Raw genomic sequence first — 57,671 nt, 5'->3', positions numbered from 1 at the left:
GAGGCAGCTGCTTGCTTACGCTTCACTTAGCCAAATGGGATTCATTTGGCTGGGTATCGCCGCCTTTAATGAGATTGGGCTGCAAGGGACGATCTTTCAGCTCATGGCGGTCAGCTTATGCTTTGCCCTGCTATGGCTCGTTGTCGGCAGCTTGCAGGAGAGGGCTAAGACGACGGCGATATCCGAGCTTGGCGGCTTGGCCCGCTCGCTTCCGTTTATTTGCGGCATGCTTATGGCCGCCGTGCTGTCGCTTATCGGCATTCCTGGCCTAGCTGGCTTTCCCGGGATTTTGCTGTCGCTGCTCGGCTTGTTCGATACGCTGCCATGGCTTGCTGCTGCCGCAATACCAGGAATCGTGCTCACTGCGGTTTACATGCTGAGAGGCCTGCTGAGCGTAATCTTCGGACCGATTGATGAGCGGCATAGCGTTATCAAGGATGCCCGCTTTATTGAGGCGATGCCGATGATTATATTGCTTGCCTTTATCGTCCTTCTGGGCTGCTTCCCGTCATTTTTAACTGATACGGTGCAGCAAAGCATTACAGGGCTTTATAGTCAGCTGCTGTCAGGCAGGATGGAGGGATAGGCTCATGACAAATAGTGAAGCGCTGGGGTCGCAGTTTTGGTTGGGTACGGTGCAGCTTATTCCGGAGTTGCTCCTCCTTTTACTGCTGGTTATACTGGCTGCTGGTGACCGGTTTCGCTTGTGGAACCGAAAGGGAGCGCCGTCAGGCGGGCTGATGCTGCCTTGGCTGGCCATCGTATTTGCGGCCGCTTTATGGCGCATGTTAGCGAATGATGCAGAGGCGGCGATAGCGATTGCAGAAGGCAGACAGCCCGGCGGAGTCGCGGGAATCACGTATCTTGCCTTAAATACGGAAAGCCTAATGTTTCTGCTGGCTATTGCGGGCGCGATCATAGTGATGCTGCTCAGCCTCGGAGAAGAGCGGGAGCAGCGTATCAACCATTATTTTTATATTCCTGCAGCCCTGCTTGGTATTCGTCTGATGCTGACGCCTTCCAATCTGATTACATTGTATGTTGGACTTGAGCTATTTAGCTTGGCGGCGCTCAGCTTGATTTTTGCCTCGTTAGACAAGCGCTATAAGCAGCTTTTGCGGCCCGGGCGCCCGGCATTGCGCTTCTCGGCTCGTTCCGGTGTCGCTACTGCCCTGCTGCTGTTCGGCATGTCTTATATTTATGGTTTGACTGGAGAGCTGGACTTTTCTGCTATTCGCGCGGGCATTTCTGATTTGAAGCCGTATGCTTCACTTGTCTACATGGCTATTTTGCTGATGGCATGTGGTTTGGGCGTTAAAGTGGCAGCTCTGCCATTTGGCATTTGGGTATCAAACGATGAGAATAAAAGCACAAGCTTCTCTTATACGGCTGGCGCAATATTTCTGACGATAGCAGGCCAAGGGGCAACTGCCGCTGTATTATTTCACTTGCTCCATGAAATGGGAATTGTTGAACTATTGGGTTTCAATAGCGCTTATATCGGCTTGCAGGCAATTGCAGCTAGTCAAATAGCCTGGGGCACGGTCGCCCTGCTGAGGCAAAAGCAGGCTGCTCACATATTGGGCTGGGCGAGCGTCATCAACAGCGGTTATTTGCTTGTTCCGGTTGCGCTTAGTCTTGCACCAGTTCATAGCAGTTCATTGGCACCGCTCGTCTATCAATTCTCTGTGTATATGCTGGCGATGTTTGGGGCCACGGCAGTTTTGGCAGTCGTTCAGAAATCGGTGGGGCATGGCAAGCTCAGCGGTCTTGCTGGCTTGTATCATCGGTCGCCTTGGCTCGCCGCGGCTATGGCTGTTTTCGTTCTGTCGCTTGCAGGAATGCCCGTTACAGGGGGCTTTTTTGCTAAAGTGTATATTTGGCTGGGCAGCACCGCAGCAGAGGCCTATTGGCTGCTGGGCGTCATGGCTGTGTGCAGTCTGGCGGCCGCCTATGCTTATTTCGGCTTCATCCGGCAAATATTCATGAGAACAGGCAGCGACGAGCGAACGCTTCCGCTCCCGCTTGCCGCCTCTGTGGGCATTGCGATTTGCGCCGTTACTCTTGTCGTGCTGGGCTTGTTCCCAGGCTTGCTGATGAAGTAGCTGGGGCTGCTGATTGGAAGGGCCCCAACTGGGTAAGAAGACAGTATGGATTTCTGCAAGCAGGGTCTTTAGTCGTTATCTTAAGCGAGAACAAGGACAAGTCTGCTCGAAGCTCGAAAGTTACATGGGAGAGTTAGCGGATATAACGGCAGTAGAATGAGAGAGTTAACGGATATAACGGCAGTAGAATGAGAGAGTTAACGGATATAACGGCAGTAGAATGAGAGAGTTAGCGGATACAACGGCATTAGATAGATGTAAATTGCGGGCAAGAATGAGTGCAAGTGCAAGTACAAGTGCGAATGTGAAGTGCAAATGCAAAATGCAAAGAGCGGATGAAGAGTGCAAATGAAAAGCATGGTTGCAAAGCACGAGAAAATGACGATTGCAAAGTGCGAGAAAAATACGAATGCAAAGGCAGAATAATAACATGAAGCTTAATCATGGTAGGTTCCGCAGTTTGCGCCGCCAGCTTGCTGCGCTGCTGGCGGTTATGTTGCTCTGCGGCGTTGTACCCGCCGCAGTGCCCTTGGCGGCGGAGCGCATTGACGCCGCCCCAAGTGCCAAAGAGGAGCCGCCGCAAAGCTGGCTCCTCAAATGGAGCGACCCCGCGCAAGCAGCTGCGCTGCGCGGGACGCTCGTGATCCGCCGCCAGGCTGAGGCGGCGGTCGACGTCGTACGTCCGGCCGAAGCATCGGCGGACGTCGAAGCATGGCTGCGCCGGCTGCGAAGCACGCCGGGCGTCGAATACGTGCACCCGAATGGCCGGGTGCACGCCTTAGAGCTGTCCGCCGCACAGCAGGCGGACGACAGCCCTCCAGCCGAAGCTGCCGCCGGCGAGGCTTCGGCCCTCGCAGCCGCCGCTGCGCCAAAAGCGGCGGCCAGCGACCCCGAGCTTGCGAAGCAAAGCTATCTCAAGCAGATCGGCGCGCTAGCCGCTTGGAAAACCGTGCGCGAGCAAACCGCGCTGACAATCGCGATTGTCGATACGGGCATCGATCTCGACCATCCCGATCTCAAGAAAAATCTCGTCCCCGGCATCAACTTGATCGATACGGACATGCCGCCTGAGGACAATAACGGCCACGGGACAAGCGTGGCCGGAGTGATCGCCGCATCTGGCAACAATGGCATTGGCGTGTCCGGCATTTTGTGGAAAGCGAAGCTGATGCCAATCAAGGCGCTTGATCATAATGGCGATGGCACGGAGCAGGATTTGGGCGAAGCGATTTTGTACGCCGTGCGCAAGCAAGCCAAAATCGTCGTGCTCTCCGTCGGATTATATCGTTATTCTCCTTATATGCAGGATATTGTAAACTATGCCGAAAGCAAAGGGGTGCTGCTAGTAGCGGCCGCGGGCAATGACGGTCAATCGCTCGAAAGCATGGCTGTTGTAAAATACCCTGCCGCTTATTCGACGGTGCTTGCCGTTGGCGGCGTGAAGGCTGACAATTCGCCAGATTTGCGTTCGAATCCCGGTACGGAGCTGGATTTGTCAGCAGCCTGGAACGTTTATACGACGGCGGTAGGCGGGAGCTATAAGAAGGAGGAGGGCACGTCGATGGCTGCTCCTCAGGTGGCAGCGGCGGCGGCACTCATCTGGGCCCGCTATCCGAAGCTCAAAACGTATCAAGTCAGGGAGCTGCTGCGCCAAACGACGCGCAACATTGGCCAGTCTGGCTTCGACAATCGCACAGGCTATGGGCTGCTGCAAATTGATAAAGCATTGAGCACACCAGTTAATGCGGACGGCTTTGAGCCGAATGACACGAGGGGCACGGCTGCGCTTCTACCCTTGAACAAGCAAATATCTGCCGTTCTGAATACGGGCAAGGATATCGACTGGTATACGGTGGAGGCTCCGTATGACGGCAAGCTCACGATGAAATACCAATCGCTTACAGAATCTGGAGCCGCGATTCCACCAGTCCGGCTGCTGCATTATGTGAACGGTGTCCAAAAAAATACGTATACGACGAAGCTTGCCAGTGGCAATGCCGAGTTCACGGTAAAGAAAGGGACGCAAAAAATAGGCGTCCAGTTCATGAACAGCGATAACGGCGCCCGCCAGCCTTATTTGCTGAACTCCTCTTTTATCATGAAGCCTGATGCTTATGAATCGAACGACCAGACGTATGAAGCATTCGCTTTGTCGCCGCGCAGCCAGACGGTAGTGGGCAACTTCCATCAGAAGGCGGATCGCGACTGGTACGCGATTACCTTCAAGCAAAGCGGCACGCTGCGCCTTACCTTGGAAGGGAATACAGCGCGAATTGATCCAGGTCTTGCGATTCAGCGCGCCGGACAATCGCTTCGGACCTATGACGAGGAGTCGGAAGGCCAAGCTGAAATCTCGCCTATCTTGACAGTAACACCCGGGAAATATTATATTCGTGTGCATAATGCTATTTCGTCTGAGGCCAGCGCTGTTATTGGACAATACACGCTTAAAATTAATTATGTGCCGAAATACGATGATCCTAATGAGCCAAACAATCAGTATTACGAAGGCTTGAGCATACGCAGCGGTACAGAGTATGTAGGTGTCATTGACAGCAGCACCGATGTCGATTGGTTCCAACTGCGCCTCACCAAAGCGAGCCAAATAGATTTGCAAGTGTTTAATGTTCCGTCAGGAAAGGTAATGCAAGTCGTAGCATACGATAAAAAGCAGCAGCAGCTGTTTGCACAGAAAACAGGCAGCACAGGCAAGCTGGAAGTGAAAAACAAGCGGCTTCCTGCGGGCGTTTATTATTTTAAACTGACAGCCAATGAGCCCTTCGACAAGCAATATTACCGCTTCAAGGTCACGGTCAAAAATGCAGTTTCGGGAGCTGCTGCGATGACTGAGCAGCAGCTCCCGGTAAGTGAAGCGGGAGGCGATGAAGCACGCCGCATGTTTGGAATGGAGGACCCTGCTCTGGAAAGCAGAGGGGAGCCATTTGCTAAAGAGCGGCTGCTTGTGCAGTAGCTGAGTAAGGGAATAGACAGGCGGCACACCGGAACTTAAGGTGAATAAAAGGAGGCATCTGGAGAACAGATGGGTTTGACTCAGGATATGTTGAACAGCATGCAGACAGCCACAGGAGTAACGGGACTGTTCTCCATTGTTGTAACGCTCGTTAGCATTATACTTATATGGTTTATTATGCAGGAGCTGAAATGGGAAGCATTTTTTTCTTTTCCCCGCAGCCCGAAGGCTCGCATGCTGCAGGCGGTTATTGCGATCATACTCGGGCACGCATTTGCCAGCTTCATTTTGGATTACTGGTCTTGGACGACAATGCTGAAGAGTTTTGTCGAATAACGAGAGCGGAATATGTTAACAATGGGTAGTATATGACGGACTGAAAATCCCGCCCGCTTGCGAACGTTATACAAGTGCGGGAATTTTGTTCCAGTATCAGGCAGGGCAACACCTAAAAGCATCGTTCAGCATAGGATGTTAGGGTCAGGATCGGGCTGCTTTAAATGCTGCGGTTACATGTAAATTTAAAGCTTGTCGATTAGTGTAGATAAGTGTTAATATGGAGTTTGGATTAAGACGGGAATTTTTCACTTTTAAACAATAATTTTAAAGCGAGAGACAGAAATTCAGTTCGCGGAGGGAACCATAAGATGACCAAAATTATCGTCCGCGGAGGCAAGCGTTTATCGGGAACGGTACGTGTCAGCGGTGCAAAAAATGCAGTACTCCCCATTCTAGCAGCCTCTTTACTTGCGACGGAAGGAGACAGCGTCATCTGTGACGTTCCCCTCCTCGACGATGTCATGACTATACAGAAGGTATTGGCATCATTAGGCGCAACGATATCGTATCAAGATACAACAATGAGAATATCGGCGGGAACAATTGCTTCTTATGAGGCGCCCTATGAGCTGATTCGCAAAATGCGTGCTTCCTTCCTTGTTATGGGACCGCTGCTTGCACGAATCGGCAAGGTGCGTATTTCGCTTCCAGGCGGCTGCGCGATTGGAACACGTCCGATTGATCAGCATTTGAAAGGCTTCGAAGCGATGGGAGCGGAAATTACGCTCGGACACGGCTTCATTGAAGCAAGCACAAGCACGCGTCTCAAGGGCGCAAAAATATATCTCGACGTAGCAAGCGTAGGCGCTACCGAGAACATTATGATGGCTGCTGCACTCGCAGAAGGCACAACGCTGCTTGAAAATGCCGCGAAGGAGCCGGAAATCGTCGACCTCGCCAATTATTTGAACGCGATGGGCGCGAAGGTTCGCGGCGCGGGCACAGGACTCATTCGCATTGAAGGCGTTGAAAGCTTGCATGGTGTGACGCATCATGTTATTCCTGATCGTGTAGAAGCGGGTACTTATATGATTGCTGCAGCGATTACAGGCGGCGACGTATTTGTAGAAGGCGCGATTGGCGATCATTTGACACCGGTCATTTCCAAGCTGCAAGAGATGGGCGTCGAGGTGCTGGAGTCGGATAACGGCATTCGGGTTAAAGCGGATCATCCGCTGAAGTCGGTAGACGTGAAGACGTTGCCGCACCCAGGCTTCCCGACGGATATGCAATCGCAAATGATGGCGCTCTTGCTCGTATCCGAGGGTACGTCGGTTGTAACCGAAACGGTATTTGAGAATCGCTTCATGCATGTGGAAGAATTCCAGAAGATGAATGCGCATATTAAGATCGAAGGCCGTTCCGCTATCGTTAGTGGAAATATGCCGCTAACTGGCGCGAAAGTATGTGCGACGGACCTGCGTGCAGGCGCAGCCTTGATCTGTGCAGCATTGCGTGCTGATGGTGAGACGGAAGTAACGGGTATCCACCATGTAGATCGCGGTTATGTAGATATTACAGGCAAGCTGGCTTCGCTTGGAGCGCTTATTCACCGCGTTGAAGCGGAGGAGGAAGAGCTGCAGGCGGCTGAAGTGGGAAATGTACTTCAAGCTAAAGCGGTCGCTGCTGTAGAAGAAGCGAAGGAAACGGCCGCTGTTATAGCAGCAGTTGAGCTGGATTCCTCTTCTAGCTTCAAGCGTGAGAAGGAAGCAACGGTTTTGAAGGTGCAGCCTACTTGGGCTTAACCATTTAATAAGCATAAGAGCAGAGCTGTTTGCAGACGCGCCGGATGGGGCGATGTGAACAGCTCTTTTTTTTAGAATTTAAGCATGCTGAAGCTGTCCTCTTGACCATAGGCTTCGTGTGGTATGATGAAAGATCAGTTTGAAAGCGTATAACTTTCTGGGAATGAGAAGGAGATTTTATGGCAACTATTCATGATGTCGCGAAGATGGCTAAAGTATCGGTAACGACGGTCTCCCGCGTATTAAACAACAGGGGGTACATTAGCGAGACGACCCGCAATAAGGTGTTTCAGACGATGAAGGAGCTGAATTATCAGCCCAACGAGCTGGCACGTTCTTTGCTGCGCAAGCAATCCAATGTCATCGGGCTTATTATTCCGAACGTGGCTCATCCCTTTTTCGCTGAGCTGGCCAGCCATGTCGAACGTTATGCCTACGAGAAAGGCTATAAAATTATGCTATGCAACTCGCATCTTGATCCTGTGAAGGAAAAGGAATACATCGATATGCTTAAGCGAAACCGAGTAGACGGCATTATTATGGGCAGCCACACGCTTGAGGTTAAGGAGTATAAGGAGCTGCATTCTCCGATTGTAACGATAGATCGGCAGATCAGCGAGGAAATTCCGTTTATTTCATCGGACAATTACAAGGGCGGCAGGCTCGCAGCACAGCTGCTAGTAGACAAAGGCTGCAGAAAAATTGCGCATATTTGCGGGAATTTAGAGCTTCAGCTGCTGGCGAACCAGCGAACGGCTGCTTTCCGTGACGTAATGGCTGCAAATGGGATCGAACCGATTATCATTCAGACGGATATGAACGTATTTGACGAGCAGCAGTATGAGCAGATTATGAGCCGTCTGTTTGCAGAGCATCCTGAAATCGATGGCCTGTTTGCGACAAGCGATATTATCGCTTCCTTCGCAGTGAAGGAATGCCGCAAGGCGGACAAGTCTATTCCGGAGCAGATCAAAATAATTGGCTATGATGATGTTAGTGCGGCCAATTGGATAACGCCGGCGCTCACGACAATTCGCCAGCCGATTGCCGAAATCGGGCGGGTTGCGGTTGATTCAATCATCCGGCAAATGAACAATGAGCCGCTGGAGCACCGGTATGTTTTGGATGTTGAGCTGGTGGAGAGAGTGACGACTTAAGAACGGTTGAAATCCCTTATACAACAAGGGATTTTTATTTTTTATTTGTAATGTCAATCGTTTGACATGTCAAACGATTGACATATTTTTTAGCACGGACTATAATACGTTATGAAAGCGGTTTATAAAATAGTTCCAGCATAGAATATTTATCATTTAGAATCGGGGGATGAACAAATGAAATCTTGGAAAAGCTTGCAAGCTCTACTCGTATCTTTGGTAATGGTTATAGTTGTAACGGCGTGCGGAGGCAATGCTGGCTCAACGCCTGCAGACTCATCCACAGCTGAGGGCGGTGCAAACAGCGGAAGCGCCTCAGGAGAAGTGAAAATAACATTGCTGAATTCCAAAGGGGAAATTCAGACGCAGCTTGAAGATGCAGCTAAGGCCTTTAAAGAGGATTATCCAACTATTACGCTGGAGATCGTTCCTGTTCCGGCAGGACAGTCGCCATTCGAGAAAGCATCCGCGTTGTATGCGGCGAACAGCCCATCGACGATTACGATGCTGGACACAGGAGATGTAGAGAAGTTCAAGGATCGCATTCTCGATCTAAGCGGGGAAAAATGGATGTCCGACAAGGTTGACGGCAGCACGGATCTGACGACCTTTGATGGCAAAAATTACGCGTTCCCGCTTTCGATTGAAGGCTATGGTTTTATTTACAACAAAGCAGTCTTAGACAAAGCAGTTAGCGGCAGCTTCGATCCGGCTGCTATTACGACGACACAGGCACTGGAAGATTTGTTTAAAAAGATCGAAGCCTCCGGTACGGGTGCCCTGATCGTCTCGCCAATGGATTGGTCGCTTGCTGCCCACTACCTTCCGCTCGCTTACGCTGGACAATCAGCGGACAAAGCGGTGGTAAACCAGTTTATTACCGATCTGAAGGGCGGAAGCGTAGATCTTTCGACCAACAAAGTGTTTAACGGCCTCATGGATACGTTCGACATTATGAAGGAGCACAACATTGATAAAGCTTCCCCGCTCGCAGGCACATATGAGAAGGGCCCTGAGGTGCTGGGCAAAGGCGAGGTTGGTATTTGGTTCCAGGGCAACTGGGCTTGGCCGCAAATCAGCAGCTTTGATACGGCAAGCGGCGCATACGGCTTCCTGCCAGTGCCGATCAGCAACAACCCAGATGATTTTGGCAACACGCAAATTTCCGCCGCTGTCTCGAAACGTCTCGTTCTAGACAAGGAGAAAAGCACGCCGGAGCAGCAGGCAGCAGCGAAAACGTTCCTGGAGTGGATGGTTTACAAAGAGAAGGGCCAAGACTTCCTGATCAATAAAGCGAACATCGTTCCTGCGTTCAAAAACATTACACTGGAGCCGCAAGATCCGCTTGCTAAGTCGATTGGGGCGTATATTACTGGCGGCAAAATCGAAGAATCGATGAGTGCGCTCCCTGCGGATCACTGGAGCAAGGTAGGAGCTTCGATGCAGAAATATTTGGCCGGAGCAGCTGACCGCGCCACGCTTGCCAAGGAAATTCAGGAATACTGGACGACTGTAAAGTAGCGTCAACTAGACGACAAACAACAGCTTAGAAGAGGAGGCAATGGGCGGGTGAACGCGGCTTGTCCATTGCTTCGCTTCCATGAAACGTTAGCGAGGGATAACGATGATATCGGAAAAAGGACTTTGGAGCCGTCTTCGGCTAAGGCTGTTGTTCACCGGGCCTACCTTGTTTGCTTTTGCCACCGTAATGATTGTGCCGTTTTTGTACGGCATTTATTTAACCTTTACGAATTGGGATGGCATTTCCACAACGAGTACAATGGTTGGCTTTGAAAATTATGCGTATGTGTTGAAAGACGCGGTATTCTGGAAGTCATTTTATTTAACGCTCAAATATGTGGTTATTAGTGTGGCGCTCGTCAATGTGGTAGCCTTTTTACTGGCGTATTTTTTATCAAGCGGCTTGAAGGGCCAAAGCTTTTTCCGGGCCGGATTTTTCATTCCAAATTTGGTCGGCGGCATTGTGCTTGGATTCGTATGGCAGTTCATTTTCTCCAACGTTCTCGTATCCATTGGACAAAAAACGGGCATTGCCGTATTCGGTACCTCGTGGCTTGCTGATCCGGATAAAGCGTTTTTCGCGCTTATTATTGTCACAGTATGGCAATATGCCGGATATATGATGGTCATATACGTAGCGGGCTTGATGAATGTGCCGAAGGATATTATGGAGGCGGCCAGCATTGACGGGGCAACGGCATTCCGCAAGCTGCGGACGATGATTTTGCCGCTTATGGTGCCATCGTTTATCGTATGTGTATTTTTATCGCTGCAGCGCACGTTTATGGTTTACGATTTGAACCTGACGCTGACGAAGGGCGGACCGTTCAAAAGCACAGAGATGGTCTCTATGCATGTGTATGAGAAAGCCTTCCTCTCAAGAGATTATGGGGTAGGGCAGGCGGAAGCGCTTGTACTGTTCCTGCTCGTAGCGGGCATTACGTTATTGCAAGTGTATTTCAGCAAGAAGCTGGAGGTGGAGGCCTAATGAAACGTTTGAAAGCCTCTATAGAATGGAGCAAGTTTATTGTTTTGCTGGTTGGCCTGGTAGCCTTCGTCTTTCCATTTATTTTGCTAGTCGTCAATTCCTTCAAGGAAAATAAAGCGATCACCGCTTCGCCGCTTTCTCTGCCAGGCAGCTTCAATCTGGCTAACTATAAGTCAGCGTTTACGAAAATGAATTATGTATCCGCATTTTCCAATACGGTTATTATTACGGTGCTGAGCGTTTTGCTCATCTCGGTGCTTGCGGCCATGACAGCCCATTTCTTTGTGAGAAATCAAAGCAAATTTAATCAATATACGTTTTTCCTGATGGTAGCGGCGATGATTATCCCATTCCAGGCGATTATGATTCCGCTTGTAAAGGTGTATGGAAATCTGCATTTGCTGGATAACAAATGGTCGCTGATTTATATGTATCTCGGCTTCGGAAGTCCGCTTGCGGTATTCATTTATCATGGCTTTGTGAAAAGCATTCCGGCAGAGCTTGAGGAGGCCGCAATGATTGATGGCTGTACGCGGACACAGACGTTTTTCCGCATTGTGTTCCCGGTACTTGCGCCAACGTCGGTGACGATTGCGATTTTGAATGTGCTGTGGATTTGGAATGATTTTCTGCTTCCATCGCTTGTGCTGACTTCGTCGGAGCAGCGTACGCTGCCGCTCTCGACCTTTTACTTCTATGGAACCTATACCGTCGATTACGGGCCGCTGATGGCTGGCCTGCTGCTGACTATTTTGCCGATACTCATCGTCTATTTGTTCGCACAAAAATTTATTATTCAAGGCGTCATGCAAGGCTCCATTAAATAAACGCGTAAGAATAGGATGATTGAACATGTTATACACGCTTGAAAATGCGGAGCAGTTTGTGGCGGAAAGAAAGCATCTGCTGCGCCCGCAGTACCGTCTTGGCTATCATTTGATGGCGGAATTCGGCTGGATGAACGACCCGAACGGTTTTATTTTTCATAATGGGCATTATCATTTGTTTTATCAATATTATCCGTATCAGCCGGCATGGGGGCCGATGCATTGGGGCCATGCGATTAGCCGTGATTTGGTTACTTGGGAGTATGCGCCTGCTGCGCTCGCACCAGACCAGCCCTATGACAGCGGCGGCTGCTTCTCCGGAAGCGCGATCGTTCACGAGGGCAAGCTTCATCTCATGTATACGGGGCATGTGGTGACAGGGCCAAATGGGGATACGGACTATTATCAGACGCAAAATATTGCGGTATCAGGCGATGGTGTGACATTTGCCAAGCTGGCGAGCAATCCGGTGCTCGGGTTGGAGCAGATTCCGGCTGGAACGAGCCGCAAAGATTTTCGCGATCCGAAGGTGTTTGTTCGGGATGGCTTCTATTATACAGTCATTGGCTCGAATGATGGCGCTGGGCACGGCCTGATTTTGCTTTACCGTTCACAAAACCTCGTGAATTGGGCCTTTGTTGGCGAGATGGCGCGCAGCGACGGACAGATGGGCGACAATTGGGAATGCCCCGATTTGTTTGAGCTTGATGGCTATGATGTGCTGATAATGTCGCCGCAGCGAATGCCAGCTCAAGGTGACCATTATCGCAATCTGCATTCGACCACTTATATGGTAGGAAAATTAAATATGGAGACAGGCTCGTTCTCGTATGACGGCTATGAGCCTGTTGATTTCGGCTTTGATTTTTATGCGCCGCAAACGGCATTAGATCCGCAAGGCCGGCGCATTGTCATCGGCTGGATGGAAACGTGGGAGCAAGAAATTCCGACCCAGCTCGGACATTATTGGGCCGGGGCGATGACGCTGCCGCGTGAAGCTGTGCTGCGCAGCAGCGACAGGAAGCTGCTGTTTCAGCCGCTGGAAGAGCTGAAGGCGTACCGCCGCGATAGCTTTGAGCTGAGCGGGCTGGAGCTTGCAGGCGAGCAGCTGCTTACTGCCCAGGGAGATTGCTATGAGCTTGAAGTAGTGCTTCGTACCGGCAGCGCTCGCGAGTTCGGTTTGAAGCTGCGGACGAATGGGGCGGGAGAAGAAACGGTGCTGGCTTATGATGCGGAGGAAGGGCTGTTCCGCTTCAATCGGGATCGCTCCGGAATCGGGCAGGGCGGCGAAAGAAGGACGGACATTGCACTGGCAGAAGGCGGCGAGCTTTCGCTGCGGATTTTCGTCGATCAATCGTCGGTTGAGGTATTTCTCCAAGGCGGGGAAAAAGTGATGACCGGACGTATTTACCCAGGCGAAGCCTCGACAGGCATTGCAGCCTTTGCCTTGGGTGGAACTAGTACACTCGTTTCATTAAAAAAATGGAATATTGAGCGCCAGCTTTAATGAGCGTGACTGGTGCAAGGCTAGGCTTAAGAACAGGACAGGGGATTTGTCCTGTTCTCTTTTTTATTTTCAGCCGCCGAAATGATGAAGCTTCTTACAGTACGGTACTAGCTAGGGCGACTGTCCTGCAGGGCTTGTTCATTCTCCGTTCATTTTTTCATGCTATATTCGTCACGAATATGTCAGTCGGAGGGTGGAATACAGTCGATGAAAAAGTGGAAGCTATGGCTTGGTATTATCCTTGTAGTAGGCGCGGCCGGGGGAGGCGGTGCCTATTATTATTTGAAAATGGGGCAGCCGGCGACGGTGCAGGCGGCAACCTCGCAAACGGTGAAAGCGACGCGGGGCAATATTGAGCTGAAAATAAGCGCGACAGGCAGTGTAGAAGCCAACTCTCGCGAAACCGTAACGTCCGGCGTATCCGGTACGATTGCAAAGCTGAACTTCAAAGTCGGCGATAAAGTGAAGGCAGGCCAAGTGCTGGCAACGTTTGAATCCGAGAAGGACTACGATAGCCAGATTGAGCAGACGGAGCTTTCCATTAAGAAGCAGCAGGTGCAGATGGAGCAATATCAGACCAAATATAAGGAAGCTGCGGGTACGGAGGATGAACTGACGTCCCAGCAAGGCATCAAAACGGATATGGAAATGCTGGCGCTGGAAATCAAGCAAAACCAAGACAGCCTGAGCACCATGAGGGAAGATCAACTAAAGGTGACGGAGGTTGTGGCGACGATTGATGGCGAGGTGACGGAAAGCGAGGTTTCCGTTGGAGACGAGGTTGTAGCGAATACAGTTATTGCGTCTATCGTCAATTATGATTTGCTTGATTTTGTCGTGCAGGTCGATGAGTTGGACATTCCGTCGGTCAAAACAGGCCAAGTGGTGCAAGTATATTTAAGCGCGCTGACGGACAAGACGATCGAAGGAAAAGTAGCCAGCCTGGCTCGTGAGGGTACGGCATCGAATGGCGTATCCGCCTACGAGGTGACGATCTCGCTTGATACGATTGCTGGCGTGATGACGGGCATGTCGGGGGAAGCGGATATTATTCTGGAGTCCAGAAATGATGTCGTCGTTGTACCGGTAGACGCGGTTATTGCACGTGGAGGCAAATCCTTCGTTCGCGTGCCAACGAGCACGCAAGGTGCGGCAGGCGGGCAAGGTGCGGGCGGGACGCAAGGCGCAGCGGGCACTCAAGGTACAAACAATGCACAAGGCAGCACGGGTACACAAGGAACACGTGGGGCACAAGGTGGGACCGGTGGTCAAGCCGCGAGCGGAGCTGCGCAAGGTGCAGCTGGCACACAGGGATCGCGTGGAACACAAGGTGCTAGTACGCAAGGTACTGGAGCAACAGCGCAGGGAACGGCAGGTACGAACGGTACAGCGCAAGGTGCGACAGGCATGCAGCGCGGCGGCGTTCAGATGGAAGGGCAGCTAGTGGAAGTGGAAGCGGGAATCAGCGATGAGACGTATGTGGAAATTATTTCAGGGCTGAATGAAGGCGACTCGGTGCTTATCCCAACACCGCAGGGTACAGTTGGCATGACGACAACGACGACACAGCAAAATCAAGCGACTATGGGAGGCGGCATGATGCCAGGTGGCTTCGGCGGCGGAACAGGTGGCGGATTCGGCGGAGGTGGCGGCGGATTTACTGGCGGCGGAGCAGGCGGTGGGCGCCCATGACCAGCGAAAGCAGCAGCATTTTAATCGACATTAACCATCTCGTTAAAAATTATGTGATGGGCAGGGAAACGGTGACGATTCTTAAAGGTGTATCCTTTCAGGTGGAGAAAGGCGATTTTGTCGCCATTGTCGGGCCTTCCGGCTCGGGAAAATCAACGATGATGAATGTCATCGGCTGTCTGGATACGCCGACCGATGGCAGCTATAAGCTGGACGGCATTGAAGTAAGAGGCATGAGCGAGAACAAGCTGGCGGATATTCGCAACAAGAAGATCGGGTTTATTTTTCAAGGCTTTCACCTGCTGCCACGGCTTACCGCGCTTGAAAATTGCGAGCTGCCGCTCATTTATCGTGGATTGCCCGCCAAGCAGCGCAGAGCTATGGCGATGAAGGCGCTGGAGCAGGTTGGGCTTGGGGAGCGAGTGCATCACCGTCCGAGCGAGCTGTCGGGCGGGCAGCAGCAGCGGGTTGCCATCGCCCGGGCGCTGGCGACAAACCCGCCGATTTTGCTGGCGGATGAGCCGACCGGAGCGCTCGATATGAAGACGGGGCAGGAAGTGCTGCAGCTTATGGAGGACTTGAATCGGCAGGGTCACACGATTGTGCTGATTACGCATGATATGGAGGTCGCTCATCGGGCAAGTCGTACGGTTATTATGCGGGACGGCGTGCTGACCGAGGAAAGGAGGGACCGAGATGAAGCTGACGCAGGGGTTCAGGATGGCGATCAAGAGCGTCTTGTCAAGCAAGCTTAGAACGGCCCTCTCGATGCTGGGCATACTGATCGGCGTAGCGACGGTTATTGCGCTGGTTGGGATGGGGCAAGGCTCGACGAAGCAAGTGGAGGCACAGGTAGCCAGTCTGGGCACCAATTCCTTGTCGGTTACGATAACGGGCCGTGGAACAGCAACCTCCCTTTCGCTCGACGATGCGATGGCTCTGGCTGATATTCCGAATGTGGAGGGCGTATCTCCAACGGTCAGCGGCAGTGCGACAGTGAAGTATGGGAAAAATAGTACGAGTGTCACGGTAGAGGGCATTACGCCGGACTACGAGCAGGTAAGTGATTTTAGCGTGCAGTCCGGCAGATATATCGCCTCGATGGATGTGAAAAATACCCAGAAGGTCGCATTAATCGGAGTCGATACGGCAACGGAGCTGTTTGAAGAAGAGGACCCGGTTGGCAAAACGATTCAAGTAAACGGCAGCCGCTTTACAATCGTCGGACTTTTGGAGGCAAAGGGCAGCACGCTCACCGGCTCCAACGATGAAAAAATTGTTATTCCGATTACGACGGGGCAAAAGCTTTTTGATAGTGTCGGTGTGCGTACAGTTGCTCTCAAGGTGACTGATCTTGACCTGATGGATATAACAGTCGCGGCGCTCGAAGCAAAGCTGCTGGAAAAATTCAGGGGCGATGACAGCAGCTACCGGGTGTTCAACCAGCAGGATGCGGTAGAGACGCTTAATTCGGTAAATGAGACGATGAACACGATGCTGCTTTATGTGGCGGCTATTACGCTGCTCGTAGGAGGCATCGGGGTTATGAATATTATGCTGGTGTCCGTTACAGAGCGGACGCGAGAAATTGGCATTCGCAAGTCGCTGGGCGCAAAGCGCAGAGATATTTTGTTCCAGTTTCTTGTAGAGGCTGTTGTCATTAGCGGCATGGGCGGCGCACTCGGCATTGGGTTCGGTTATTTGGGCTCCTATGTCATTGGGGTGGTAAATGGGACGGATACTTCCGTTCCGTTTAATACGGTCATTTTGTCGTTTGCCTTCTCTGCTTTTGTCGGAATCGTGTTCGGCATTTTCCCGGCCAATAAAGCTTCGAGGCTGAAGCCAGTCGACGCGCTGCGCCACGATTAGCTCTCCTTTCTGTTCTACCCTATTAAATCCGCTCATAGAATGGACTATCCAGTTAAGCAGGATGACATTGCTATAAAAAGGTAGCGGAAGGAGCAGGGATGAGACGAAGGAGAATCGAACGCAGAGTGTCAGAAGCGCTGCAACGCTTGAAGAGCAGCCGCTGGGTGCATGTTTTTTCCATAGGTCTATTGCTTGGTATTACCGTAGCTTTAATGAAAGTTTCCCTTGTAGGCATACCTGATCGCATGCCTGCGACTCTAGCGAATGCGCAGCCGGAAGGGGCAGCGGGGATGGCTTTTGAGCCACCTGGCACGGGCAGCGGAAGCGGGGCGAATAAAGTCGAAGCAGGCAGCGCCGTTATCGCCCAGCAAATGGGCGGGCTATTGCCTAAAACGACAGGAGCGCTGAACGGGCTCATCGTACGCACCTATATGATGAAGGAACAGCGCACGGAAAGCTTGCCGCTGGAGGAGTATGTGCGAGGCGTTATCGCAGCGGAAATGCCGGCCGATTTTGAGCTGGAGGCGCTCAAGGCGCAGGCGATAGCTGCACGCACCTATATCGTACGCCGCCTCGCTTCTGGTGATGACAGCGGTGTGGAGAATGTAGAGGCTGACGTAACGGACACGATTGCCCATCAGGCCTATTTGCCGCTCGCGCAGCTGAAGCAGCATTGGCAAGGAGCCAAGCAGACAGCTAATATGAAAAAGCTGAATGAAGCGGTGAAGCAGACGGAGGGACTAATCGTCACGTATAATGGCGAGCCGATTCAGGCTGCTTTTTTCTCCACAAGCAGTGGGTATACAGAAAATTCCGAAGACTATTGGTCGGGTGAGATTCCTTATTTGCGCAGCGTCGCGAGTCCATGGGACATCGAGCTGTCACCGCGATACAAACAAAGCGTGGAGCTGACGCTGGCGCAATTATATGAGAAGCTTGGCCTTCAGGAGGAGAGCAGGGTTCAGCCCTCCATTCGGGTATTAGCTGCAACGGCAGGAAAAAGCATCAGCAAAATCGAAATCGCCGGAACGGTATTCACTGGCCGCGAGGTGCGCGAACGATTGGGACTAGCCTCAGCCGCCTTTACATGGAAAATGAACGATAAAGCCATTACTATTACAACTTATGGGTATGGACATGGCGTGGGCATGAGCCAATGGGGAGCGAACGGCATGGCAAAGCTAGGCTATTCCGCGAAAGATATATTAACCTACTATTATACCGATGCGAAGGTAGAGCAGGCTTCAAAGTTCTCGGGAACGCTGCTTGGTCGCTCCTAGCTCCATAAAACACAGGCTTTTTCGAAATCTTAAAGTCTCTATATTTTTACCCGGCATTTCATATACCCTCACGTATAAACCTAGCGAATCTGGCAACAATGGCTAGTGAGGTGATAGAAATGAACAATCAAAACAAACCAAATCAAGGATCAGAGGAAACTCCCAAAAATGGACTGGGAGCATCATCTGCCGCGGGTTCAGGCAATGGATTTAAAAGGCTGCTGGCACGCAAATGGGTTTCGCCAGCAATATTTATGGCCGCGGCAGCAATTATCGTAACCTTAATGTGGGTCTACCAGGGAGCGGATGACAGCAAGCAGACGACAGCTACAGAACATCCGGGCCAAATGGAAGCCACAGTAGGCGAGGGTACGGTAGCACAGCCGGAGAACGCAGTGGATGAAGTCATTCGCGAAGGCGAGCAATTGCAATGGCCGGTTGTGAACAAGGATTCACTGCAAATCGAGACACCTTTCTATGATGCTAGCGCAAGCAGTGATGAGCGCCAGGCAGCTATGGTGCAGACGGGGAATACATTCTCGCCGCACATGGGTATCGATCTTGTAGACCCGAATGACCAGCCATTTGATGTAGTAGCCGCTATGTCGGGCAAAGTTAGCCTAGTGCTCAATCATCCGACGAATGGCAGCATTATCGAAATCAACCATGGCGACGGTCTTGTGACCACTTACCAAAGCCTTAGCGACGTGAACGTGGCAGTAGGCGATGAAGTGAAGCAGGGAACCATTATTGCCAAAGCAGCTCGCAACGAGCTGGAAAAGGATTTGGGCGTCCATCTGCACTTTGAAGTGCGTGAAAACGGAAAAGCCGTCAATCCAAGCACCGTAGTCGGCGAGCAATAAGCGCGGGCAAAATAGGTCTCTAGACCTTGCAGGCAGGGGAATATCCCCTGCCTGTTTTGTATTTTTATGAAAATTTTATGACAAACTGGCTTGTCAGGCTTGACCATAAAGAATATATACCCGCGCCCCTCATATACTGTACCAAACTATCTCGAGTAGGGAGGCGGGAACGTGCACGATTACATCAAAGAGCGAACCATTAAAATAGGCCGTTGCATCGTAGAGACGAAGCATACGGTACGAACGATCGCCAAGGAATTCGGCGTATCCAAGAGTACGGTCCATAAGGATCTAACCGAACGGCTGCCGGAAATTAACCCCGACCTGGCGGATCAGGTAAAGCACATTTTGGAGTATCACAAGTCAATCCGCCATCTGCGCGGTGGTGAAGCAACGAAAATCAAATATAAGAAAACGAGCACGAAGAAGAGGGAAGTACTGGCAGCCGGGAAAACATAATTTATTCGCAAATTATTACAAACGGGTAGAGGATTTTATAGTTTTTTGGCGAATAATGTACGTTAGGGGTTTCCACGTCGTGGGAACTAATTGACCGTAGCGTTTACACTATTCGTTGGAGGACTTACGCCTTATGCTGAGCAAGGACATTGGAATTGATTTGGGAACGGCTAACGTATCTATTCATGTAAAAGGGAGAGGCGTTGTGCTCGATGAGCCGTCTGTCGTCGCGATTGAAAGCGACACGAAGAAGGTGCTTGCCGTTGGTGAGGAAGCTCACCGGATGGTCGGCCGTACGCCAGGCAATATTATTGCAATCCGCCCGTTAAGGGATGGGGTTATTGCTGACTTCGAAATAACGGAAATTATGCTGAAAGCATTTATTGATCGGGTGGAAGGGCGCAAGTGGCTGAGCCGTCCGCGCATCTTGATTTGCGCGCCAACAAATATTACATCCGTTGAGCAGAAGGCGATTCGTGAAGCGGCGGAACGCAGCGGAGCCAAGGAAGTATTTTTGGAAGAGGAAGCTAAAGCTGCCGCTATCGGGGCTGGAATGGACATCTTCCAGCCTAGCGGCAACATGGTTGTGGATATTGGCGGAGGCACGACGGACGTAGCTGTCCTGTCCATGGGCGACGTCGTGACCGCTTCTTCCATTAAAATCGCAGGAGATAAGTTCGATGCTGCGATCATGAAGTATATTAAAGATAAGTACAAGCTGCTGATCGGCGAGCGGACAAGCGAGGATATCAAGATCAAAATCGGTAAAGTTTACGAGGATGGACAACGTGCGGAAATGGATATCCGTGGACGCGATATGGTAACGGGCCTTCCGTTGACCATGACGATTCATTCGCAAGAGATTCAAGAAGCGCTTTGGGATTCGGTCATGTCGATCGTGGCTACGGCGAAGTCCGTACTGGAGAAAACGCCGCCTGAGCTGTCGGCAGATATTATTGATCGGGGCGTTATATTGACCGGTGGCGGTGCATTGCTGAATGGCCTGGATACGCTGCTTGCGGAAGAACTCAAGGTTCCGGTGCTGATTGCGGAAGATCCGATGCATTGCGTTGTTAAAGGTACCGGCATTCTGCTTGATAACTTGGACAAGCTTGGTAAGAAGCCTCGTTTTTAGGAAGACAAGGCAGGAGCAGCGCTTGCATAGCCGTTTGCGCAGGTAGGGCGTTTAAAAGGGGACGCGCCGAGGCGTTAAATTGAGTCAAAGGTCGCATAGGAAGCTATAACTGAAGTCATGCCTTTAACCGATATATAAATAATGGCATATACAGCGAGAGGGAACAGCCTTATACGATCTTCGAGGAGGCAATTGCAATGCTTAGAGGGCTTTACACAGCAGCTGCAGGCTTGACGGCTCAGCAGCGCAGACATGATACCGTAACGAATAATATTTCAAATATAAATACACCGGGCTATAAGCAGACGAATGCGGTCACGCGTTCATTCCCAGATACACTGCTTTCCATGACAGGGGTACAGGGCGAGTCAAGCAAGTCCATCGGCCGTCTCGGCATGGGGGTATTTGCAGAGGAGAGCTTATCGCTGCATGTTCAAGGGGACTTGTCCCAGACGGACAAGCCTACTGACTTCGCACTCGTGTCCAACATTGGGGTGGAGGGTGCGGCGTTTGACGAGTCCGGCAAATACGTAGCGGATGACGGTACGGTGACGTTCCAGCCGCAAGCGTTCTTTACACTGCAGGATGCGCAGGGGGATCTTCGTTATACGCGGGGCGGCTCCTTTACGCTGACGGCGGACGGTTTTCTTGTTAACGGAGACGGCGCCAATGTGCTTGGAGCTGATGGGAATCCTATTCAATTCGCAGCAGGCATAGGGCTTGAGCAGCTGTCGCTGACGAAGGATTTGCGTTTTGTTAATTCACAAACCGGTGTGGATAGTGGCGTACAGCCGCTGCTGGTGACGCGAATTAATGAGCCGAACCAACTCGTACGCGCTGGAGACGGCCAGTTCCGTTTTAATGGAGATGCAGCGCAAGCTGTTGCGCTTCAGGAAACGGATCAGGTAGAGGTGCAGCAAGGGTATGTGGAGCGATCCAACGTAGATGCGGCACAATCCTCCGTTGATTTAATGGCGGCGCTTCGCGCTTATGAAGCCAACCAGAAGGTTGTACAATTTTACGATCAAAGTCTGGAGAAGGCTGTAACGGAAGTAGGCCGCGTTTAAGACGAAGTCAGCAACGGAACGTGAAGGAGGCAGACGATGAACGGCTCAATGATTAATGCGGTAGTCTCGATGGGTGGACTCCAGCAGAAGCTTGATATGATCGCTGATAATATCGCCAACGTGAATACAGTAGGCTATAAGCGGAAGGAAGCAACCTTTGAGGATTTGTTGACGAATGTCAGCAAGCAGCCAAATGATTTTAAACAGCCGGGACGTATGACGCCGCTTGATTTCAACCAAGGCTGGGGCTCCCAGTTGACGATGATTAAGCCGAATCTAGAGCAAGGAACGATTGCAACAACAGGCAAGGACACGGACTTTGCTATTGAAGGAAATGCGTTGTTCGAGGTCATTGTGAACGCTAATGGCGACCGTGCTTATACGCGCAACGGTGCGTTTCAGTTGACGGTTAATGCAAACGGTGATAACATTTTGGCAACGGCTGAAGGCTATCCTATTGTTTCGACAGTGGTGACCCAGCCAGGCAATGTAGTCGTTGAGCAGCCGGTAACTGTTCCAGATGGCTATAAGCTGGTTATTGGTGCTGATGGCAGTGCGCAAGGTGTTGCTGCTGACGGTACAACCATTAATTTAGGCACAATTAAATTGATGCAAGCAACCCGACCTTCTGCTCTTACTCAGCTGGATGACAATTTGTTTTCCGTTGCTGAAGGGCTGAATGTGGGTGATGTAATCCAAGAGGTTACTCCTGACGCGGATAATGCGATCGCGCTGCGCCAAGGCTCTCTTGAGCAATCCAATGTGGATATGAGCAGCGAGATGACTGAGCTGATTAATGTACAACGTGCTTACCAACTGGTAGCTAGGGCATTAACATCAAGCGATTCGATGATGGGATTGGCGAACGGCTTGCGCAGATAGATAGGGTGATGGTGGTAATGAGTACGACGAATGAACGAGCTGATTTTGCGGATGACAAGCTGGAAGATGAACAATCAGAACAGACCCGCAGCAGCTCGCGCAGGAAGGGGCAGGGCTCCACTCCAGAGAAGAAGAAGCGGCCCCTGGTACTGAGAATCATATTATGGATTTTGCGCCGCAGCATTGTGCCTTGCATCATGGTCATTATGCTGATTGCGGGCCTCTATATCGGTTATACGGTGTTGGGCAAGCAATCGGGAGATGATGTGTTTGAGTGGTCGACTTGGCAGCATGTCTATGATCTTGTATTCTCGGATTCGTAGTTCGCACCGTACGAATGGTTGAAGGCGGTATTCGCAGCTTATTGCGGATGCCGCTTTTTTGCAAATATAGGAAAGGATATGATTTTTCTATCCTTTCTCTATATTTCTCGGCACGAAACGCGCTGCGCCGCCAAAGGACGGCGACAGCCGTTTCACCTTGGTCGTCCGCGAGTGAGAAATCAGCAGACGAAAAAAGAACACCAATCCGTTTGTTTAGAAAACAAAGCGGAAGGTGTTCTTTTTTTAAATATAAGCATTTATAAATTTTACCCTTGCTTATTTTACAGTTACACGCATCGATACTGTTTTTCCGTCAAAGGTAGCTTTAATAGTAGCTGAGCCTTTGCTCAGAGCAATAATTTTGCCATTCGATACAGTAGCTACGCTCGCTTTGCTAGTTACCCAAGTTGCGCTCGTAGTTACGTCTACTGGATTGCCAGTCGTGTAGTTTGCTTGCAGCTTAAGCGAATATGAAGTGCCTGGGCTTAGTTTAAGCGACTTATCCGACAGGGTTAAAGATTTAAGCTTAGGTGATACCGTAATCGGAACTTCCAGCGTTTTGCCTTGATAAGAGCCGGTCAGCTTGCCGCTGCCTACGGCCAGCGCTTTAACGGTGCTGCCATTAACAGTTGCCAGAGTGCTGGAAGAAACCGTCCAGTTCATTTTGGTGCTCAAAACCACTTTCTTGCCGCTCACATAGTAGCCTGTTACCTTTACCGACTTGCTTTTGCCTGGGAAAAGCTCAAGGCTGGATGGTTCTGCTACCAGCTTCTCGATCTCTTCTTCAACGTAAGCTTTGACGGTAGCTGTTTTATTTAAATAGGTTGCTGTTAACGTCACTTTGGAGGCTTCAATCCCCTTCACTTTGCCATTAACGACGATTGCATTGTCTGATGATGCTTTCCATGTTGCTTTGGAAGAAACATTCTCTTCTGATCCGTCCTGATTCACAACCGTAATCGTAGGAAGCGCCGAATCCTTGCCGATTACTACGCTAAGCTCTTTCGTACTTGGAACGAGCTTCACAGGTGTAAGGTGTACAATCAGCTCAAATGTCTTTTTTAGGCCATTGAGCTCAGCCGTTACAACTGTTTTGCCTACAGCTACAGCTGTCCATTTGCCATCTTCAATAGTAGCGATTTTCTCGTCGGCAACGGTCCATTTTACGATTTTGGAAACGTCAGCTGTATCTCCGCCGAAGGTAGTACCGCTGACCTTAGGTAGCGTATCGCTTTTTTCCGGGAAGGTATCGATGGAATCCTTATCGATTTTCAGCTCGGAGACGCTAGGGAAAACCGTAATGTCAATGCTGCGGCTGATGCCTTTAATCGCTGCTGTTATTTTGGTTGTTCCCGATGCTTTTGGCGTAACAAGTCCATTCGTCACTGTAGCGACGATTAGATTGGAGGATGTCCACTCCGCCTGCGTAGTAACGTTTTCGCTTCCACCGGAAAGCTCCTGAACCTCAGCTGTAATTTGCAAGCCAGGGCTGTTTAGCATCATTTGATATTCCTTGGCTGGCGATAGCTTGATCGATTGGTAGGGTGTACGAACGACAACATCAATAGTCGAGCTTACTCCTAAATAAGTAGCGGTAATTTTAGTTTGGCCAGTGGCAACTGGAGTTACAACACCATCCTTGACGGTTGCAACAGCAGCACTGCTAGTTGTCCAAGTTGCTTTTGTCGTTACGGTTTCTGTCGAGCCGCTTGTTGTTGTAGCTATGGCTTGAATCGTCTGGTCATCGTCGCCCATATCGATTTCAAGTATTGTCTTTGGCGACAAAGCCAGTGATTTATAAGGGGAAGTGACGACAAGCTTTACCGTGTCGGTCTTTCCTTTATATTTTGCAGTAATCGTTGTAGTTCCTGCGCCTACAAGTGTAACTGTGCCGTCATCGACAGTCGCGACGGAAGTGCTGGAGGACGTCCAGGTCGCAATGGTTGTAATAGGCTCATTGGCAGAGCCGGTTTTAATCCCGCTCAGCGTAAACAACTGATCTGCACCGAGATTAACGTCATAGCTTTCGGCGGCGTTGCTGCCATTTTTCAAAATTTGCACAGAGTCATAAACGTAATCGGATGTGACTTTAATGTTTTCGGTATAGCCGCTGTATGAAGCGCTGACAGTAGCTGTTCCTTTTCCTACAGCCGTCAGAACGCCTTTGTCTACTTTAACGATGGAGGTGTTGGATGACTTCCATGTTGCGGATGCGCTGACGTCCTTCTTGGTAGAAGAGCTTGAAGTGGCAGCCAGCAAGGAAACGATAACGGCATCATCCTCAATAAATACTTCCAGTGATGAAGTGCTGCTATTGTAATCCCAAGAATCATAGCTTAGTTCAATGCTTGTTACAGTTTCGTCTGCAGCATTCGCGATGCCGCTGAATGTGGTAGCGATGAGCATGACAGATAGAACGGCGGCGAGCCATCTCCTGATTTCTCTGAGAGACTTGTTCCCGTTTACACTTAAATTCACTACATCCTATCCCTTCGTCTATAGAATAAAAAAACTCTCTATTCTATATAACGGCTTACATATAGAGGAAATGAATAAAGATGTCGTATTTTGTTTGAAAAAAAAATCATTTGCCACGCAATTGCATCTGCAAGTCCCAAGTTTAGCCATACATGGGCCGTGGCAGTTTTATTTTTGATACGGTAGTTGTATAATGGTTTGGAGCCTTAATGCCGCGCCCGCCAAGGGGTAGAATGCTTGCCATTCTTCGCTTGCGTGCCGCCAGGGAGTCCAGAGGGATTCGCGGCAAAATGAAAGAAGCTTGGCCGCAGACGCTTCGGGTCCGCACAGCCAAGCCCTCTATCTCAACCTTCACAAACTGCAGCTTCATGAAGGATATCTATAGTGTCAGTAAAAATTGCATTTTTTATACCCTCGATAACAAGGAAGGAGCTTTATTCATGCTCGATATTAATCAAATTCAGGAAATTATCCCCCATCGCCCGCCATTTCTGCTCATTGACCGTATTTTGGAGGTAGAGCCGGGTGTCAGAGCGGTTGGCCTTAAAAATGTAACGATGAACGAACCTTATTTTGTAGGACATTTTCCAGGTTATCCGGTTATGCCTGGCGTGCTTATCGTTGAAGCGCTGGCTCAAGTCGGCACTGTAGCAATGCTCATGCTGGAGGTCAACAAAGGCAAATTAGGCTTTTTTGCAGGCATTGATGGCTTTCGATTCCGTGGTCAGGTGAAGCCTGGCGATACGCTTACACTTGAGGTCGTCATTACGAGATTGAAAGGCAGCATCGGCAAAGGACAAGCTACTGCGAAAGTGGGAGACCAAGTTGTTGCTGAAGGCGAGCTTATGTTTGCCCTGTCGGATCCAGCCTAAATTTTTTAGAGTATAAGGATTTATAAGTTTGATCTTTATCAAACGGCTTATATTTCACACGCGAAACGGTAGCTTTGCCGCCATAGGGCGGCGACAGCCGTTTACGCTAGTTTCATTTATATACAAGGGAGAGATAGCTATATGAGTCAAAATGAAGCGGCAATCCAGCGTTACAATGCTTGGTTAAACGATCCGTTGATTGATGAGGCGACAAAAGAGGAGCTTCGCGGCATCGCGGGCGATGAGAAGGAGATTACAGACCGTTTCTACCGTGATCTGGAATTCGGAACAGGCGGTCTGCGCGGCGTTATGGGCGCTGGTACGAATCGTCTTAATACTTATACCGTAGGCAAAGCGACGCAGGGGCTGGCGAACTGGCTGCTGGGGAATGCTGCGGGCGAGGCTCCTTCAATGGTTATCGCTCATGACTCCCGCAACTATTCACCGGAATTTGCGCTCGATTCAGCGCTTGTACTGGCGGCAAACGGCGTGAAAACGTATTTGTTCCAATCGCTGCGCGCAACGCCACAGCTGTCGTATGCGGTGCGCTCGCTTAAAGCTTCGAGTGGTATTGTCATTACGGCGAGCCATAATCCGCCTGAATATAACGGCTATAAGGCGTATGGTGCTGACGGCTGCCAGCTCATTCCTGAGGATGCGGAGCAGGTTATCGCTTCGATTCAGCAGGTAACGGGCTTTGATCAGGTGAAGCGTCTGAGCCGTGAAGAAGCAGAGGCACAAGGCTTGCTCGTATGGCTGGGCGAGGATGCCGACGAATCCTACATTAATACGGTGGTCGCGCAAAGCCTGAATGTGGAGCTTATCCGCAGTGGTGTTGGCGAGCAGTTCAGCGTAGTATTCACTCCGCTTCATGGAACAGGCAATATGCCCGTTCGCGAGGTGCTTGCAAAAGTCGGATTTAGCAATGTACATATTGTTGCGGAGCAGGAGCAGCCGGATGGCTACTTTAGCACTGTAAAATCTCCTAACCCGGAAGAACGCGAGGCGTTTACGCTAGCAATCAAGCTGGCGCAGCAGGTCAATGCCGATATTATTATCGGAACTGATCCAGATGCCGACCGTATGGGTGCAGTTGTGAAAAATAATAACGGTGAATATGTTGTGCTGACAGGCAATCAATCGGGCGCTTTGATGGTGAATTATGTGCTCAGCCAGCTCAAGGAGCGCGGACAATTGCCGGATAATGGCGTTGTTATTAAAACCATTGTTACGAGCGAGATGGGTGCGGATATTGCTCGTTCTTACGGTGTAGCTGTTGAAAACACGCTTACTGGCTTTAAATATATCGGCGAGAAAATGACAGGCTATGAAAAAACTGGCGAGCGCTCCTTCCTTTTCGGCTATGAGGAAAGCTACGGTTATTTGACTGGAACTTACGCACGGGATAAGGATGCTATCGTAGCGGCTTTGCTGATTTGTGAAGCAGCAGCATATTATAGAAGCTTAGGTAAAACACTATATGATGTATTGCTTGAGCTGTATGAGAAGCATGGCGTTTATTTGGAAGGTTTGGAGTCGCGGACACTGAAGGGTCTTGACGGCGTGCAAAAAATTGCTGGCATTATGGACAGCTGGCGCAATCAGCCGCCCGTTGATATTAACGGCGTGAAGGTAGAGCAGGTGCTCGATTATAAGCTCGGTCTGGATGGTCTCCGCCCGGAAAACGTGCTGAAATATATGCTGGCTGATGGCTCATGGTTCTGCCTTCGTCCATCGGGTACCGAGCCGAAGATTAAAGTTTATTTTGCAGTTCGCGGTGAATCGACTTCGCAAGCTGAAGAAGCGCTGAATGCTTTGCGTCAGGCGGTTATGGCAAGAGTAGACGGATAAGGAATATTTGGCTTCAACCGTGGACGGCTGCTCGACAATAGAGCTATAGGAAGCGGAATGAAAAGGATAGATGAACGGAGGATTTACGTGCTTCAAAACTGGCTGCAATGGAATCGCAGAGCTAAGCAGTGGCTCTGGATCATTACGCTGATTGGCGTGATGGCGGCACTTCCTATTGGTTATAATCGAATGAATACGGAGTCAACGTCTAAGCAAGTGGAGTATGTGTTTGATTATCGCGACTTGATCGAAATTGCGGAATATTCGGCGAAGCCGCAGGATTTTCTAGCGCAGCATCTCATTTTTATGAAAGAAGCCGGCATATCGACCATGGCCGTCTATGAAAGCTCGCTTCGCGAGCTGATGCAGGCGGGCAGATTGACCTACTATAACTCCAAGGATGCAGCCTTGCTTCAAGGCAAGCTGGAGACGCCGGGGCAAAATTTCACTTATATTTTGTATACTGGCAGCGCGGAGAAGGAGCAGGTTGGACCGATTGTTCGCGCTGCATATGACCGGGCTGGCGTCGTTTATCGGGACTGGTCTTTCGATGGACGCGATGGTCTTGTGGTGGAGCTGCCGCTGCAAAATTCGCTGCTTCAACCGCTTGGCTTTGATCCGATGTCACTGGAAAGAATTAAAGCAGCAGGCTTCAGTGTTCTGCCTCGTTTGACTGACCGGGTGCTTCCGTATTCACAGGAAGAAGCAGAGGCGACTCTTGCTCAGTTGAAAAATTACGGCGTTACACGGATTTTGTTCGATGGCGATAAAGTAAAAGGCTACACCGATAATGCGGAGGATAAGAGCTTGCGCGCATTCGCCGAGCTGCTTAACAAATATCAAATCGGTGTAACGACCATCGAGAATTTGAAAAAAGAGCAATCGGGTATGACGACACTCGCCTACCTGACGGACTATAATATTGTACGCCTTTATTCGTTGTCTCCTACGGATGCGATGAGAATGAAGCCGGAAGATATTGCTGACCGCTTCCTGCTTGCAGCGAAGGATCGCAACATTCGGATGTTTTTCCTAAATGGTGCCCCATCGTCAAGCCAGGAAAAATCGGCTGTTATTAATCCACTGGACAACCTCTACCTGTCTCTTAAAGGGGAGGATGGAAACAAAGGCACGATTCAGCGTTTGGCAGATGCCGGATTTGCTCCGGGTACAGCCGAGCCGTTTGATCGGGAATACCCGTCATGGGTTAAAATGCTGAAGGGAATCGTTGTTATTGGCGCGATTGCCTTAATTGCACTATTAATCAATGCTTTTCTGCCAGGCACGCTTATTGCGGTGTTCCTGCTCGGTATTCTCGGCAGCGGCGGCTTGTATGTGCTGAGCAGCTCCGTGCTGGAGCAGGCGCTTGCGCTTGGAGCCGGAATTAGTGCGCCAACACTTGCGCTCATTTGGGTCATGAACCGAATCTATTCCAGAACCGAAGGAAACCAGCGCTTTGTTGGCGGAGCGGATTGGACTTTCCGCAACAAAGATAAAGGAAAAGGCGTTGTTATTCCGCTGAGCAGCACCGGTGATGCTGGCGGCAAGTGGGTATTCGAAGGCTTGCCGGCGCGCCGCCGTCTGGGACTTGCTTTCAGTTGGTTTATTGTAGTAGCGCTCATGTCGCTTATTGCAGTCCCTTATGTATTCGGCTTGCTGAACAATATTACGTATATGCTTGTGCTTCAACAATTCCGCGGAGTAAGCCTGCTGCATCTCGCGCCGATTGGGCTTGTTGCGATCTATGTTGTGTTTTACACAGGACATGCTCCAATCGCCCGCATTCGCAAAATGCTGTCTACGCCGATTAACGTGCTAATGGTTGTCGTTGGTTTAATTGTTGTAGCTGCGGGTATGTATTATTTATCACGTACAGGTAATGAGGGACAGACGCTGCCCTTTGAGCGTCCTTTCCGCGAATGGCTGGAAGGCACGTTTGGCGTCCGTCCGCGAAATAAAGAGTTTTTGCTGGCACATCCACTGCTGCTGGTGGGGTTGTTCGCCGCGCTGCGTTACCGCGCTGCCTGGCTGTTCGTTATTATTGGCTCCATTGGCCAGCTTTCGATGGTCGACACATTTGCGCATATCCATACGCCGCTGCATATTTCCATCATCCGCGTATTCCTTGGCCTTGGCCTGGGTGCGGCGGTCGGATTTATTCTCATCGGAGTGTGGCAGCTTCTGGAAGGAGTCTGGTCTAAATGGTCGCCGGCCCTCAAACGCATATTCGCCGAATAGCGATTTCTGGCTACTACGGCTTTAGTAATAGTGGCGACGAAGCTGTGCTGCGTTCGATTTTGCTGGCGCTTGCCGAGCAGAGCAAGGCGTATGGGCTTGAGGTGCAGCCGGTCGTGCTGTCGGCCGATCCGGCTTGGACGAAGGCGATGTACGGCGTAGAGGCCGTACATCGGATGCGCCCCGCTGACGTGTGGGGCGCGCTGCGCAGCTGCGACGGGCTGATCAGCGGCGGCGGAAGCCTGCTGCAGGATGCCACAGGCACGAAGACGATTCCGTATTACACCGGAATCGTGAAGCTTGCCCAATTGCTGGGCAAGCCGACATTCATTTATTCGCAGGGCATCGGGCCGGTGAACCGCCGGTGGATGGACCCGATGATCCGCCATGTTATGCGGCGGAGCACTTATGTTTCAGTGCGGGACGACCAATCCGCCGCTTTGCTTGGGCGGATGGGAGTGCCGCATGACCGGATCGAGGTTGTACCCGATCCGGTTATGGGCTTGCCGCTGCCGCTAGGCGCAGCGGCGGCCGGGGCGCCAGGCGGCGAGGCAACCGCTGCGGCTGCTGCGCCTAGCGGTGCGGGGACCGCGCAGGCCGGCAGCGGAGCTATGCCGGTCGTCGGCGTGTCCCTGCGCCGCTGGCGCGAAGACGGCGCGGATCTTGCGCGCGCCGCCGATGCGCTAATCGCGCTGACGCGCCGCCGCCAGGTACGGCTGCGGTTTCTACCGTTCCATACCCCAGATGATGTGCAAAGCTCGAAGCAGGTCATGGAACGGCTGCAAGGGCAGCTCGCCAGCGGAAGCATCGCTGAGCTGGCGTCGCCGGGCGACGACCCGCAGCAAATGCTGCTGGAGGTGAGCCATTGCGATATATTATTCGGAATGCGGCTGCATGCATTAATTTATGCGGCAAACCAGATGGTGCCCATGCTTGGTTTATCCTATGATCCCAAAATCGATCAATTTCTGAAAAGAATCCATTTGCAGCCTATTGGCTCAACGGAGCTGCTTGACGCAGAAGCTTTCGCCGATGAGGCGGAGCGGATGCTGGAGAACGGCGACAGCTGGCGCAGATCGCATCAGGAAGCTATTTCGAAGTTGAAGCAACAAGCGCAGCAGCCTGCTGAACAAATTATGAAGCTGCTGCTCCATCCCATATCGAGGTGATATTCGTTTGTCGAACCATGTTCCAACCGTATCTATTTACGGCATACCCTTCTCTAAAATGACAATGGATGAGACGGTCAGCTATTTAGTGAAAGCAATTGAGGAGAAGCGTCAAACGCATGTCATTACAGCTAATCCGATTATGGTGATGTCTGCTCTGGAGAGTGCTGATTACTACCGGATGATGACGAAGGCAGAGCTTATTGTACCTGACGGCGCAGGTGTAGTATGGGCGGCTAATTATGTGGGCACGCCTGTTGCCGAGCGAGTTGCTGGCTTTGACCTGATGCATCGTTTAATGCGTGAAGGCGAACAGCGCAAATGGACGGCTTACCTGCTCGGAACATCTCAAGAGGTTATTGAAGCAGCAGCCGAAAAGCTGCAGCTTCAATATCCGCAGGTGCGAATCGTGGGATATCGCAACGGATTTTTTGGTCCCGATCAGGATCAGGGGGTTGTGGAGGAGATTCGCCAGGCTGCGCCGCACATATTGCTCGTTGCTAGAGGAGCAGAGACGCAGGAGCCTTGGATTGCGAAATATAAGCAACAACTTGGCGTCCCATATATAATGGGCATTGGAGGCAGCTTCGATATTATTGCAGGAAAGCTGAAGCGTGCGCCGATGATTTTTCAAAAGCTGCGTTTAGAGTGGTTTTACCGTTTGCTTCAGGAGCCAAAAAGGCTGCCAAGAATGCTCGTTTTGCCGAAATTCGTTGTGAAAGTGATGCGCGACAAAGAAAACGTAACAAAACCTGGGCCATTATCGTGAAAACTCGTGAAAACCGTTGAAATTGAATGAAAACGGGATTGGAGTTTCTTTTTCGATCGGAGTATAATTCACTTCGGTAGACACAAAAGGGGAGCTGCATTACATGCCAGAAGGCTTATTGTATTCGATTGGTTTTATTCTTGCTCTGACGTTAGCGCTAGTCATGACACCGCTTGTTAAAAAATTCGCTTTTTTCGTCGGTGCGATTGATAAGCCGAATCATCGGAAGGTTCATACCCGCATTATGCCACGCATGGGTGGTTTGGCAATTTATGCTGCATTTGTTGCAGGATTTTTATTGCTGTTCCCGTTCATTCCTGATGGAATGCTGACAGATGCAAATATGAATATGATTAAAGCGCTGCTTGTAGGCGGCACGATTATTATTTTGATTGGCGCTTTGGATGATCGGTTTGAGCTGTCTGCCAAAGTGAAGCTGCTGGGCCAGCTCGTCGCGGCAAGCGTTGTCGTATTTGGCTTTGGTATCAAAATCGATCTAGTTAACATTCCGTTCGGTGAGGCTATGCAGCCGATTGCTGGCTGGATCGCTGTTCCGATTACCATTCTCTGGATTGTCGGCGTAACCAATGCGATTAATTTAATCGATGGTTTGGATGGGCTCGCGGCTGGTGTTTCCGGTATTGCGATCTCTACCATTTTGATCATGGCGATTGTAATGGGCAATATCCCTATTATTCTGCTCAGCAGCCTGCTGCTCGGCGGCATTGTCGGATTTTTATTTTTCAACTTCCATCCTGCGAAAATCTTTATGGGCGATTCGGGCTCGCTGTTCCTTGGATTCAGCCTGGCTACGTTGTCCATGATTGGCTTTAAGCAGGTTACAATTGTTTCGTTCGTTACTCCATTGCTGATTATCGGTGTTCCGCTTTCGGATACATTTTTTGCAATCGTTCGCCGCTGGGTGAACAAGCGGCCGATTTTCGCACCGGATAAAGGGCACTTGCATCATTGCTTGCAGGAGCTTGGCTTTAGCCATCGTCGTACGGTTCTGATTATTTGGGGCGTGGCAGCGATATTCGGAGGTTTTGCGATTTTGCAGTCTACCGTCATACAATCGACCGCAGCCAATTGGGTCACGTTCTCCGTTATTTGCTTGCTGATGTTTGGCCTGCAAATTGGCGCCGAGCTTATTGGGATCGTTGACAAAACGCGCCGCCCGGTTATTAACTTCTTTAATCGGCTGCTGCTGCGGACAAAGGTAGATGCGCAATCGCGTTCGAAATAATTTAGGATTCCCGCTATTATTTTATTATAGGATTTTATGTTGAAGCTCCACATCCTTTGCAAAGGCTGTGGAGCTTTTTTGCGTAACTTTCCCAAATAGACTAAAAATATAGGCTGTAATAACCGATAACTACAGTACGGAACTTTTCTTGGGTCTTTGCGTCTAATTGTAACAGACATTGACAAACATTCACTCAAGAGGGAGAAGGAGGAAAGTTTATAGAATAGAGGACGATAGCTCTTCTGTGTGATCTCAACGTTTGTCTATACAGCATGTTCATAAACTATTTTTATGAAGAATAAGTACTGGTCATTAGGGTGTTTATTCAAAAGCAATGCATATAAGGAGGAACCAGTGCGATGAGAAAGTGGAAACAAATGCTAAGCTTATTTTTATCAATTGCCTTGATTGTAACGTTGGCTCCGCTCCAACCGGCGAAGGCTGCGTCAATCTATTTCCAATTTACTGACTTTAGTACGCTGGAAGGAAGCCCGACTATCGTAAATACAAATACGGTTAATCTACGCGGTTCTTTTGCAGATGTATCCGCTAACTCTATTACCTTCAAAGTTGAACGCTTGGTCAATGGGTCAGTTGTAGCTTCTTCTAATGGCTCACTAACTCCGTCCATTGTAGGCAATACCTTCTTGTTTGCAGGTGTACAGCTTTATGAAGGACTGAATAGAATTACGGTTATGGGAGTAAGCACAGGTACAAATGGTAGCGTCGTAGAAGGATCAAGCTACGTTACGTACGGAAATGTTCCGGTTATTACCAGTGTTCAACTGGCTAATGGAACTGCTCTTTTAGAGGGGCAGCCTGTTATTGTGACGAATGCCAATACATCTTTTACTGTAAAAGCTAGCAATGCAACGGATGTATTGATTAACGGTGTAGCTATGTTTAATGGTGGTGCAGGTACATTTGTTATGTCTTCACTTAATTTGGATGCTGGTTTGAATTACCTTAAGATCGTTTCAAGAAATGGTGATAAGAGCTTTACGCTCGAGCGACAAGTAGTCTACTTCCCTGCAAGTATGGCTACTCCGTACAGTGTGATTGCGTCTCCTTCTAATACATTGCTTGACGGTAACCCTGTTATTGCTCCATTTACAGGAAATACAATTAGCGGTAAGCTATTGTTCAAAACGCCAACAACGATACTGGCTGATCCAACTGTAACGTTAGAGTTGTATAATGAGTCGGGCGTACTGCAGACGACCCTTACAACGACGGTTACAAAAGAAACAACGAGTTCGGACTATACGCAGTTCTCGTTCCAATCCGCTACTACACCTACACTTAGTACAGGGACAAATGGAAAGTACACTCTTTATGTGAAAAGTACTCCGTATAATGGTCTTACGGCAAACTTCCCAATGCCGTTTACAGTAAGGAATGATGATACACCATATATTACTGACATAAAGCAGCTTTATGAGATAACTCCTGTAAGCCCGGCTACTGATGGTCCCGTAACTACTGGAGCACAAACAACTTTTGTTGATAACGGCGCGGTTAGTCAACTGCCATTATGGCTTCAGGTGAATACAGGTAAATTTGATTTGACGGCTGGAGGTACGGCAACCCTTACAGCAAAAGTGAACGGTGTCGCTGCAAGCAGTTCAGTATTCGATTATACTATTTACAGATCGTCAGACTCCAAGCAGAGGATCTATAAAATTAATGCTCTGCCGCAGGGAAACATTGAGTTGACATTCACAGTATCCAATACTTATGGGAATGATACGGTAACACGGTCATTTACCTATAATCCGATCTCTTCCATTCAGATTTCAAATACATTCAATGGGGCTATATATTATGACGACGGATTGTTGCTTGCATTGAAAGGTAAGCTTTTGAACTTTAAGCTGCCAGCAGATAAGTCCAGTTTGACTTATACGCTTAATGGTGTAACAACAAGATTAGACCCTAACTATGTCACAGATAGTACAGGGGAGTTTTCAATTCCTCTGACCGCAAATAGCTTGGTATATGGAAGCAATGTTATTGAATTAGCTGGTCGAGCGAATGGAGTTGCGGTTGCAACGACGATAACTATCTATCGTTTCTCGGACAAGCGTCCGCAGGTAACGAAAATAATACCAGTACCCTTTACTTCTAGTCCTGTAACAAATCCTTCAGGAACGCGTTATGATTCTGACACGGATAAAAGATTTATTGCAGGAACAACAGCTAATTCTTACACGACAACAGTAAAAGAAGTCGACTTGTTATTTAGTGTCACAAATCTGGCGAATCTCATTATTAATGTTGATGGAAAGCCATATACAACTGCTTCAGTTAATGATTCGAGTGGAGTCATGACAATTGATACGAATAAACTCTATTTTGAGTCTGCGACCAATATAGGCTCACGCGCCTATGCTCTTCGTTTGTATGGGTTAACACTGCCTACTACCGGTTCAATGAGTATTACTGTTATCTCGCAGGTTGGTTCAGAAAGCGTTAGTCAGACGATTACCATTACTAGGGAGCTGCCGGCATATGAATTGCTTTCTCCCAAGCTTCCTGAAGAATCTGTTATTAATCAGAACTTTATAAATATCAGTATCCTTGCCGAAGGCGCTGATCGGGTAGTTGTTGGTAAGGCTGATATGACAAAAAATGCAGCGGACGATATTTTTCGTTATGAGCAAACTGGCCTTAAAGCAGGGACAAATAAAATCAAGTTTACGGTTCATAGAGGCAGCGAAAAACTCAATGGTGAATTCTCTGTCAATTACGCTGCTGACAACTCTATTGGGGCACAGTATAAAACGATGATTACCAAGGCGGGAAAGGCCAGTGCTTTTAAGAATGAATTGGTACTTAACTTTCCGAAGAATACATTTTTACGTCCGGCAAATCAGACACCAGGTAGTGATATTACAACAATTGATATGTTTGACTCCCAGCAAATTTTGTTTGGAATTGCCGATCGTACAGACGGAAGAACTTTGAAGTTCTACAATCCTGTGGGACAGTATAGAACGGTTACAACTCCAAATGGAAATACAAGTGTTGCCAGGGATGGGGTAATAGAGCAGATACCTAGTAATGACAACGCGGCTGCGAGACTCCGCGCAAATTCTCATTTTGGCTTTGCTTCCAACTTGTTCTGGCTGGATGCTGGGTACGTAAATGGCAATTTAATTACAGATTACACGTTTACACAGGGCCAGAATCCTTACTCGAGCGGTACTGAATTTTATAATAGAACGATAGATAAATGGTTGGAAACAACTAACTACGGAACGCTAACGATTAAATATGATTCCCAAATCAGGAATACGGTAGCTAATACACTAAGCGTATGGCGTTATTATGATAACAAATGGACGAATATCGGCGGCAAAGTGAATACGGGAAGTAAGTCGATTACAGTTCCGATCAACGGATTCGGTTACTATGTAGTCATGCAGATGCGCTATAGCTACAGTGATATGATCGGCCATGCTTATGCTCGTAATTCGTTGGAGTTAATGTTTGCTCGTGGTGTTATGAATCCTAAGAGCAACAATGAATTTGGTGTGTATGACAATATTAGTCGGGGTGAATTTGCGCAGCTACTCGTAAAAATGTTTCAGATTCCTTTAGACTACAATCCAAATGATATGACATTCGATGACGTTGTTCCTATTTTGGGGCTTAGCGAACTTTGGGACTATCGTTACATTGAAACAGCAGTTCGCAAAGGTATTATCAGAGGTAAAGGTCCGAGACAATTCCTTCCTAATGAAGCATTGACGCGTGAAGAAGCAGCAGTGATGATTGCTCGCGCAGCTAATCTGCTCAAGGACGGCAAGGATGATCAGACGAAGGATCGTGCAGCGCTCCAGAAGGCATTCACCGATGCAGGCTCGATGGATGGCTATGCATTAAGCTCCGTCCTTGCAGTTGTGAAGGCTAAGTTCCTGGAAGGCTTGCCTAATACAACTTCAGGCACAGGAAAAGCTACGTTTCGTTTTGATCCGAAAGCTAATCTTAATCGTGCGGATGCTTCGATTATCGCAGAACGTGTAATGCGGAAGAACAAGCTACTATAAGAATTGGTCTATATCGGTATAGAAAGGCTGGCTGTCCATGAGCTAGCCTTTCTATATCATCAATAATGAGTAAGATTATCCATGGAAAATCTTTTGCATCGACGTAAGGCAGCCAGCCAAGCTATACTGAACAAGTAATAAAACATAGAAGTGCATTCAGAACTAGAGCGAGCGTTTTCTTGAAGATCGCATGCAGTTGTTTCGAAGCTACATAGCGAGGGTAAAACTTTTTTATAATTATTTTTAAGGTGAGCGCAACTTTTCTGAGACCTGTGCGTCTAATTAAGTGTTGTTACATCAATCGGCAAAAAAACCACTCTTTAGACTTGCCTAATATCAGAGTTAGTTGGAATGAATTCTCAACTTTCTCTTTACGATAAGGGTATGCCATTGTATAATGTTATAGTGGTATAAGGGTCTAGCAATTTTCTGCGTGTTTACGAGTTTCTGCGACATGTTATTACATAGGGTTAAACATGGCGACAGACATTATTTATACTTAATACTGCTCAACTCTGGGAAGGGGGTGACACACACATGAGGGAAACGAGCAATTCATTTTCTAAAGAAAACTCTCAACAACCGAAGCAATTTAGAGGAGGAGAAAAAAAGGTTATGAAGAAAAGTTTATTGGCATCCGTGCTATCTCTCTCCCTTGCTATGGCCGTAACAGTTCCAGCATTTGCTGCAACTCCAACTGACGTAGCAGGCGTGAAAGAACAAAGTGCAATTGAGGAGCTTGTAGCTCTTGGAATTATCAATGGTTATACTGACGGTACTTTTAAGCCTGGCAACAACATTACTCGTGCTGAGCTTGCTAAAATTATCGTTATTGCAACAGGTAGCGAGCAAGCTGCTACTGCTCTGCAAAACGTTAAATCGCAATTTAAAGATGTTAAAACTAACGAATGGTACACTGGTTACATCAACGTAGCTGCTGGCAAAGGCTTGCTGCTTGGTGACAAAGGTACTAAAAACTTCCGTCCGAACGCTAACATCAAGTTCGAAGAAGTTGCTGCAATCGTTATCCGTGCTCTGGGATACCAAGATTCTAACCTGACTGGTGCATGGCCTTACAATGTTACTTTGAAAGCTGAAGAAGTAGGGATCTTCAAAAAAGTTGATCTTGCTCTTGGTACTTCAGCTACTCGTGGCGTTGTTGCTCAACAAGTTAGCAACGCTCTTGGTGAGAACATTGTAGAATGGAGAGCTGATTCCAAACTATACACCAATGCTACAGACCGGGATGGCAATGCGCTTATCTTGATCTCTCGTCTGGGAACAACTTCCAATCAAGTGGTTTCTTCTGCAGTTCTTGACACTAACGGTAAATTAGTTTTGAATGGTGTTCCAAAAACACTTTCTTCTAACTTCATTATCACTGGTGGTAAAAAACTGTCTGATCTATTGGCTCATAACGTTACTGTTCTGGCTGATGCTGATGGTAAAGTTCGTGCTATCACTGATAACCAAAAAGAAGATAACGTTGTTACTGGTAAATTGAACGTAGATTTCAGCAATGCTCCGCAAGTTGAAGTTAAAGTAGGTACGGCGGTAACTAAGTATGAAACTGTTGGTGGATCTGTATACTACCTGAACAGTGATTCTGCTGTTGCTTCCGATTTCCCATTGAAAAAGGATTCTGATGTTTCTGTATTCTTGTATGACAATACAAAAGAAAACAGAGAAGCAATTCCTAACCGTGTTGGTAAAGTACGTGCAGTAGTTGTTTCGAAAGCTAATGCAGCTGATGCATTGTTCGACTCTTATGTAGCTGCTACAACAACTGCTAAAGCCCGTGTTCTGACTCAATCGAACGTTTCTGTAACGGTTGACGGTGCAACTTCTATCACTATTAATGGTGAAGCTAAAGCTGCAACTGATCTTGTGAAAAACGATGTTCTTGACATTGTGTACAACAAAGATAGAGCAGCAGTTAAGATCACTGCAACTCGTAATGTTGTTGAAGGTAAAGTAACAGCTAAGAGCACTCAAGCTGATGGTACTGCTGTTTACACTGTAGACGGTAAAACTTACACAGTGGTTACTGGCGCTCTTACTGGTAATAAAGCTCTGACAGTAGATGCTTCGTACAAACTGTTCTTGAACAAAGACGGTAAAGTGGCTGGCGCTGAATTGTTGACTGGTGGTACATCGGAACTGAAGTATGCTATCGTTCTGAACGCTGACAACAACGTTGATTCCGGCGGTGCTTTCGCTTCTACTAAAGACGTTTTGGAATACTACTCGATCAAAGAAAATAAAGAACTTCAAGTATCTTTGAACAAAGCGACTTTTACTACTCCAGGTGACGCTCGTGGTAATGCAGTTACTACTATTAAAACTGGTGACGATGTTGAAAATACAAACCTTCCAGTTGCTTTTGATATCGTAGCTGCACCTATCTTTGTTGAGTGGGTATTGAAAAATACTGACAACAGCATCAATGGTGTTAAAAACGATCAACTTAAACCTACTCCGTTGACAATTAGTGCGGAGATCGATGCTAAAACAGACACATCGTTGAAAATCATCGAGGATGGACGTACAAAAACTTACGAAGTCAACGCTAACACTGTAGTTCTTGACGCAACTAAAGCTGTTGGTAAAGCACCTGACAAGCGTGAGATTTCCACTAGCACTTTGGCTAACCTAACTAAAGGTAACAAAGTAACTGTAATCACAGATGGTCCTTCGGCATTTGCTAAATACGTTGTTATTACTCAGAAATCTGCATCTTCTGCAAAAGAAGCTAAATACGGCTTGTTCGTAAGTGCTTCTCAGAATGGTGATGATTACTCAGTAGCTATCAACGTTAAAGGCACTGTTGAAACTCATGCACTTACTGGTTCCGAAGGTAAAAAAATCTTCGACCAAATTAAAGCGACTAATCCTTCTGTAGCTGGTTCGGTATACCATGCTGATTCCAGAACTCTTATTGCTTTGACAGATACGTTCTTGAAGTCTGGTGATGCTGGTTATGCTACTGCTCCTGCTGATTATAAAGAAGCAAGCACTGGTTATGACACATTGCAAGTGTTCGCTGCTAATAATCACATCCAAGCAGAGGGTACTAGCCTTTCAGATTCCACATTGAAACTGGTTGGTATTGATACTAAGTACTATGTAAACAGCACAACAGCGATTTACGTGTTTGACAAAACTAACAACACTGTGACTACAGATGGTATCTTTGCTGATGTAACAGCTTATGCTGGTGAAACAGACCTTAGCAAATATGCTCTTGCAGTAGTAGGTGACGATACTTATGGATCGTACACACTTGCTAAAGCAATCGTTCTTGTTAAACTGAAGTAATTTCAGTTTAGCTCAAGGAAACCGATGAGATATCTCATCGGTTTCTTTTTTTGCGTTCACACTTGATTCATAAAAGTTTGCTATAATTAAAGTAGAAAAAAATGTTCTGGAGGGGTGAATTGCTCGGCATTACAGCGAAACTTTTTGTTGGGTATGAACGTCTATATAAAAAAAGATGTGGAGTGATATTTTAATGCAGACGGTTGTTTCAGGAAGCTCGAAATTGAAATGGCGTTTTTATGTAGCCATGTTGTTAGTTGTAGTTCTGCTATTCCCTACTTTGCCAGCTATGAGTGAGGCGGCCTCTACGGCAAGCAGTATTAAACCTGTGTACATAAACAGTAACTCATATGTAAAGCTCGATAGCGCGGACATCCTGTCTACTAGCAAAGGGAAGACAGCCAGCTTCACGATCACGCTTTATAACGGAGGAAGCAAAGCGATTAATCTGCAAGACTATTGGTTCCGTTTGGCTTCTACTAGTGGCACTAAATATACGTTGTATATGCTGGATAGTGATAAGACGAAAAAAAACGTTCAAGCCAATTCGAATGTTACTTTGACTTTTTATAGCGAGCTGCCATCAAGCATGACTTTGCCTAAACTCATTTTTAAAGTGGTGAAGTTTGATTTCAGTGTAGCCGGTTATGAGAAGACATTAGGACAATTTAAGTTTCCAGCAGACTATTCTACGGATGTTAAAGCAGGCGGATACAGCTCTGTGAAGTTGAATAGTACTCCTGTAAACATTAGAATTAGCAAATCGACGATGTCGACAAGTACAGATAATAATACGGTTAATATTGAACTTGCAATGCGAAATACCAGCAGCTCGGAGCTTTCGATTGCCAATCTGCAATTTTTGGCCCAATCCGGAGCAGGTGGAATGTACAAGATGAAAGTCACTTCAACTACCTCAGGAACAGCAGATGCTATCGTCTTGCGTCCGAAAATTCTTGAAACGATTAAATTAAGCATCACTCTTCCTAAATCTGTTTCTACAAAAGGACAAAAGCTTGTTATCACACAAGGTATTAGCTCTGGCACTGGAGAAGGTGCATCAAGCTTATCCCTGCCTGTTTCTAAGATAGGCTATAATCTAAAAACAGCAAACACTGAAACAGCAACTAATTATGAATATATTAAAGATGATTATACTTATAAAATGAATGTTGCTTCTATTCAAAGAAATACTTGGGGCGGCGAAGACAGCCTGATCGGAAAGCTTGTTATTACAAATACAAGCTCCAAAACAGCTCCAATCCCAGCAATTGAGGGTTCATTGTATCTTGGGGATAAAGCGGCTGTGAAAACAACCATTATTCCATTTACGAACCCTGTAGCTATTCCAGCTAAGAGTTCTATAACGATTTATTATACGGGTACAGTTCCTACAACTACATCGATAACTGATTTGAAGCTTAAGCTATTTGAGAAGTCTGGTGAATCTCAAACAGAATTGGCTGCATTGAAAACACCTGCGGCTATCGTCCCTAAAGTTGTCTCTCTTGGCAGCGAGAACAATGTCAACGATATCGGTGAGAATTTTACGGTTAATGTAATGAAAACACAACTGCTAGAAGGAGCTTCTAATAATCTTTATGCTATTTATATGGATATTACGAATAAACAAGCTCGCGCCCTTGCTACTACCAAACTAGTTGGTTATTTGAAAACAGCTGATGGAGATAAATACGATATCAAATTACTGAAAACAAGCAATTTGATTAATCCAGGAAAGAAAGAGCAAATTATCGTAACGGCTGAGGTTCCTAAACGACTGGAATTAGCCGGAGCAACGGTAGTAGTGGGTACTGCTTTTAATGCACAAGGTATTGTGAAAAAAGATGATGCTGAGATTATAGGTTTTGTAAACCCTGTGAGTTATGCTTTGCCAGAGTATAACCAAACGGTAACTTCTGATTTTAGCAAAGTTAAAGTAGGGCCGTATACTATCAATATGGATAATATTGTTACTTATCTGAATGATGATAAAATTGATGTGGATTTCTCTGCTCAAGTAACGAAGGACCTTAGCTATGAAGGCTTCAGTGCTAAGAAATTTACTTTTGCAATCGAGGATCAATCTACTAACCTTTCCATGATCAATACGCCATTTGAGATGGAAGGTACAGCAGGTACCGCGGGACAATATGTATGGAAAGTTGGCAGTAACTATACCAACATTGTTCAGAGTGTAACCGATAAATTAGTTGCTAGAACGATTCAGTTGAATATCTATGAGGAAATTAGTGGATATAAAACGAAGCTGGTATCAAAAAATATTAAATGGTCGCCATACTTAAACTGGGCTGATCCAAATAATAAAGAGTAGTTTGCTTGAATAGCGTAATTAAAATAAGGTAGTTAATTTTTAAAAAATCAGGTATCTTAATAAGATACCTGATTTTTTTCTGAGAGGAGTAATAGAGTTGAAGAAAACGACAATGAAAGTGGCTATTGGTGCAGCACTCCTGTTGGTAGGTTTCGGTATAGGCTTTCTCAATCCGAAAGCAATCGAAGCAGATGGCGTATCAACAACTCCAGGCTCTATTGACGATCCTGTTATTACAAAAAGTTATTTAGATGAACAGCTTGGTAAAGTATCTGGTGGCAGCAGCTCGGGGAATGGCTCTAGTGGCTCGTCGAACGCTTCCACTGCTCAGGCTTCACTGCAAGTCGTTAATGTACCTAGCGGCAAAGTGCTGCTTGGTGATGAAGGTACAGAGATCATTCTTCGTGTGGGCAAAGCAGTAGCCTACAGCTCAGATAGCAGTGGTATTGTGGATATAACAGATGGCAAGGACTTGGTTAAAGGGAAATCCGTTACCACTAATCACCTTTTATTGATGCCTCGCTCAGGCAGGGGAGTTACGGCCGCGACAGGCTACACTAAATCGTTGACTGTATTGGTCCGAGGTGGATATAAACTGCAATCCGTTAACTGAGTTAGTATAATTTGTACAAGTTGACAATAGATTATACGCTTGAACAAATGCCTTGAGGTTAAAATAAGAGCATGCTCCCATCATCCAACAGTGAGGTGTTCTTATAATGAGTCGTTCCAATAAAGTAGCCGTTCCATTAAGTAAAGCAGCACTGCAGCAAATGAAATATGAAATCGCTGAAGAATTTGGGCTTTACTCGTATGTTTCCGGGCCGTCCGCTGATGATACGGAGTTTGCGGGCGAGCTAGGATCAGTACCACAAACTACAGGCTCAGTGTACTGGTCACAGCTTTCAACAAGGCAAGCCGGTTCTGTTGGCGGAGAAATGACGAAACGCCTTGTAGCTCAAGCAGAGTCTGTTTTAAACGGTTATATTTAAAATATAGGAAAGGATATGATTTAGCTATCCATTCTCTATATTTCTCGGACTGAAACGAGCCAAGACGCCAGAGGACGGCGACAGCCGTTTCACCTTAACCTTTACCGAAAATTAAATCTTATCGGGATAGTATCCATTGACAGGAAGCGACATTTTCGGTAACATACTTTATTAGAGAGTTGTAAAACAACCTTTTCCCTAAGGAAAAGGTTCGTTTTTTGTTTATAAGTTCTGAACTTATTTATACTAAAGCTGTAGGAGGTTGATACGGGTGTCAATTAAAGGTCGTCATTTATTTACATCAGAATCAGTAACGGAAGGTCATCCTGATAAGATTTGTGACCAAATTTCCGATGCAGTATTGGATGCATTCCTGGAGTCAGATCCTTATGCGCGTGTAGCGTGTGAAGTATCTGTAGCGACAGGACTTGTTCTCGTTATTGGTGAAATCAGCAGCCGTGCGGACTATGTCGATATTTCGGCTATCGCGCGTCGTACAATTAAAGAAATTGGGTACACTAGAGCTAAGTTTGGTTTCGATTCCAGCACTTGTGCGGTTCTTACTTCGCTTAATGAGCAGTCCGCTGATATTGCGCAAGGCGTTAATGCTGCGCTTGAAACACGTGACGGCAAAGATATTCAACAAGAGAACGAAGATATTGGTGCTGGTGACCAAGGCTTGATGTTTGGTTTTGCAACTAACGAGACACCAGAGCTTATGCCTCTTCCGATCGCTCTATCGCACCGTATTGCGCGTCGATTGTCCGAAGTGCGTAAAAACGGAACTCTCGAGTATCTTCGTCCAGATGGCAAAACTCAGGTTACAATTGAGTATGTCGATGGCAAGCCAGTACGTGTTGATGCAATCGTTGTGTCCACACAGCACGCTGAGGAAATTAGCCTTGAGCAAATTCAAAGCGATATTCTTGAGCACGTTATCAAACCAGTTGTGCCAGTTGAATGGCTGGATGCTGACACAAAATATTATATTAACCCTACAGGCCGTTTTGTTATCGGCGGTCCTCAAGGTGATGCAGGTCTTACTGGCCGTAAAATCATCGTTGATACGTACGGCGGTTATGCACGTCATGGCGGCGGCGCATTCTCCGGTAAGGATCCTACAAAAGTTGACCGTTCTGCAGCGTATGCGGCTCGTTATGTAGCTAAAAACATCGTTGCAGCTGGCCTTGCTGATAAATGTGAAATTCAGCTTGCTTACGCTATTGGCGTGGCAAATCCGGTTTCTATCAGTGTAGACACATACGGAACAGGTAAAGTGGATGAAGAGAAGCTGGTTGAGGTTATCAGCAACAACTTCGACCTTCGCCCTGCTGGCATTATTAAAATGCTGGATCTTCGTCGCCCAATTTACCGTCAAACAGCTGCATATGGTCACTTTGGCCGTACAGATGTGGATCTTCCATGGGAACGCGTTGACAAAGCGGATAAACTAAAAGCAGATGCTTTGGCTTAATTAAATCCTCAAAACTAAAGCCCTTCAGAAAAAAGTTGAGAACATCGGTTCTTAACTTTTCTGAAGGGCTTTTTTGCTAAATGAAAAGTGTCAGCATCTGATCTTTGTGAAATTAAAATATATATATAATAGTTTTCTTATAAATTAAAAAAATCCAATTTAATATTTACTTGGATACTAGAAGTATTTATTATGAAATTTTTATTTAAAATGTAAAATTTATTGTAATATATAATATGGGGTGGACATTTTGAGTATCAAAAAAATGTTAGGCGAGTAGCGGTTGCTGCTTTAGCGTCAACGATTTTTCTATCAGGTGCGACATTTACTGGTTTGACGCAAGGAGACCTTAATCCAGCGTCTGTACAGGCATATGGAGAAACACTGCATGTACAGGGACCAGACGGTTTAACTTATACAGTTGCTTATTATGCGGATGAGTTGTTCGTGACAATAGACGGAGGAACTGACTGGATTGATAAACAAATTCCTCCGAGACATATGAATTACGCTTTTAATCAAGCTTATTTGGTAATTGCAAGCTTTAACGGTAATAACCTTGTTGCTTGGGTGCGGTGGCCGGGTTTAGTATCGTATACTTCCACATTTCTAAACATTACTTCAAGGCCTGATCGATTAGTTCTAAAGGAAGGTGATCAGTTTTCAACTATTAGATATATTAGCTTTTCTAATTTGGATAAAACCAGAAATATTGATTACTATTATCAATTGGGAGATGCAGGAGCATGGGTAAAAGTTAATAAAGTATCAACTCCAAATGGTACTTACAATCCTAGTATTACTGCAACAGAGAATGTGAAAATTAATATGAAAGCCGTTTTAGTAGCTACAGGCGAAATTTTAGCCACAGATTCGCACCAAGTATCTACTATACAAATGACAGGTGAAACGCTCTCTGGGCCGGATGGAAAGAGTTATAAAGTGTCTAGGGTAAGCGGCACTAATATTGAAGTAAGGAATACACAAAATGTACTCTTGGCGAACTATCAAATCCCGCAAGGCGTTTATGAGACTATAGATTATTTGCAATATTTTTATTGGGAAGGTAATGATTTGGTCGTTACAGGGTATGCTCGGAATTATAGTAATGGGACTACCCGATATATAACAATGAAATTTGAAAATCTTCCAGCACTAAATCCAAATTAATAACTTAAGTTTTGGGTATTGTTTGAATAAGAATTCTAGCATACTAATTGACTTATATAAAAATAGCTTGCGAATAAGCATTTTCTCAATGGAGAATGCCATTCACAGGCTATTTTTAATGAGAAATGACGAATTATTCAAAATGGATGGAAATTATCCGGAAAACCTACATTTTTGGCGTTCAGAAGCCGACAAATAAGGTACGAGTGTAAATTTTTGGGGAGTGAATGAAATGAGTCGTTACAAAATTAGTATTCTTCTAGTATTCGTACTCTTGCTACAAATTGCATTGCCGCCAAGCAGCAGCCTTCTGACCAATGAAGTGCATGCGGCAGTCACCGGACCTGTTATTACAAGCAAATCACCAGCTAATACTTTTGGAAATGTCGGGCTCGCTGCGCCTCTTTCCTTTACTTTTGATGAAAGTGTAATAAAAGGAACAGGTCCTGCTTCAATTACTATCTACAATTATTCGAATAATACTCGATTTGAGACATTTAGTGTTGCGACAAGCAATCGAGTTACCATTGATGCTACTGGAAGAACGGTTACGGTACAGCCGAGTGCTGCTTTTGCCGTAGGCACCGAATATTATGTATTTATTGATCAAGGAGCATTTGTGAATGCATCGAATGGTGCGAATTTTAGTGGCATATCCAATGCTGCGGATTGGAACTTTAAAACAGTAAGTCAGGTTGACAGTACACCTCCAGATTTACGTTCTGCGGTGTCCCCTGCTCCTGAATCGGGCGGAGCGCTCATTACTACTACAATAACGCTCCCATTTAATGAAAATGTATATACGACATATGGGGCGATTACGCTCGTGTCTGCTCCAAGCGCAACAGCTTATGACTCTAGAGAAATAGCTGTCAATTCCGCGCAGGTGGTAGGCAGTGGGACTTCCACTCTGACGATTAAGCCTTCTGAAGCGCTCTATCCGAATACGACGTATACGATTTCGATTCCTAGTCATGTTATTCAAGATAGCTCAGGCAATCGCTACGCAGGAACGACATGGCGTTTTACAACCGCTCCTGCGCCAGTTAATGCAACGGGATTAACACCAGGGAATTCCGCTACTTCAGTGGGAGTAAGCAGTTCTTTTAGCATTAGCTTTGATAAAAATGTGACAGCGAACGCTGGAAAATACATAAGCCTCGTACGCGTAAATGATAATTATGCGGATCGCTATCAGGCTACAGACACTTCCCGTGTCATCGTTAGCGGAAATACCGTTACCTTTACGCCTCCGAAGCTGCTGGCAAACACCCGTTATTACATTTTGATTGATGCAGGGGCCTTCACGGATAGTGCAACTGGGGACTGGTTCCAAGGTGTTTCCAATGCTGCTACGTGGAGCTTTACAACGAGTCCAGGCGACGAAACCGATCCGCCACGGATTCTGAGCACTTATCCTGCACATACAGCTGCAATTGGGACGCTTAATTCGGGTATAGAAATTAACTTTACGGAGCCAGTCTATCCGAGCGCAGGAAATATAGAAATTCGCAACTCGAACAATACGATTTTTGCCACTATTCCCGTGACCTCAAGCTATGTAACGGGTGGCGGAACGAGCAAAATTACGATTAACCCGAATAAGACCTTTATTAACAATTCGCAGTATTATGTGGTTATTGGGAGCAGTGCTTTCCGTGATGCTGCGGGGAACTATTTCACTGGACTTTTGGCGAACAGCTGGACGTTTAGGGTGACTCAAGATACCGTAAGGCCTACGATTGAGTCGCAATATGCTGTTAATAATACACAAAATGTACTGACTGATGCGTATTTCACCGCTATTTTCAGCGAAACGATTGTAAAGGGTAGCGGTACAATTACAATTAGACCGGTCACACCAGCGACGGGCGTAGTCGATATTCCAGCTAATTTCTACATTAATCCGGATAACAGCCGTCAGCTAGTCATCACGCTTCCAACAGGAACGACGATGGTTCCGAACACAAATTATTATATCGAGATTAGCCCAACAGCAATCTATGATCTATCAGATAATGCGTTTCTAGGTATTCAGAACGCTTATCAGTGGGCTTTTAAAACAATAGGTATAGATACGACGCCCCCTGCGGTCAGCAAGATGGAGGTCAGAGGCTCCACTATCGTCATGACCTTTAACGAGGATCTTAAAGGAAGCTCTGTCCCTGCCTTAAGCAGTTTCTATGTTACTGTTAATGGCGAGCGGCGCGAATTGCTGTCGGCCGCTGTATCGGGAAGTACCGTTACGCTGACGTTAGCGGGAACGCTCGTTAATATTCAGACAGTCAAGCTTTCCTATTCCAAGCCTACGACGACAACTGGCGGTATACAGGATCTCGTTGGCAATCAGGCGCTAAGCATTGCGAATCAGGATGTGGCATTTGCCGTAGATGCAACAGCGCCAACGCTTTCCAGCGGAACGGCAACAGGCAGTGTTGTGACGCTCACGTTCAATAAAGCGCTGGCTTCCGTCAATAATTTGGCGTATCAGCAATTCCGCGTCAATATCGGTGGTGCGTCCTATACACCGACGGCTATTAGTATCAATGGCTCGGTTGTCACGATGAGTGTAAATGCGACGATTGCCAATCAGTCCGTTTATGTGTCTTACACACCAGGCAGCTATCCGCTTAAAAGTACGGATGGAGCCAATTTGGCTGCTTTTAGCAGCTACTATATTACAAATACGGTTGATGTGACGGCTCCAACCCTGCAAGGCGTATATGCAAATGGAAGCATCATTACACTGAGCTATAATGAGACGCTAAGCACGAGTGTAATTCCACCTGTGAGCAGCTATACAGTCAGCGTGAATGGGAGTCTCCGTTCGATCGTGCAGATTTCTGTGTCAGGAAGTCAAGTACTGCTTACACTAAGCTCAGCCATTAGCTCAAGCGATACGATCTATGTATCGTATAATATGTCTTCACCTAGAGTAGTGGATCTGGCTGGAAACGCGGCAGCAAGCTTCTCTACACAAAGAGCATCTATGGGAACCGCAAACAGCTCGCTGTCTTCAGCAGTCATTAAAGGAAACTCCCTTGTGCTTACATTCGGAGAATCGATGAATAGCTCCTATGTACCTTATACAACGCAGTTTTCAGTTCTGGCAGGCAGCGCAACTGCGACAGTATCCGGTGTGTCTATTAGCGGTTCAACCGTAACGCTGACGCTCGCAACGGCGATTGCTTCGACTAGTACAGTAACCTTTAGCTATTATGCTTCAGGAACGACGCTTCGTACTTCATCGGGCAAAGTCATTGAGAACATCATAAGCCAATCGGTAACGAACAGCTCGTCAATCATTGATTTGATTCCGGGAGAGTTTACCCAATCGTCCGATGGCGGGGTTCTAATGACGAGCGGTGCTTTTACAAAGACGTCTTATCAGACCGCTTCAGGCAGATCGTCAGTGAAATATTCTATCTCAGCCGACAAGCTTGCTCCTGCCTATCAAGCGGCAAGAACGGCTAATCTTACGAAATCGCGAATTATAGTAGAAATTCCGAATTCGGAAAATGCGGCTGTTGTAGCTGTGCCACTGTCAACACTGCTGAATGCAAGCTCTATTAATACGAATCCGTTTTTTGTTGTAAAATATAATGGCACAGCATATGAAATTCCGCTGGGTGCCTTGAACTATTCCAAGCTTACTAGCATCGTGGGCTCCACGGGTGAACTGCTTATTGAGATCGAGCTTGGTACGACATCACTCACAACAGCGCTGACGAATAGGCTGAATCTATCAACAATTTCGCTATTATCAGGAATTGTACATTTTCAGCTCTATGCTGTTAGTGGTACAATGAAAAGCGAGATTACAGAGCTTAACGGCTATGCGACTTTAAGCGTGGATACATCCTTGGCTGTGACGAGGAAAAATACGGCAATTGTTCGGGTTGACCCTGTTGCGGGTGCATTGACCTATGTACCGACGATGTTTTCCGCGTTGAGCGGCAAGACGGTTGCTACCTTTAGAAGCAAAAGCATCGGCGCCTTTGCATTAGTTAGCAATTCCGTCAGCCTTGTTGATATTAGCAGCCATTGGGCTGGTCCAACTGCGCAGTCGCTTGCCAACAAAAATATTGTTGCAGCGCGCACAGGCAACCAGTTCGTTCCAGACAGGCCGATAACTCGCGGAGAGTTTGCAACGTATATTGCGAAGGGGTTAGGGCTTTCGGGCAACCAGGCAGCGGCTGCCAAATATTCGGACGTCAATATAGGCACCGAGCTTGCAGCTTATATTGGAGCGGCCTCCGAAGCAGGCATTGTGCTTGGCTATACGGACGGAACGTTCAAAGCAGATAAATATATTCAACGCCAGGAGATGTCGGCAATGATGACGCGCGCAGCAAGTGCAGCTGGCGCCACCATTCAACTGCCATCTTCAGCCTCTACGTATTTGCAGCCATTTACTGATCGCAACAGCATTAGCTCATGGGCGCGTACGGATGCGGCAAAAGCGATTTATACCGGCGTAATCGGCGGTAAAACTACAAAAACCTTTAGTCCTTTGACGAATGCAACCCGGGCAGAAGCAGTCGTCATGATCAAGCGCTTGTTAGAGCATATTCAATTTTTAAACACGTAGTAAATTGGTACCAGCCCCGGGACACCTTGCATAAAGGTTGTACGGGGCTTTTTTTAATAAGCTCTTACAAATTTGGGGTTACTTTCATTTGAGAGAGGACTGATGCCGCAGCGACAGGCGCTCACAGCAAGAAGCAGGATCAGAGACGAACGCTGTTGCCATACGACAAAATTCGCAAAAATCGGAAGATTAGCGGAACTTTTTGCACCTCTTTATAGTCTATATTTAATAGGCTTAGTAGATTAGGCTGCTGCCAACATCCCTTTTTAATATTTTTGGCATGGATGGGGCGGGGCCTGAGATGGGAGAGTTGCAAAAATAATGCGCAAGCTAGTAAGAGGATACGACCAAGATAACCGCGGAATAGGCAAAAAGGTAGCTATTGTTATAATCGGAGGAGCGCTGCTCCTGCATCCAATTTCAGAAATTGCTCCGGCAAGCTGGAAGATGCTTAAAATAGAAACGGCCGCAGCAGCAAGCAGCGGAACGCTTAAACAGCTGCAGCAGTCCTATGTGACTTCAGGCGCCAAACGAGTCGATTATCTTTGGACGACAACACGCAGCGGCAGAACGGCGCAAGCAAACGTCCATGTCATTGAAGTGGATCTCACGAATAAATATGTGCAATTGAATGCGCTGAGCGGCAAAAACAATACGATCGGTGATCGCGATACGATTTTGAATATGGCGAAAACGAGTGGTGCGGTAGCCGGCATTAACGGCGACGTCTATGTGACAACGGGCGAGGGCTCGCCGATGGGGGCGCAGATTACTAGCGGAACGCTCATGACGACGCCGATGCAAATTAAAGGCATGTATGCTTTTGGAGTCACGAAGGACCGCCAGCCGAAAATCGACAGCTACAGCTTTAGCGGCAAGGTAACGTCTGCAGGCGGATCTTCCTTTGCCCTTTCTGGCATTAACCAGTCGGCTTATACGCCGGATAGTGGAGATTCCACTTACAGCCACGCCAACACGATGTATATCTATACGAGTGCGTGGGCAGGCACGGAGCGTCCGAAAAATTCCGCCGCATTGCCGACCGAAGTGCTTGTTCGCAATGGCGTTGTCGAGCAGATTTCCGATGGGACTGCGCTCACGATGGTGGCGCCTAAAGACGGATATATTTTACGAGCTAACGGTACGGCAGCTAAATTCATCCGCGCCGAGATCAAGGTCGGGGACAAGCTGAAGTCGGACTACTCGTTAGTCTCCCAAACGACGGGAAGCAAAATAGATCCTAATCAATTCGAAATGATGGTTAGCGGTCATACGATTCTGGTTAATAATGGGGCAGCATCGACATTCTCGCGCAGCATTACAGGTGTTAGCGGAGCGGCATACCTTTCCCGTTCAGCCGTGGGCTATTCCAAGGACGGTACAAAGGTATATCTGATCACCAGCGAACAGTACGGAGACAGCAAGGGCGTGAATTTGGCGGAGCTGCAGCAGATTATGGTGAAGCTTGGCGTTTACAAAGGCATAAATCTGGATGGCGGCGGATCAACAACGATGATTGAGCGTCCGCTCGGGCAGTTTGCCCTGCAATCCGCGCATTCCACGACTTATGGGACGACGATGCGCAGCGTAGCGAGTGGAATAGGCGTGTTTTCGACAGCGCCTAAAGGGGAAGTCAAGGGCATTACAGTAGGCGGCACGAATGCCCTGCTTATTGGGCAGCAGGCGACCTTTACGGTAAAAGGGTACGATACCTATTACAATCCGGTAGCGGTTGACGGCACCAATGCCAAATGGAGCAGCTCCTCGGCGATCGGCACCTTCAAGGGCGCGGACTTTACGGCCACAAAAGCGGGCTCTACGACCATTAGCGTCAAGTCGGGCTCAGCGAGTGCTACATACAAGGTAGATGTTGTCGGACAGGATCAAATTGCGTCGATGACGATTGACAGTGCAGCAGGCATGCTTTCCAAAGGAGCAACTGTCTCGGTGCCAGTAACGATGACCTTGAAAAATGGCAAAAGCTATAAGCTGAGCGGCGATTCGCTTAAATGGGAGTTTGTAGGCTTTACCGGCAAAGTGTCGGGCGATACGCTTACGGTGCAATCAGTCAATGAAGGCGCAACGACAGGCTATGCCATTGGTCGCTATGACGGCTATCCAACGATGCTCCCGCTTACGCAGGGAGGCTCGGAGAAGCCGCTTGAGGATTTTGAAAATGTGAATTACAGCATTTCGACGCAGCTAACGCCATCGGCCACGACTAAGGGCAGTGTCAAGCTGACTAGCGATCTGGCGGACCAGACATCGGCTAAAGCTTTGCAGCTGACGTATGATTTTAGCGCAGGAACAGGGACGAAGGCAGTCTATGCTGTGTTTAACGGCACTTCCGGCAAAACGGTTGAAGGCTCGCCTACTGCCATGACGCTTGATGTTTTTAGTGATAAGAGCCTCAACTGGCTGCGGGCGGAATTCACCGATGCTGATGGCAAATCGCATCTGGTGGATGTGGCGAAGCAGCTCAATTGGAGCGGCTGGAAGACGGTGAAGGCTGACTTATCGTCTTATGGAATGAAATATCCGGTTAAGCTGAAGCGAGTATACGTCGTTACAATCGCGGAGGGTGCGGATGAGCGCGCGGCAACCGGCACGATTGGCATTGACAATATGAAGCTGCAATATCCAGGAGAAGCCGTGTCTTCCCAAGCGAAAGACATTGTCATGACGATTGGCAGCAAAGCGGCTTCCATCGGTGGCAAGGCGACAACGCTTGACGTGACGCCAATTACGCTGAAGGGCACAACCTACGTTCCAATCCGTTTCGTATCCGAAGCGCTTGGAGCCAATCTTCAATGGGACAATAAGCTGAACCGGGTGACGGTATTTGATGGTGCCCATTTGCTTGAGATGGTTATTGGTAAAAAAGAGATTGTAGCGAATGGCAAGCGTTCCACGACAGAGGTTGCGCCTATTGTGCGGAACAACCGTACGCTCATTCCCATTCGACTATTTTCGGAGCAGCTGGGACTTAAGGTAGGCTTCGATAATAGCACGAAGAAAATTACCATTAACTAGGGAAGAGCTCTAACCGGGATTGCAGGAGGAAGAGAGGGAAATAGAGGGGTTTTCGCCCGAAATGTATGGGCATTCCTTCCTCTATTCCCTCTCGTTCCCGCAGTGTTCGACAGCTAGAGTTCAAGGCCAAGGAGGCGGCGGACTATGCAATTGTGTTATGATAGTCTAAAAGAACCTTCTATTGGAAAGGTTGCCGATTTTTTATGGATCAACATATTTTAGATATTAACCGTGTCATTACGAATGCGACGCAGGTCATGGAGGACAGCAAATTTCAGATTTTTGAAATTTGCGAGGCTGCACGCGCTGAACTTGAATCGCTGGAGCAGGAGCTCGAAGTGGTCATTCAGGAAACGGTAAAGACGATTGAACGAGTCGATCAGCTTGAGCTGGATTACCGGCAGGCGAGAATACGCCTAACGGAAGTTAGCCGTGATTTCGTCAGATATAAGGAAGAGGATATTAAATCCGCGTATGAAAAAGCGACGCAGATTCAGCTGGATTTAATGGTTTGCCGCGAGAAGGAAACGTATTTAAAATCGAGACGGGATGATCTGCAAAAGCGTGTGCGCAATGTAGAGTCCTCGATTGAGCGTGCGGAGATGATTGCATCGCAAATTAACGTCGTATTGGAATATTTGTCGGGCGACCTCAATCAGGTTACGCGTATTTTAGAATCTGCAAAAACAAGGCAGCTGATTGGCCTGAAAATTATTTTAGCCCAAGAGGAAGAGCGCAAGCGTATAGCCCGTGAGATCCATGACGGACCGGCGCAATCCCTTGCAAATATTGTCATGCGTACGGAAATTGCAGAAAGAATGTTTCTAAAGAAGGAATTTCAGCTAGTACAGGACGAATTAGTAGATTTAAAGGGTCAGGTTCGTCTAGGACTCGAGGAAATTCGCAAAATTATTTTCAATCTGCGTCCAATGGCGCTTGATGATTTGGGACTTGTACCCACGCTGCGCAAATTTGTACAGGATTTTGAAGAGAAAACTAAAATACATACTGTATTTGACCTTACGGGCAGAGAGATTCGGATGCCTTCCGCCATGGAAGCTGCTATTTATCGTTTGGTTCAAGAAGCCTACTCCAATGCGCTTAAGCATGCTAATGCCTCTTACGTTACTCTAGACATGGTTTATACCTCAGATTCAGTTACAATCACCGTATTCGACAATGGCAGTGGATTCCAACAAGAGCTCATTCAGGTGCATAACGGAGACAACTCGCATTTTGGGTTAGTAGGCATGCAGGAAAGGATTGACCTCTTGGAAGGGAAGATGGACATAGACTCAAATTTAGGAAAAGGCACGAAGATTATATTTAAAATCCCTATTACAGCGGAGAATAGAAAGGAGTAAGATGACGAATGAACCAAAGCGCACCTAACCATAAACGTAAAATTAAAATTTTGCTTGCTGACGATCATCAGCTTTTTCGTGAAGGATTGAAACGTATCTTGAATATGGAGGAGGACCTGGAGGTCATTGGCGAATGCGGTGACGGCATTCAGGTGCTCGAATTTTGCAATCATACCATTCCAGAAATCGTCCTGATGGATATCAATATGCCGATTGAAAATGGGGTCGTGACGACTGAGCGGCTTAAGACGATTTTCCCAGATGTGAAGGTCATTATTTTGTCGATTCATGATGATGAAAGTTATGTATTTGAGACGCTGCGCAAAGGAGCGACAGGCTACCTGCTGAAGGATATGGAAGCGGAGGCCCTTATTAACGCTATACGCTCTGTAGTTAACGGACATGCTTACATACATCCTAAAGTCACAGGCAAGCTAATTAACCAACTGCGTCGTATGACATACTTGGATGAAATGGGTGTCGTGTCTGGCGCAGCAGCAGCGAAAGAGCCAGGCGTGAAATTTGTCGCTGGCGATGATAATCCATTAACGCGGCGTGAGGCCGAAGTATTGCGCCTGATGGCTGAGGGCAAAAGTAACAAGCTTATTGGCGAGTTTCTATTCATCAGCGAAAAAACGGTTAAAAACCACGTCAGTAGCATTTTACAAAAAATGGAAGTGGATGATCGTACGCAAGCCGTTATCAACTCCATTAAGTTTGGCTGGGTTACGCTGTAGCCGTTCAAGCCTAAAGCGAGAGAAAGTGTGCTGCATAGTGCTGCCAAAGGTGTTTAAAGGTCTATGCTTTGCAAGCAATTGACGGCTTTTTTATATACAAAGCAAGAGTCAGCAACGAATGATGATATAAGGAACCAATAAATAGGCAGGAAAGAAGAGCTTCCAGGACCATAGTAATATGGCTGGGAGCTTTTTTTGTACTTGCTTTGTGTAATGGGAATAATTTTGGGGAAAAGGATTTTGTACATGGGGTTATTTTTTCTCCAAGAGTTATGCGCTTGTCCGCTAATGGTGGAACCACTAGGCGCTGGCAGGCATATAATGCAGAACAAGACAGGTTGGGGCAGTAGAGCTTCTGCTGTATAGCCTAAAAAGCGAGCCTATGACGGAATATAGGATTGCTGAGAAAGCAAAGGCTTGCCGGAGACGGCTCGTTATGCGGGATATTCCTTTGGAGATGCACATGGAAAAAAGGAAACAAGCTTTAGATTATTTTCAGGAGGTGCGGTGCCATGATCAAAGTTTTTTTAATAGTCGTGGGCTGCTATGTACTAGCTGGGTTTCTGGTGCATGCAGTTTACCGCTTGAAACGCCAGCGGCAGTGTCCTGCCAGACACTATGTGCTGCTTGCCAATCCCCAGCATTCTAATATGGAACGGATGATCCGCTCCTTCTTCTCGTTCTCGCGTTGGATGGGTGTAGATGTGCAGTTGACTGTCGTAGACGCTGGCCTCAGTGAGCAAACAAGGGAAATTATACAGCGGCTGAACCGAGCAGACGGGGGAGTAAATCTATACGTGGATCGAGTTGGTGCAAAGGGGATACAGCCTTTGAAACGAACGGCCTCCAGTTTATTGTGGAGGATGCAAGCAGATGGAGTCATAACCAAAAATGAATACCCCGTCGTCATTGATTTGCAAAATCCAGAGGACTTATCCAAAATTCCTTTTTGAAGGTAGGGGAGGGAGAATAGGAGAGATCGAACGACTAAAATACCTAAGGTAGGTAAAGAGATAAAACGACAAAGCGATAAATAAAGGGGAAAATAAAAAGATAAGGTCATAAGTAAAAGGGGGTGTCATTGATAAAAGGCTGGCAATCTATTATAATTATAATATTAGAATTTAAATTAGGGCTTGTTCATGCCTGAGTTTGTTTAGATATTTTGACATGACTTTTATAAGTATTGCATTTTTAATAATAAAGATGAAGCACATCTTTGATAACGCTTAGGCGTTGTTGAGGTGTGCTTTTT

The 57,671-nt window shown here is 47.6% G+C and carries 39 protein-coding genes (1 of these 39 running past the window's edge); 38 read left to right on the top strand and 1 reads right to left on the bottom strand.

The window, feature by feature from the left end; genetic code table 11:
- The 20 genes from AC50YG_RS17445 to AC50YG_RS17350 form a co-directional block, all read left to right on the top strand.
- On the top strand, positions 1-586 hold the end of the coding sequence (locus tag AC50YG_RS17445; RefSeq protein ID WP_494828226.1) for a complex I subunit 4 family protein. 1,046 nt of this gene lie to the left of the window's left edge; the window shows 586 of its 1,632 coding nt (coding positions 1,047-1,632); its start codon lies beyond the left edge, outside the window; its stop codon occupies positions 584-586.
- A gap of 4 nt (positions 587-590) precedes the next feature.
- Entirely contained in the window at positions 591-2,105 is a 1,515-nt protein-coding gene (locus AC50YG_RS17440; RefSeq protein ID WP_494828225.1) for an NADH-quinone oxidoreductase subunit N, read from the top strand.
- Positions 2,106-2,535: 430 nt separating this feature from the next.
- A complete protein-coding gene (locus AC50YG_RS17435) occupies positions 2,536-5,076 on the top strand; it encodes a S8 family serine peptidase (RefSeq protein ID WP_494828224.1) in 2,541 nt (846 codons plus the stop codon).
- 69 nt (positions 5,077-5,145) lie between these two features.
- Entirely contained in the window at positions 5,146-5,412 is a 267-nt protein-coding gene (locus AC50YG_RS17430) for a DUF1146 domain-containing protein (RefSeq protein WP_494828223.1), read from the top strand.
- Positions 5,413-5,723: 311 nt separating this feature from the next.
- Positions 5,724-7,160 carry a UDP-N-acetylglucosamine 1-carboxyvinyltransferase gene (gene murA / locus AC50YG_RS17425; protein WP_494828222.1) on the top strand — a complete coding sequence of 479 codons (1,437 nt, stop codon included), beginning with the start codon at positions 5,724-5,726 and terminating at the stop codon, positions 7,158-7,160.
- Between the two features lie 179 nt (positions 7,161-7,339).
- The gene (locus AC50YG_RS17420) at positions 7,340-8,317 is read left to right on the top strand and encodes a LacI family DNA-binding transcriptional regulator (protein WP_341279910.1); all 978 of its coding nucleotides are present in this window, start codon (positions 7,340-7,342) and stop codon (positions 8,315-8,317) included.
- A gap of 177 nt (positions 8,318-8,494) precedes the next feature.
- Positions 8,495-9,838, top strand: coding sequence for an ABC transporter substrate-binding protein (locus tag AC50YG_RS17415; protein WP_494828221.1), 1,344 nt, complete (start codon positions 8,495-8,497; stop codon positions 9,836-9,838).
- 103 nt (positions 9,839-9,941) lie between these two features.
- Positions 9,942-10,826, top strand: coding sequence for a carbohydrate ABC transporter permease (locus tag AC50YG_RS17410; protein WP_473756366.1), 885 nt, complete (start codon positions 9,942-9,944; stop codon positions 10,824-10,826).
- Positions 10,826-11,653: a carbohydrate ABC transporter permease gene (locus tag AC50YG_RS17405; protein ID WP_494828220.1), complete on the top strand. Its 828-nt coding sequence runs from the start codon at positions 10,826-10,828 to the stop codon at positions 11,651-11,653. Before AC50YG_RS17410 ends, AC50YG_RS17405 begins: the two co-directional genes overlap by 1 nt.
- Positions 11,654-11,678: 25 nt before the next feature.
- A complete protein-coding gene (locus AC50YG_RS17400) occupies positions 11,679-13,160 on the top strand; it encodes a glycoside hydrolase family 32 protein (protein WP_494828219.1) in 1,482 nt (493 codons plus the stop codon).
- A gap of 207 nt (positions 13,161-13,367) precedes the next feature.
- Positions 13,368-14,852 carry an efflux RND transporter periplasmic adaptor subunit gene (locus tag AC50YG_RS17395; RefSeq protein WP_494828218.1) on the top strand — a complete coding sequence of 495 codons (1,485 nt, stop codon included), beginning with the start codon at positions 13,368-13,370 and terminating at the stop codon, positions 14,850-14,852.
- Positions 14,849-15,607, top strand: a complete 759-nt coding sequence (locus AC50YG_RS17390; protein WP_473756374.1) for an ABC transporter ATP-binding protein — start codon at positions 14,849-14,851, stop codon at positions 15,605-15,607. Before AC50YG_RS17395 ends, AC50YG_RS17390 begins: the two co-directional genes overlap by 4 nt.
- Positions 15,549-16,721 carry an ABC transporter permease gene (locus tag AC50YG_RS17385; protein WP_494828217.1) on the top strand — a complete coding sequence of 391 codons (1,173 nt, stop codon included), beginning with the start codon at positions 15,549-15,551 and terminating at the stop codon, positions 16,719-16,721. Before AC50YG_RS17390 ends, AC50YG_RS17385 begins: the two co-directional genes overlap by 59 nt.
- A gap of 98 nt (positions 16,722-16,819) precedes the next feature.
- Positions 16,820-18,001, top strand: coding sequence for a stage II sporulation protein D (gene spoIID, locus AC50YG_RS17380; RefSeq protein WP_494828216.1), 1,182 nt, complete (start codon positions 16,820-16,822; stop codon positions 17,999-18,001).
- Between the two features lie 119 nt (positions 18,002-18,120).
- A complete protein-coding gene (locus AC50YG_RS17375; protein WP_494828215.1) occupies positions 18,121-18,864 on the top strand; it encodes a peptidoglycan DD-metalloendopeptidase family protein in 744 nt (247 codons plus the stop codon).
- A 171-nt stretch (positions 18,865-19,035) separates the two neighbouring features.
- Positions 19,036-19,323 (top strand): sporulation transcriptional regulator SpoIIID, encoded by a 288-nt coding sequence (gene spoIIID / locus AC50YG_RS17370; protein WP_046231346.1) that lies wholly within the window; start codon positions 19,036-19,038, stop codon positions 19,321-19,323.
- A 133-nt stretch (positions 19,324-19,456) separates the two neighbouring features.
- Positions 19,457-20,458, top strand: coding sequence for a rod shape-determining protein (locus tag AC50YG_RS17365; RefSeq protein ID WP_473756382.1), 1,002 nt, complete (start codon positions 19,457-19,459; stop codon positions 20,456-20,458).
- 197 nt (positions 20,459-20,655) lie between these two features.
- Positions 20,656-21,525: a flagellar hook-basal body protein gene (locus AC50YG_RS17360; RefSeq protein ID WP_473756383.1), complete on the top strand. Its 870-nt coding sequence runs from the start codon at positions 20,656-20,658 to the stop codon at positions 21,523-21,525.
- Positions 21,526-21,561: 36 nt separating this feature from the next.
- A complete protein-coding gene (locus AC50YG_RS17355; RefSeq protein ID WP_473756385.1) occupies positions 21,562-22,407 on the top strand; it encodes a flagellar hook-basal body protein in 846 nt (281 codons plus the stop codon).
- Positions 22,408-22,424: 17 nt separating this feature from the next.
- A complete protein-coding gene (locus tag AC50YG_RS17350) occupies positions 22,425-22,730 on the top strand; it encodes a DNA-directed RNA polymerase subunit beta (protein ID WP_494828214.1) in 306 nt (101 codons plus the stop codon).
- Between the two features lie 276 nt (positions 22,731-23,006).
- Here the strand turns inward: AC50YG_RS17350 and AC50YG_RS17345 are convergent, their stop codons facing one another.
- Positions 23,007-25,208: an Ig-like domain-containing protein gene (locus tag AC50YG_RS17345; RefSeq protein WP_494828213.1), complete on the bottom strand. Its 2,202-nt coding sequence runs from the start codon at positions 25,206-25,208 to the stop codon at positions 23,007-23,009.
- A gap of 440 nt (positions 25,209-25,648) precedes the next feature.
- Between AC50YG_RS17345 and fabZ the strand changes: the two genes are divergently transcribed.
- The 18 genes from fabZ to AC50YG_RS17255 all read left to right on the top strand — a co-directional run bounded on the left by fabZ (position 25,649) and on the right by AC50YG_RS17255 (position 57,369).
- Positions 25,649-26,080 (top strand): 3-hydroxyacyl-ACP dehydratase FabZ, encoded by a 432-nt coding sequence (gene fabZ / locus AC50YG_RS17340; RefSeq protein WP_430160351.1) that lies wholly within the window; start codon positions 25,649-25,651, stop codon positions 26,078-26,080.
- Between the two features lie 141 nt (positions 26,081-26,221).
- Positions 26,222-27,931, top strand: coding sequence for a phospho-sugar mutase (locus AC50YG_RS17335; protein ID WP_494828212.1), 1,710 nt, complete (start codon positions 26,222-26,224; stop codon positions 27,929-27,931).
- A gap of 87 nt (positions 27,932-28,018) precedes the next feature.
- Positions 28,019-30,169, top strand: coding sequence for a DUF5693 family protein (locus AC50YG_RS17330; RefSeq protein ID WP_494828211.1), 2,151 nt, complete (start codon positions 28,019-28,021; stop codon positions 30,167-30,169).
- A complete protein-coding gene (gene csaB / locus AC50YG_RS17325; RefSeq protein WP_494828210.1) occupies positions 30,133-31,335 on the top strand; it encodes a polysaccharide pyruvyl transferase CsaB in 1,203 nt (400 codons plus the stop codon). Before AC50YG_RS17330 ends, csaB begins: the two co-directional genes overlap by 37 nt.
- Before the next feature lie 7 nt (positions 31,336-31,342).
- The gene (locus tag AC50YG_RS17320) at positions 31,343-32,104 is read left to right on the top strand and encodes a WecB/TagA/CpsF family glycosyltransferase (RefSeq protein ID WP_494828209.1); all 762 of its coding nucleotides are present in this window, start codon (positions 31,343-31,345) and stop codon (positions 32,102-32,104) included.
- Between the two features lie 103 nt (positions 32,105-32,207).
- Complete coding sequence (locus AC50YG_RS17315) at positions 32,208-33,350, top strand: glycosyltransferase family 4 protein (protein ID WP_494828208.1); 1,143 nt, start codon at positions 32,208-32,210, stop codon at positions 33,348-33,350.
- Between the two features lie 359 nt (positions 33,351-33,709).
- Positions 33,710-37,402, top strand: a complete 3,693-nt coding sequence (locus AC50YG_RS17310; RefSeq protein WP_494828207.1) for an S-layer homology domain-containing protein — start codon at positions 33,710-33,712, stop codon at positions 37,400-37,402.
- 537 nt (positions 37,403-37,939) lie between these two features.
- Positions 37,940-40,720: an S-layer homology domain-containing protein gene (locus AC50YG_RS17305; RefSeq protein WP_494828206.1), complete on the top strand. Its 2,781-nt coding sequence runs from the start codon at positions 37,940-37,942 to the stop codon at positions 40,718-40,720.
- Between the two features lie 193 nt (positions 40,721-40,913).
- Positions 40,914-43,055, top strand: coding sequence for a hypothetical protein (locus tag AC50YG_RS17300; protein ID WP_494828205.1), 2,142 nt, complete (start codon positions 40,914-40,916; stop codon positions 43,053-43,055).
- 97 nt (positions 43,056-43,152) lie between these two features.
- On the top strand, positions 43,153-43,668 hold the full coding sequence (locus tag AC50YG_RS17295; protein WP_494828204.1) for a hypothetical protein: 516 nt from the start codon (positions 43,153-43,155) through the stop codon (positions 43,666-43,668).
- Between the two features lie 106 nt (positions 43,669-43,774).
- Positions 43,775-44,047, top strand: a complete 273-nt coding sequence (locus tag AC50YG_RS17290) for an alpha/beta-type small acid-soluble spore protein (RefSeq protein ID WP_494828203.1) — start codon at positions 43,775-43,777, stop codon at positions 44,045-44,047.
- Between the two features lie 271 nt (positions 44,048-44,318).
- The gene (gene metK / locus AC50YG_RS17285) at positions 44,319-45,521 is read left to right on the top strand and encodes a methionine adenosyltransferase (protein WP_494828202.1); all 1,203 of its coding nucleotides are present in this window, start codon (positions 44,319-44,321) and stop codon (positions 45,519-45,521) included.
- A gap of 333 nt (positions 45,522-45,854) precedes the next feature.
- Positions 45,855-46,691 (top strand): hypothetical protein, encoded by an 837-nt coding sequence (locus AC50YG_RS17280; RefSeq protein WP_494828201.1) that lies wholly within the window; start codon positions 45,855-45,857, stop codon positions 46,689-46,691.
- 232 nt (positions 46,692-46,923) lie between these two features.
- A complete protein-coding gene (locus AC50YG_RS17275) occupies positions 46,924-51,282 on the top strand; it encodes an Ig-like domain-containing protein (protein ID WP_494828200.1) in 4,359 nt (1,452 codons plus the stop codon).
- A 321-nt stretch (positions 51,283-51,603) separates the two neighbouring features.
- Positions 51,604-54,315 (top strand): stalk domain-containing protein, encoded by a 2,712-nt coding sequence (locus tag AC50YG_RS17270; RefSeq protein ID WP_494828199.1) that lies wholly within the window; start codon positions 51,604-51,606, stop codon positions 54,313-54,315.
- Positions 54,316-54,518: 203 nt separating this feature from the next.
- Positions 54,519-55,679: a sensor histidine kinase gene (locus AC50YG_RS17265; protein ID WP_056036892.1), complete on the top strand. Its 1,161-nt coding sequence runs from the start codon at positions 54,519-54,521 to the stop codon at positions 55,677-55,679.
- A gap of 8 nt (positions 55,680-55,687) precedes the next feature.
- Positions 55,688-56,416: a response regulator gene (locus AC50YG_RS17260; protein ID WP_056036894.1), complete on the top strand. Its 729-nt coding sequence runs from the start codon at positions 55,688-55,690 to the stop codon at positions 56,414-56,416.
- A 512-nt stretch (positions 56,417-56,928) separates the two neighbouring features.
- On the top strand, positions 56,929-57,369 hold the full coding sequence (locus AC50YG_RS17255; protein ID WP_494828198.1) for a hypothetical protein: 441 nt from the start codon (positions 56,929-56,931) through the stop codon (positions 57,367-57,369).
- Positions 57,370-57,671: the final 302 nt, after the last annotated feature.

The organism is Paenibacillus sp. J31R34 (assembly GCF_059383715.1).
Note: the sequence above shows the minus strand (reverse complement) of the source record. Positions and strands in the feature narration are given on the sequence as shown.

Bases quoted from the DNA above. Each gene is read 5' to 3' on its own strand.
- murA (WP_494828222.1), top strand. From the start codon at position 5,724: ATGACCAAAATTATCGTCCGCGGAGGCAAGCGTTTATCGGGAACGGTA.
- spoIID (WP_494828216.1), top strand. From the start codon at position 16,820: ATGAGACGAAGGAGAATCGAACGCAGAGTGTCAGAAGCGCTGCAACGC.
- AC50YG_RS17360 (WP_473756383.1), top strand. From the start codon at position 20,656: ATGCTTAGAGGGCTTTACACAGCAGCTGCAGGCTTGACGGCTCAGCAG.
- AC50YG_RS17440 (WP_494828225.1), top strand. From the start codon at position 591: ATGACAAATAGTGAAGCGCTGGGGTCGCAGTTTTGGTTGGGTACGGTG.
- csaB (WP_494828210.1), top strand. From the start codon at position 30,133: ATGGTCGCCGGCCCTCAAACGCATATTCGCCGAATAGCGATTTCTGGC.
- AC50YG_RS17305 (WP_494828206.1), top strand. From the start codon at position 37,940: ATGAGGGAAACGAGCAATTCATTTTCTAAAGAAAACTCTCAACAACCG.
- AC50YG_RS17420 (WP_341279910.1), top strand. From the start codon at position 7,340: ATGGCAACTATTCATGATGTCGCGAAGATGGCTAAAGTATCGGTAACG.
- AC50YG_RS17410 (WP_473756366.1), top strand. From the start codon at position 9,942: ATGATATCGGAAAAAGGACTTTGGAGCCGTCTTCGGCTAAGGCTGTTG.
- AC50YG_RS17260 (WP_056036894.1), top strand. From the start codon at position 55,688: ATGAACCAAAGCGCACCTAACCATAAACGTAAAATTAAAATTTTGCTT.
- AC50YG_RS17270 (WP_494828199.1), top strand. From the start codon at position 51,604: ATGCGCAAGCTAGTAAGAGGATACGACCAAGATAACCGCGGAATAGGC.
- AC50YG_RS17275 (WP_494828200.1), top strand. From the start codon at position 46,924: ATGAGTCGTTACAAAATTAGTATTCTTCTAGTATTCGTACTCTTGCTA.
- AC50YG_RS17365 (WP_473756382.1), top strand. From the start codon at position 19,457: ATGCTGAGCAAGGACATTGGAATTGATTTGGGAACGGCTAACGTATCT.
- AC50YG_RS17375 (WP_494828215.1), top strand. From the start codon at position 18,121: ATGAACAATCAAAACAAACCAAATCAAGGATCAGAGGAAACTCCCAAA.
- fabZ (WP_430160351.1), top strand. From the start codon at position 25,649: ATGCTCGATATTAATCAAATTCAGGAAATTATCCCCCATCGCCCGCCA.
- AC50YG_RS17255 (WP_494828198.1), top strand. From the start codon at position 56,929: ATGATCAAAGTTTTTTTAATAGTCGTGGGCTGCTATGTACTAGCTGGG.
- AC50YG_RS17265 (WP_056036892.1), top strand. From the start codon at position 54,519: ATGGATCAACATATTTTAGATATTAACCGTGTCATTACGAATGCGACG.
- AC50YG_RS17400 (WP_494828219.1), top strand. From the start codon at position 11,679: ATGTTATACACGCTTGAAAATGCGGAGCAGTTTGTGGCGGAAAGAAAG.
- AC50YG_RS17405 (WP_494828220.1), top strand. From the start codon at position 10,826: ATGAAACGTTTGAAAGCCTCTATAGAATGGAGCAAGTTTATTGTTTTG.
- AC50YG_RS17415 (WP_494828221.1), top strand. From the start codon at position 8,495: ATGAAATCTTGGAAAAGCTTGCAAGCTCTACTCGTATCTTTGGTAATG.
- AC50YG_RS17350 (WP_494828214.1), top strand. From the start codon at position 22,425: ATGAGTACGACGAATGAACGAGCTGATTTTGCGGATGACAAGCTGGAA.
- AC50YG_RS17435 (WP_494828224.1), top strand. From the start codon at position 2,536: ATGAAGCTTAATCATGGTAGGTTCCGCAGTTTGCGCCGCCAGCTTGCT.
- AC50YG_RS17395 (WP_494828218.1), top strand. From the start codon at position 13,368: ATGAAAAAGTGGAAGCTATGGCTTGGTATTATCCTTGTAGTAGGCGCG.
- AC50YG_RS17355 (WP_473756385.1), top strand. From the start codon at position 21,562: ATGAACGGCTCAATGATTAATGCGGTAGTCTCGATGGGTGGACTCCAG.
- AC50YG_RS17390 (WP_473756374.1), top strand. From the start codon at position 14,849: ATGACCAGCGAAAGCAGCAGCATTTTAATCGACATTAACCATCTCGTT.
- AC50YG_RS17430 (WP_494828223.1), top strand. From the start codon at position 5,146: ATGGGTTTGACTCAGGATATGTTGAACAGCATGCAGACAGCCACAGGA.
- AC50YG_RS17315 (WP_494828208.1), top strand. From the start codon at position 32,208: ATGCCAGAAGGCTTATTGTATTCGATTGGTTTTATTCTTGCTCTGACG.
- AC50YG_RS17335 (WP_494828212.1), top strand. From the start codon at position 26,222: ATGAGTCAAAATGAAGCGGCAATCCAGCGTTACAATGCTTGGTTAAAC.
- AC50YG_RS17300 (WP_494828205.1), top strand. From the start codon at position 40,914: ATGCAGACGGTTGTTTCAGGAAGCTCGAAATTGAAATGGCGTTTTTAT.
- AC50YG_RS17310 (WP_494828207.1), top strand. From the start codon at position 33,710: ATGAGAAAGTGGAAACAAATGCTAAGCTTATTTTTATCAATTGCCTTG.
- AC50YG_RS17290 (WP_494828203.1), top strand. From the start codon at position 43,775: ATGAGTCGTTCCAATAAAGTAGCCGTTCCATTAAGTAAAGCAGCACTG.
- AC50YG_RS17385 (WP_494828217.1), top strand. From the start codon at position 15,549: ATGAAGCTGACGCAGGGGTTCAGGATGGCGATCAAGAGCGTCTTGTCA.